Raw genomic sequence first — 56,056 nt, 5'->3', positions numbered from 1 at the left:
GATGGCGCGCCGGAACCCTTTGCGCATGGCTTGACGCTGCATCGTTTGCGTGCCGATGCAGGCTATAACGGCGAGGCTCTGCTGACCGCGCCGCGTCAAGGTGCGGCCGATTATGTTGTGCGCTGCGTCCTGCCCTCTTCGGCGGAAATGGCGAGCAGCGGAGATTGCCAGCGCGATATCAAAGTGGGCAAAGATTTAAGTGTGCTCTACCGGTTCTCAAGCCGTCATTTGGTTGACTGGGACCATATTGATGCCGCGATCACGACCTTTGTGGAAACCCGGCTCGTGAGCCAGTCTGCGACATCTAGCTAAAATCCCGCCCAATGTCTGAAGAAAAGATTCATCATAAACGGATTGGTAACGCCGAACCTGTAGTTTTTCAGGTCAGCCGGTTGCGCGACAGGGGGTGCGTAGCCCGTCGAATATCCGAAATGCAAGCGAAGAGTGGAATAGTGTCAAGGTCAATTTCCTCCGTATCATCGCCGCGGTCTGCCAGTTTCCTCGCAAAGGTGCTGACGATCCTCTCGATGGCTATCGCGATCGTCGCGGTCGACTCGGTCAGTGCCGAAGCGGAAGCTGCAAATCCTAAATATGCCGGCATTGTCGTCGATGCGCGGACGGGAAATGTTCTCTACAGCGAGAATGCCGACCGTCTTCAATATCCGGCATCGCTGACGAAGATGATGACGCTCTATATGACCTTCGAAGCCCTTGAGCAGGGTCGCATTCGTCTCGACACGCCCGTGCCTTTCTCCGCACGCGCTGCTGCCCAGGCGCCGACCAAGCTCGGTGTGCGCGCAGGCGGCACGATCACCGTCGAGCAAGGCATTCTTGGTCTCGTCACGCTGTCTGCCAATGATGCCGCGACCGCGCTCGGCGAACTGCTTGGCGGCTCCGAAGATCGCTTCGCCCAGATGATGACCGCCAAGGCTCATGCGCTCGGCATGACGCGCACCACCTATCGCAATGCCAACGGGCTGCCGAACACCGCGCAGATGACGACGGCGCGCGATCAGGCCCGTCTCGGCATCGCCCTTCGTCAACATTTCCCGCAATATTACGGTTATTTCAATACACGCGCCTTCAAGTTCGGCAACCGCGTGATCCGCAGCCATAACCGTCTCGTCGGCTCCGTTCGCGGCGTCGACGGCATCAAGACCGGTTATACCCGCGCGGCTGGCTTCAATCTGGTGAGTTCCCTGCAGGTCGACGGCAAGTCGATCGTTGGCGTGGTTCTCGGTGGTGCCTCCACCCCTGCCCGCGACGCGCAGATGCGTCGGCTGCTTGCCGACTATCTGCCAAAGGCCTCCACCAGCGGCGGTACCTACGTTGCCCAGTCGAAGCCGATGCCTGAGATGATCGAAACGCCTGCACCGGTCTCTCCTGCCAAGATCGCCCAGGTGGCGGAAAAGAAGACGGTCGCAGTCGATCAGTCGCCGGTCGCGGCCGCGGCCGCGGCCGATGTCGGCTTGCCGCACAAAGGCCCGCTTCCCGACAGCCGCTATCAGGCTGCCGGCACCGAGGTTGCCTATGCGGAAACCGCAGCACCCAAGACCAATAATCCTCTCCTTGCGCAGCCGATGCCGTCCCCGACCAAGGTCAAGACCGTCGCGATCAAGCAGCAGGAACAGGCTTCTATTCAGAAGCCGGCATCTGCCTACGTGCCGCCGGAACAGGGTGACACCTCGGTTGACGAGTTGACCACGGCTTCCACCAAGCCGGCTCCTGCCAAGGATGTTGCCGCCAGAGAAGTGCCGCAGCCGTCTGGCTGGGTTGTTCAGATCGGTGTGTCTTCCAGCCGTGAAGCGGCGATGGATCTTCTTCAGGACGCCAAGGCCAAGGGCGGCAAGGCACTGAATTCCGCCAAGCCTTTCGCTGTCGCTTTTGCCAATGGCGGCGACCAGGTCTACCGCGCCCGCTTCGGCGGATTCGATGACCAGCGTGATGCTGTCAACGCCTGCAAGGCCCTTAAGAAGGCCGGCGTCAAGTGCTGGGCTGCTGCCCAATGAGATATCCGGCGCTGCCTATGACTGATTTGGCGGCGCTCCTGCCTGTCGGCTGCGGTGTTCGCGCCGCCGACAGTCGATCCTAGTTCGATCTGTATTGCGTACGAGGAAGATGATGTCGATCAATGAGAATATTCCAAATGCGCCTGCGGGGCGCCGGACGGTCAACAAGGGCCGCTCCGGCTTGCATCCGCTGCATGAGGCAGCGCTGCGTCTTGCCGAAATCGGCCTGCAGCGCCCCAAGGCGAAGTCGCCGAAGACCCGTGATCTCATCAATCTGTTGCTGTGCCACGGCGCGCGCGCGTGGCGTTACTCGCAGCCGGAAGCGCATATCCATCTGCACATTACCTCGCCTGAAGGCCATTCGCCGGTCGTGCTCCGCCTGCGTTGATGCAGGTCAGGCGGAGCGCATGGGCAAGCTGCGTTCGTAAACGCGCAAAACCAAGCAATCAGAGTAGGCCAAGTTCCGACAGCTCGCGGCGAAGATCTGCGGGCAATTCCGCAATGCCGGCACCGAAACTGTCGAGATCGCGCGGCACGTCGTCATCTGGATAATAACGCCAGCCCTGGAAGGCGCGTTTCGGCTGAACCGCTGTTTCGATCACTTCCGGCCCGAGCACTAGGTGGCAGCGCCCGATGCCCTCTCCGTCCGTGAATGTCTGGATATCGAGAATCTTCTGCCGGGCCTGCACCTGCCCCTTGATCACCCAATAGAGCGAACCGCCGTCGAGCAACTCTTCCACGCGCTTCGGCACCATGCGTGTCGTGTGGACGGAATGCGGCTCCTGTCCGGCAGCAATGGCCCGCAGCGAACGCTCGGCCACCCATTCGCGCAGGTCTTCGATCGAGTCGCAGCCGACGCAGAGTTTGATCAGATTCAATGCCATGCTGCCGTTGAAATCCTTTTGACCGGCAGCGTCAAGCGACTAAAGCATGTCGCGCAAAAGTGTGCAGCGGTTTTACGATGACGACGTGCGCAAAACAAAGGGTTAAAGCGTCATACGTCCACAAACTCAACATTCGACGACGTTGACAGCGAGGCCGCCGGTCGAGGTTTCCTTATATTTCTCGCTCATGTCGTAGCCCGTCTGGCGCATCGTCTCGATACAGGCATCGAGCGGCACGAAATGTTGGCCATCGCCCTTCACTGCGAGCGAGGCTGCCGTGACCGCCTTGACTGCGCCCAGTGCATTGCGTTCGATGCAGGGAACCTGCACGAGGCCGGCGACCGGATCGCAGGTCATGCCGAGATGGTGTTCGAGCGCGATCTCGGCGGCATTCTCGATCTGCGCCGGCGTGCCGCCCATGACGGCTGCGAGACCGGCGGCTGCCATGGCGGCTGCCGAGCCGACTTCGCCCTGACAGCCGACTTCCGCGCCTGAAATCGAAGCATTGTGCTTGATGATGCCGCCGATTGCCGCGGCCGTCAGCAGATAGTCGTGGATGCCGTTCCGGTCCCAGTCCTCGTGGAAATGTTCGTAGTAGCGGATCGTCGCCGGAATGACGCCGGCCGCGCCATTGGTCGGCGCCGTCACCACCCGCCCGCCTGCGGCGTTCTCTTCGTTGACCGCCATCGCATAGACGCTTAGCCAGTCATTGGCGAGCAGCGGGTTGGCGCGGTTGCTGCGCCACTCCTCCTGCAGCTTGTCGTGAATATGCTTGGCGCGGCGCTTCACATTGAGGCCGCCGGGCATGATGCCCTCGACCTTCAGGCCCCGTTCGATACAGGAACGCATCGCTTCCCAGATGCGGTCGAGACCGGCGTCCAGTTCTTCGCGGCTGCGCTGGCTTTCTTCATTGGCGCGCTTCATCTGCGCGATCGACAGGCCGGAACGTTCGGCCATTTCCAGCATCTGCCTGGCGGTCGCGAAGGGATAAGGCACTTTATAATTACCCTGCGTCGCCTTTTTGCGCGCCCGCATCTGCTCCAATTCGGTATCGGTGACGACGAAGCCGCCGCCGACGGAATAATAGATGCGCTTAACGAGCAGCCGGCCGTCCTTGTCATAGGCGGAGAAGGTCATGCCGTTTGCGTGACCCGGCAGTGGCTGCTTCTTGTCGAAGATCAGGTCCGTCTTCGGCTGAAACTGATAGGCCGGATGTCCCTCGGGCGCGATATGGCCGCTTTTCTCCACCTGGTCGATGATGGCATCCATGCGGTCCGGATCGACCCTGTCGGGCGCCTCACCCATCAGACCGAGGATAACCGCCCTGCCCGTCCCGTGGCCGATGCCCGTATGGGCGAGCGAACCGTGCAGGCTGACTTTGATGGCGGCCACCTGTGCGCCTGTGGATGGACGCGGCCATTCGTTGGAAAGGATGAGATCAAGGAATCTGTTGGCAGCCGTCATCGGCCCCATCGTGTGAGAGCTCGACGGCCCGACACCGATCTTGAACACATCGAATACCGAGAGAAACATGAAGGCGCCTTTTAAACTTGACGATGCAGACTATCCGAGCCCGGTTCGGCATCCGCGTGGCGGACCGACATCGCCTTGAACCGGTGCGACATTCGAAGTGCGGCCACGTGCCAGTAATTCTCATCTTGCCGGTCATTGCAGCATTCGAACGCATCTGTAGAGTGGCCGCGTTTATACGGGAACTGACTCGCTGATGATGACGACGGCGGATTATATCGCGCTTGCCTTCTTTATCTTTATCTGGATGGGCTATTCGTGGCTGCTGCACGGCCAGACCTTCTTCGGGCGCACGAGCCTCACGCACGCCATGGCGGAGCGGCGTCGCGAATGGATATATAATTCCCTGCGCCGCGATCTGAAGATGATCGACACCCAGATCATGGCCGGGCTGCAGAACGGCACCGCCTTTTTCGCATCGACGTCCATCTTCGCGATCGGCAGCTGTTTTGCGTTGCTCGGTGCGACCGAAAAGGTGGATGCGGTCTTTGCCGATTTGCCTTTCGTCTTTCATAGCGGCCATGCGGCCTTTGAAATGAAGGTCGGTGGCCTGGCGGCTCTCTTCGGCTATGCGTTCTTCAAATTCGGTTGGTCCTATCGCCTTTTCAACTATTGCACCATTCTCTTCGGCGGTATTCCGATGGTGCATGACTCTGAGAAGGATATCATTGCTGCGGAGCGGGCGGCCGAGCGTGTCATCCGCATGAACGTCATCGCCGGCGGTCATTTCAACGAGGGCCTCAGGGCGATTTTCCTGTCGATCGGCTATCTCGGCTGGTTCATCAACCCCTATGTTTTTATGGGTACGACGGCCATTGTTGTTTTCGTCCTCACCCGCCGGCAATTTTTTTCGGAAGCCCGGCTCGCCATCATGGATGCGAATCCGCCGCCCAATCTGCACCTTTCCGTTGTTCAGCGCGACAAGCCGCCGACGAGTGACGGTGACGAATTGTCCGGGGGACTGTGAATGACATTGCTGACAACGCAAGCGACGGCTTACGAAAAAGCACCGCGTATCGGGCTCGTGGATACGGCGCGGGGCACAGCACTCATTGCCATGGCCACCTACCATTTCAGCTGGGACCTGGAGTTCATGGGTTATTTTCCGCCCGGGACAGCCGAGACCGGCTGGCTGAAGATCTATGCCCGGGCGATCGCCACCACCTTCCTCTTCATCGTCGGCGTCAGCCTCGTGCTTGCCAGCCGTCCGGAGATTCGCTGGCCATCCTTCTGGAAGCGTTTCGGGATGATCGCGGCTGCCGCCGCGGTGATCTCAGCCGCGACGCTTTATCTTGTGCCCGGAGAATGGATCTATTTCGGCATTCTGCACGCCATCGCGGCTCTGAGCCTGATCGGCGTGGTCTTCCTGCGCCTGCCTTTGCCGGTAACGCTGCTCGTCACGCTGGCACTGCTCGTCGGCTGGATAGCCGATACCTTCGTCATGCCGGGCGTACTCGATTCGCACCTTCTCGACCCGAAATATCTGGCCTGGCTCGGCTTTGCTGCGACGCCCGACCGGTCGAATGACTTTGTGCCGCTCTTCCCCTGGGCGACGCCCTTCTTCCTGGGCATGAGCCTTGCACGGCTGGCCTTCCGCACGAGCCTGCCGCATCGGCTCGCTGCATTTGGTACAGGCGGAACATGGTTTGCATGGCTCGGACGCCGCAGCCTCGCCTTCTACCTCATCCACCAGCCGGTGCTGATCGCCATCGCTTACGGCCTGACCTTCGTCATCGCGCCGCCGAAGCCGGATCCGGTCGCGACCTACCTGCGCCAGTGCAATACGTCGTGCACGGTCGAACAGGGCGAAGCGCTTTGCCGGAGCTTCTGCCAGTGCACACTCGATCAGTTGCAAGCGCAGCAGCTGTTTACCCCGTTTCAGGCAGGTGAGGTCAAGGCGGATGATGAGCGGATCATGGCTCTTGCCAGCGAGTGTAGCGCGAAGATCGAGCCGGCGCCGCAGTCTGAACCGCAGCCCCAGCCGCAATGATATCAGGTGGTAACGCCGATTTCTGCAAGACGACCGAGGCAGGCCTCTTCGATGTTGTCGAGCTCGGCGATCGTCTCGTCGATATCCTTGCGCTTCTGGCGCAGATCCTCGCGTTTTTCGTCGACACGCTTCATCAGAAGCTTGAGCTGGCCGAGTTCGCCCGGCGGCTCCTTGTAGACCTGAATGATTTCGCGAATCTCGGCAATGGTGAAGCCGATACGCCTGCCACGAAGGATCTCCTGAATGAGACGCCGATCAGCGGGACGGAACAGACGCGTGCGTCCGCGGCGCTCCGGCTGGATCAGCCCCTCATCTTCATAGAAGCGAAGCGTGCGCGTTGACACTCCGAATTCGCGCGTCAGCTCCGTTATGGTATAGTATTTGTTCAACAGCATTTCATCCCCGTCATCGAACCGGCATAATATTGACTTTTACGTAATAGTCAATTTCGGCATCTGTTCAGATACCGAACCACCATGTCGCGATGCCAAGAAAGGCGAAGAAACCTGTGCAATCGGTCACGGTCGTGACGAAGACTGACGAGGCGATCGCCGGGTCCGCCCCCATCTTGTCGAGCAACAGCGGCAGCAGGATGCCCGCAAGAGCAGCGGCCATCAGATTGATGATCATCGCCGCGCCGATGACAACCCCAAGCTGGTAGTTGTGGAACCACGTGCCGGCGATCGCGCCGAGCAGCATGGCAAACAGGATGCCGTTCAGAATGCCGACGCCAGCCTCTCTTCGGATGATGCGGCCGGCATTGTAGATATCGAGGTCGCGTGTCGCGAGCGCACGTACCGTCACGGTCATCGTCTGCGTGCCGGCATTACCGCCCATGGAGGCGACGATCGGCATCAGTACCGCTAGCGCAATCATCTTCTCGATCGAGCCGTCGAAGAGGCCAATGACACTGGCGGACAACATTGCTGTGCCGAGATTGATCAGAAGCCAGAGGAAGCGCGAGCGCACCGTCGAGATCACATTGTCGGACAGCTCTTCGTCGCCGACGCCACCGAGTCGTTTGATATCCTCATCCGCTTCTTCATGGATCACGTCGACCACGTCGTCGATAGTGAGCACGCCGACCAGCCGTTCGTTCTCGTCGACGACGGCTGCGGAAAGAAGGTCGTATTGTTCGAAGAGCTGGGCGGCCTCTTCCTGGTCCATCTCGGCGGGGATAGGATGGTTCGTTTCCCGCATAATGGCTTCGATCTTCGTCTGCCGCTTGGTGCGAAGGATCTGGTCGAGATCGACTGCACCGAGCAGTTTGAAGGTCGGGTCGATGACGAAGATCTGCGAAAAGGAGTACGGCAGGTCTTCTTCGTCGCGCATGTAGTCGATGGTCTGTCCGACTGTCCAAAATGGCGGCACAGCGACGAATTCCGTCTGCATACGGCGGCCGGCCGAGCTTTCGGGGTAATCAAGAGCGCGGCGAAGGCGGACCCGCTCCGTGAACGGCAGCTGCGCAAGGATCTCTTCGCGGTCTTCCTGGTCCAGGTCTTCCAGAATGTAGACGGCGTCATCCGAATCCAGTTCTCCGATGGCCGCCGCGATCTGCTCGTTCGGGAGCTGGTCGACGATCTCTCTGCGGATCGTCTCGTCCACTTCCGTCAGCGCCGTCATATCGAAATCGTCGCCGAGCAGGCGCACCAGTGCCAGGCGCTGATCCGGCTGGAGCGATTCCAGGAGGTCGCCTATTTCGGATTCGTGCAGGCGCGCGACGTTCTGGCGAAGAAACAGTGTATCGCGGTCGGCAATCGCGGCACCAAGGCGTGCCAGGAAATCGCTGCGCACATTGCCGTCTTCGTTATAGATATCGACGTCTTCGTCTGCCGGACGTTTGCGATTGCGGTCTTCGGTGTCGGTCGTCGTCATATGCCGCCCTCGCATCCCTATTTGATTTCAAAGACTATCGAGCCGCATTCGAAAATGTCGGCCGAAAATGCATTGTCAACAAGCGGATAAGCGAATTCCACGCGGCCCTTGCGCGGCCGGAATCGCTGATCGATCTGCTAGCGGAAAGCGCCTCTGCCGTAAAGCGCAAACCCGTCCCATCTGATGACAATGCCTGTGGTCGGCTATAGTTTCCGCTGCTATCTGTCGAAAGGAAGCTTTGCTGTGCCGATCCGCCCGATTCTCCGTTATCCGCATCCTGGCTTGAAGACAGTCTGCGCACCGGTAACTTCATTCGATTCGGCCCTGTCGGACCTTGCCGACGACCTGCTGCAGACGATGCGCGCCGCGCCTGGCGTCGGCATCACTGCTGCCCATATCGGCGTCTTCGAGCGGCTGACGGTGCTGGAACTCGACAAGGCCGATGGCGTGCGCATCTATGCCAATCCCGAGATTACATGGTTTTCCGGCGAGACAATGGTTCACGTGGAGGGCAGCGTCTCCATGCCGGGCGCGACGGATGAGGTAACGAGACCAAAAGCGATCCGCTTCTGCTATCAGGATATGAGAGGCCATCGGCACGAAGAAGACGCCTCCGGCTTCCTCGCCATCTGTATCCAGCACGAGGTCGACCAACTCGACGGCGTTTTCTGGCTGCAGCGGCTGTCCCGGTTGAAGCGGGATCGACTGATCCGGAAATGGGAAAAGGCGAAAAGCTGAAGACATAGCTACTATCGGCGAACCAACAGCATCCTTCCGGCGTTTGCCTTGCAGAATGAAAAGCTGGAAGGAGACGGCAATGCCCGGAAACAAAGACAAGTCCTCGCGTTCCCGCGAAGAGGACTATCGCGACTTCGAGGAACGCAATCTGGACGATGGCTGGCCCTACGCCGACGGCAGCGGCGCGAAGGCTGCGGACAGCGAAAACCGAGCTTATGGCGAAACCTCGGCCAATTTCGATCGCGACCGCAATAGCGGTTTCCGCATCGACGGAACGGACGAGGACGGCAATGAAAATCGCCTGAAGGATTCGCTCCAACCGGATACGATTGACCGCGATGAAAGCGACGAGCTCGAAGCCCGCGTGCATGACAATCTGGAAAATATACCCGATGTGGATATCAACAGTGTCGAAGTTCATGCCAATGGCCACATCGTGACGCTGGAGGGTTCCGTCGAGACGATCGGCATCGCGCGCAAAGTCGAACTTAGTGCCTTGTCTGTGGACGGTGTCCATCATGTTCGAAACCGCCTGGAGGTGACCGGCGTCGATGCCCATATTCCGAATGAGGATTGAGGCAAATTCCGAATGAGGATTGAGGCAAAACACGAAATTGCCACATTCTAAGGCCGGGAAGCGTCCTGCTTTCCGGCTTCGAGGTCTCTAAAGTTAAAAATAGTTAATCAATTAAAGATTGCAGATTTGTAACCTTGGCGAAAGTGTCGAAATCTCAGGGTATTAACTCGCCGGCTAAAGTCACCAACTCCTCAAGAATATTGACAAATATGTGATTTCATTTGGACAAAACGCCGCAAGCTGTCTGCCATCCTTCTCACAAAATCGCCCTATTTAGGGCGCCGACTTGCTTTTGCCGAGGGTGGGTTTTGCGTTGTTGAATTCAACAACAGATTGAGGAGATAGACCCATGCACATGAAATTCGCGGTCGCCGCCGCCCTCTTTGCCACCAGCATGGCAAGTGCCGCTTTTGCACAGCCGAAATATACGGACGACTATTCCAACAACGGCGATGGCCTCTACCAGACACCGGTCGCCCCGTCGAAACCCGTTCACTATCCGGCTCATGTGACGCCCCCGGCCTATTCCAGCGACTATACGAATGACAGCGATGGTTTCGCGCCGTCGGCGATGGCCAAGCCTGCGAAGGTCGATACTACCGCAACTGCCAGCATCAAGCCGCTGCCGGATTGCCACAGCATGATCGGCCCCAAGGGCTCCCACCAAAAAGGCGCCGATAGCGGTGCAACCCGCACCGAAGCATGCCGCGCAACACATTGACTGATCGGAAAAGGGCCGGCTTCCGGCCCTTTTCTCTTGGGAATTCCGATTTTCCCTTGCAAATTCAATGTCCCGTGGGGGGTCGTACACACCTCCGACAGGCTTTTAAAAAAAACTGTCATATCGCGCTTGTGTCCGTCTGAGGCTTTTGCTACATGCTGCCTCGCCGACGCAAATCGGCCCTACCACGATGCGGTCGTGGCGGAATTGGTAGACGCGCAGCGTTGAGGTCGCTGTGGGGCAACCCGTGGAAGTTCGAGTCTTCTCGACCGCACCAAGAAACCCGCTTCGGCGGGTTTTTTCTTTTCAAAACTAAGGTGTTGCCTCGGTAGCGATCATTGGCGGGCGTGTCGCGACAATGGATCCCTCCTGTATTTGGCGATAGGGCATTTGAATAGCACTTCGCCCGAGTCCATATAGAAGCCCGCGCCTCGCTTTCATTTCTCTGCGTGAGGGCGCCAAGGACTGCCATGCTACGCACCGATCTCGATTTCTCCATGCTCCCGAAACTCGGCTCTCACCCCGTGCGCTGGCGCATCTCGGATGGACTCGTTCCCTATGAGGGAGCGGTGGAGACGATGGAGCGGGAAGTGGCCGATATCGCCGAAGGCGGTGACGAGCTCGTCTGGCTGCTGGAACACCCGCCGCTTTATACGGCCGGCACTAGCGCCGATGCGAAGGATCTCGTCCAGCCGGATCGCTTTCCAGTTTTTGCCACCGGCCGCGGCGGCGAATATACCTACCATGGTCCTGGCCAGCGCGTCGCCTATGTCATGCTCGATCTGAAGCGCCGGAGGCAGGATGTGCGCGCCTTCGTGGCCGCCCTCGAAGAGGTCATCATCCGCACGCTGGATTCGATGAATGTGCGTGGCGAGCGCCGCGAGGATCGCGTCGGCGTCTGGGTCCGACGACCGGAAAGACCAATTCTGCCCGATGGCACAATGGCGGAAGACAAGATCGCCGCCCTCGGCATCCGCTTGCGTAAATGGGTGACCTTCCATGGCTTGTCGCTGAACGTTGATCCAGATCTCGATCATTTCAACGGCATCGTGCCCTGCGGCATCTCGGCCTATGGTGTCACCAGCCTCGTCGATCTCGGTCTGCTGGTGACGATGGCTGATGCCGATATTCGCCTGCGCGCCGCTTTCGAAGAAGTCTTCGGGCAAACTGTCAACGAGAGAGCGCACTGTCCCTGATTGCTGGCCTTGATCCGCTGAATGTCCTGTGGTTGATGACATCACCCGCAAAAAGCAGCCGTCATGTCCGAATCTCCCTCCACCCAGAATCCGCTCCAGGGCATGGCCATCATGGCCGGCGCCATGGCCATCCTGCCGACGATGGATGCGATTGCCAAATATATGGCGACCTTCGAGGGCATGTCGCCGGGGCAGGTAACTTTTTACCGCTTCTTCTTCCAGCTCGTCTGCACTCTGCCGATCCTTTTTGCCTTGTTCGGCATGCAGGCGATGTCGGCCAAGCGTCCGTGGATGAATCTTCTGCGTGGCGCGCTGCATGGCGCAGCCAGCCTGCTCTTCTTCGTCGCGGTTAAATACATGCCGCTCGCCGATGTCTTCGCCATATATTTCGTCGAGCCTTTCATGCTGACGGCGCTCTCGGCGCTGTTTCTGGGCGACAAGGTCGGCTGGCGGCGTTGGATGGCGATCGTCGTCGGCTTCGGGGGCGCCATGATCGTCATCCAGCCGAGCTATGAGATTTTCGGCCTGAAGGCGCTGCTGCCGGTCTTCTGCGCTTTCCTCTTCTCACTTTATTTGTTCCTGAACCGTGCCATTGGCGTGGCGGATTCGCCGCTCACGATGCAAACCATGTCCGGCATTGGCGGTACGATCTTCATGGCGGGCGCACTGTTTGTCGGAAGCAGTCTCGGCAGTGCCGACTTCACGCCCTCCCTACCCGCCTCGTGGCTCGGCCTTGTCCTGCTGCTGATCCTTGGGACGATTTCGGGCTATGCACACATGCTGGTCGTTAAGGCTTTCCGGTTGGCGCCGCTCTCGTTGTTGGCACCGTTCCAATATTTCGAAATCATCTCGGCAACCGTACTGGGTTACGCCCTGTTCGGCGATTTCCCCAATGTCTCCAAATGGATCGGCATCGCGATCATTGTCGCGTCCGGCCTTTTCATCATCTGGCGCGAGCGGGTGCAGGCGCGATCATTAAAATCCGCGTGAAATGCCGCATCCGCAGTTAACCCTGCTTCTTGAGAGATCTTCAATTCGGGATCGATAGAACCAATTCCGGCTTCATGAGGAAGTCTGGAGATAAAACATGAGTGAGTTCCGTCTCGCTTTTCCGGCATGCGTCATCGCCGGGAAGCATCGGCTGACGGCCGAAGACATTGTTCTGTTGCGCAAACACACCTTTCCGGAGGGAATCCGGACTTCCGATCATGTCGTGGTGATGTTGGCGCTCAATAATTCCTGCCCAGAAAAATGCTCCGAATGGAACACGTTCTTCGTTGAACAGCTGGCAGGCTTCATCGTTGACTACACCTATCCTCAGGGCTCGCTGGACGAGATCAATGTCGCGTGGATCATGCGCATGTTCACAACTGACGGCGTCGTCAATTCCGCCCTCGAGCTCGAGCTCATCCTGCATGTCATGGAACTGTCCGCCTACGTCCCCGACGAACTTCGGGCGCTGGCGCTCGACCAACTGCGCCTGGCGCTGTCTGAGGATATCGGCGGCTACAGGCTGACCCGTGCCGCCGACCGCAAGAGCATCACGCGGCAGGACGTGGAGTATGTCATGAGGGTTCTAAGAAGCGTCAGCGAAGGTGGCATCATTGGGATCTCGCCGGTCGAATACGGCGTCCTGCAACGCATCGAGGCGGCAACCCAGCCCAACACCAATCATCAGCGCTGGGGGGAGATCATGGCCGCGATCGAACTCAGAGATTATGCCCAGCCGAGGCGAAGCCGCTGGTTGCGCATCATCGACGAAGAACCTTTTGCTGTCGCAGTTGCATGATTCTTCAACCCAATTGTGCGTTCCGGCTTTTTATGCGTAAAACTCCGGAACGCATTTCCTGGGTGGAGTCTCGATGTTCAAGAAAATCCTGATCGCGAATCGCGGCGAGATTGCCTGCCGCGTGATCAAAACCGCGCGCCGCATGGGCATTGCCACCGTTGCGGTCTATTCCGATGCGGATCGGGATGCGCTGCATGTCGAGATGGCCGATGAGGCAATCCATATTGGCCCGGCACCCGCTGCCGAAAGTTATCTCGTCGCCGACAAGATCATAGCAGCCTGCAAGCAGACCGGCGCCGAAGCCGTGCATCCCGGCTATGGCTTCCTGTCGGAACGCGCCTCCTTTTGTGAGGCGCTGGAGAAGGAAGGCATCATCTTCATCGGCCCGAAGCCCAAGGCGATCACGGCAATGGGCGACAAGATCGAATCGAAGAAATTTGCCAACGCCGCGAGGGTTTCGACCGTGCCCGGCTATCTCGGTGTGATCGAAGATGCTGTTCATGCCGAAAAGATCGCCGCCGAAATCGGCTATCCCGTGATGATCAAGGCATCGGCCGGCGGTGGCGGCAAGGGCATGCGCATTGCCTGGAATGAGGCGGAAGTGCGTGATGGTTTTGACCGGGCCCGCTCGGAAGCTAAAAGCTCCTTCGGCGACGACCGTGTCTTCATCGAGAAATATGTCGTCGATCCGCGCCATATCGAAATCCAGGTTCTGGCGGATGCGCACGGCAATGTCGTCTACCTCGGCGAGCGTGAATGTTCCATCCAGAGGCGAAATCAGAAAGTCGCCGAGGAAGCGCCCTCGCCCTTCCTTGACGAGAAGACGCGCGCCGCCATGGGCGAACAGTCAGTGGCGCTGGCAAAGGCCGTCGACTACCAGAGCGCCGGCACGGTGGAATTCATCGTCGACCGCGACCGTAATTTCTATTTCCTGGAAATGAACACCCGCCTGCAGGTCGAGCATCCGGTGACGGAGCTGGTGACCGGCATCGACCTTGTCGAGCAGATGATCCGCGTCGCTGCCGGCGAAAAGCTGCCCTTCGTTCAGAAGGACATCAGGCTGAATGGCTGGGCGATCGAGAGCCGCCTCTATGCGGAAGATCCCTATCGCAACTTCCTGCCCTCGATCGGCCGGTTGACGCGCTACCGCCCGCCGGCGGAAGGCCGCGACGGCGATGTGATCATCCGCAACGATACCGGCGTCTTCGAAGGCGCCGAAATCTCGATGTATTACGACCCGATGATCGCCAAGCTCTGCACTTGGGCGCCGAGCCGCCTGCAGGCTGTGGAGGCCATGGGCCAGGCGCTCGATGCTTTCGTCGTCGATGGCATCGAACATAACGTTCCCTTCCTCTCGGCGCTGATGAAACATCCGCGCTGGCGCGAAGGTCGTCTCTCCACCGGCTTTATCGCGGAGGAATATCCGGACGGTTTTGCGCCAATGGCGCCCGATGGCTCGGAAGAAGCAGTCCTTGCTGCGATCGCGCTGTCCTGCTCCCTCATCGATACTGTGAGGCGTGAAGGTTTCGCCGATCGCCTGCGCCACTCGATTGGCCCGCTGCGTGAAGAATGGATCGTCAAGCTCGGCAGCAGCTATGTGCCGGTGAAGCTGGTCGATGGCCTCGTCACCATTCCTTTCGAGATGGAAATGGAAGTCGGCGGCCGCGCGGAAACCGTTATCACCGACTGGAGACCCGGGGATACGGTCTGGCACGGCAGGATCGCCAGCCGACAGGTAACGGCGCAGATCCGTCCGATCCTGAATGGTCTGCGCATCGACTGGCAGGGCCTGTCGGTCAAGGCGCGTGTCTTTACGCCTCGTCATGCCGAGCTTGATCGCCTGATGCCCGTCAAGTTGCCGCCGGACACTTCCAAGCTCTTGCTCTGCCCCATGCCCGGCCTCGTCGTCTCGATTGCGGTCGGCGAAGGTCAGGAGGTCAAAGCCGGCGAAACGCTTGCCGTCGTCGAAGCTATGAAGATGGAAAACGTGCTGCGCGCCGAGCGCGACCTCGTTGTCGGCAAGATCAAGGCCGCCCCCGGCGAGAGCCTCGCCGTCGATGCCGTCATCATGGAATTCGCCTGAGGTTTTTTCCCCTTGAGCCCTCCTCGCGGAGCGTGCAAGAGTCGCGCTCACAAATCACGAGGAGATCTAAGATGGATGTTCGCGCCGCCGTTGCCGTTCAGGCAGGAAAACCGCTCGAGGTTATGACCGTTCAGCTCGAAGGCCCGAAGGCCGGCGAAGTGCTGATCGAGGTCAAGGCGACGGGCATCTGCCACACCGACGATTTCACCCTGTCAGGTGCCGATCCGGAAGGTCTCTTCCCGGCGATTCTCGGTCATGAAGGTGCCGGCATCGTCGTCGATGTTGGTCCGGGCGTCACTTCGGTGAAGAAGGGCGACCACGTCATTCCGCTCTACACGCCGGAATGCCGCGAATGCCCGTCCTGCCTGTCGCGCAAAACCAATCTCTGCACGGCGATCCGTTCGACGCAGGGTCAGGGCCTCATGCCGGACGGAACCTCGCGTTTCTCGATCGGCAAGGACAAGATCCACCACTATATGGGCTGCTCGACCTTCGCCAATTACACAGTTCTGCCGGAGATAGCCGTCGCCAAGGTCAATCCGGACGCCCCCTTCGACAAGATCTGCTACATCGGTTGCGGTGTCACGACCGGCATCGGCGCCGTTATCAACACGGCCAAGGTCGAGATCGGTGCCACGGCCATCGTCTTCGGCCTCGGCGGCATCGGCCTCAACGTTATTCAAGGCCTGAAACTTGCCGGCGCCGACATGATCATCGGCGTCGACTTGAACAACGACAAGAAGGCATGGGGCGAACGCTTCGGTATGACGCATTTCGTCAATCCGTCCGAAGTCGGATCCGATATCGTTCCCTACCTCGTCAACATGACCAAGCGCGGCGCAGACCAGATCGGCGGCGCCGACTACACATTCGACTGCACGGGCAACACCAAGGTCATGCGTCAGGCGCTGGAAGCCAGCCACCGCGGCTGGGGCAAGTCTGTCATCATCGGCGTTGCCGGTGCCGGCCAGGAAATCTCCACCCGTCCGTTCCAGCTCGTCACCGGCCGCACCTGGATGGGCACGGCCTTCGGCGGCGCCCGCGGCCGCACCGACGTGCCGAAGATCGTCGACTGGTACATGGAGGGTAAGATCCAGATCGATCCGATGATCACCCACACCATGCCGCTCGAAAAGATCAACGAAGGCTTCGAGCTCATGCATTCCGGCAAGAGCATCCGCAGCGTGGTCCTCTATTAATGGCTGCTGTTGCCTATACGGCCGATCTCAAGGGTCTCGATGAGCTCTCCGCGCGGGAGCTCTACGATCTCCTGAGAATGCGGGTCGATGTCTTCGTCGTCGAGCAGAACTGCCCCTATCCGGAACTCGACGGCAAGGATATCGACGCCCTGCACCTGCGGCTCATGGAGCGAGGAGAACTTCTGGCCTCCGTCCGCATTCTGAAGCCGCACGATCTGCGCGATCCCGTTAAGATCGGTCGTGTCGTCGTCTCGCCTGCTCATCGCGGCAAGCGCCTTGGCGACGCATTGATGAAAGAATCGATCGCCGCCTGTGAAAAGCTCTTTCAGGCAAATCCCATCGCGCTTTCCGCACAGGCGCATCTGCGACGCTTCTACGAATCCTTCGGTTTCGCCAAAACCTCGGAGGAATATCTGGAGGACGGCATTCCCCATATCGATATGATTCGTCAGCTGGCCACTCAGCCGGTCTGAGGATATGACCATGATCTATGTTGATGCCGATGCCTGCCCGGTCAAACCTGAAATCCTGAAAGTGGCTGAGCGCCTTGGCATCGAAGTGACTTTCGTCGCCAATTCCGGCCTGCGCCCGTCCCGCGATCCGATGGTCCGCAACGTCATCGTCTCCAATGCCTTCGACGCCGCCGACAACTGGATTGCAGACCATGCCGGCCCTGCGGATGTCGTAGTGACTGCAGACGTGCCCCTTGCGGTCCGCTGCGTGGCCAAAGGTTCTTTCGTCACCGGCCCGACAGGCCGCGTCTTCGATGAAACCAATATCGGCATGGCAAGCGCCATGCGCGATCTCGGCGCGCATCTTCGCGAGACAGGTGAGAGCAAGGGCTATAACGCTGCTTTCAGCCCGAAGGATCGTTCGCGTTTCCTCGAGACCTTCGACCGTCTCTGCCGCAGGGCGAAGAACGCCTGACCCCAGGGCCGAACCAAACGGAAATCGGGTGGCATGGCAGCTATGCCAATTCCTAGCTTGAAGTGAGCCGTTCCCTCGTACATATGACGTATGACGCAGACGACTGCGGCACTCGGGCTTGCCCGGGTCGCAAAAGTCGCGGGGACGGCCTCGCTCTTAACAAGGAGAATATGATGGCCTGGTTCCTGCTTTTTCTCGCTGGCCTTTTTGAATGCGGTTGGGCAATCGGTCTGAAATATACCGATGGCTTTACCCGTCCGATACCGACGGTTCTCACAGTGACTTCAATGGTGGTGAGCGTCGTGCTGCTCGGGCTTGGCCTCAAAAGCCTGCCGATCGGCACCGCTTACGCGATCTGGACCGGTATTGGCACGGTTGGCACCGTGCTGCTTGGCATCTGGCTTCTGGGCGACGCGGCAAACGCCTCTCGTCTGATCTGCATTGTGCTGATCGTCGCCGGCATTGCCGGCCTCAAAATGACGGCCTGAAAAAGAAATATTTGAAATGAAGAAGAGGCTGCGGGCGACAACCCGCAGCCCTTTTGTGTCCAAAATGCTTTAAGCCGCCGCGTTTCTGTTATCGACAGACCACGCACCGGCGCCGGCAAAGAATAGATAGAGGAAAACGAAGCAGAACAGGATCGCAGCGTCACCCTGATTGAGAGCCGGGAAGAAGCTGCGCGGCGAATGCGCCATGAAATAGGCGATCGCCATTTCGCCGGCCAGCAGGAATGCCACAGGCCGCGTTGCGAAACCGATTAGCACCAGGATGCCGCCGACCAGTTCCAGCAATCCCGCAATCAGGAACAGCATGGGCAGCGGGCCATCGCCCTGGGCAGCTGGGAAGCCGAAAAGTTTCATCATGCCGTGCTCGATGAACAGAAGCGCGGTCATAATTCTGAGAGCGGCCAGACCATAGGGGCGGTAGGCAGACAGACGCTCGAAAGTTGACATTAGGTCTCTCCTAAAGGGTGTACTGCCGAGCGTTACCGAGTCTTTAAGAGGGATTGAAGACACGGTTTGCTGACGGGCGTTCACAACTTCGACAGTAGAAAAACACCTTAAGAGCCTGTTTTATTCGATCAGAGCGGAATGTTGTCATGCTTCTTCCAAGGATTGCTGAGATCCTTGTTCTTCAGCATCTTCAGCCCTCGCGCCAGCCGCCGTCGTGTCGAATGCGGCATGATCACCTCGTCGATATAGCCGCGCTCGGCTGCGACAAAGGGCGACAGGAAGCGATCCTCGTACATCTTCGTATATGTGGCGATCTTTTCGGGATCGGCGATGTCCTTGCGGAAGATGATCTCCACCGCGCCCTTGGCGCCCATGACAGCGATCTGCGCCGTCGGCCAGGCATAGTTCAGGTCACCGCGCAGATGTTTCGAGGCCATCACGTCGTAAGCGCCGCCGAAAGCCTTGCGCGTGATGACCGTCAGCTTCGGCACAGTCGCCTCGGCATAGGCGAAGAGCAGCTTCGCCCCATGCTTGATGAGCCCGCCATATTCCTGTGCCGTGCCCGGCAGGAAGCCCGGCACATCCACGAAGGTGACGATCGGAATGTTGAAGCAGTCGCAGAAGCGCACGAAGCGAGCAGCTTTCCGCGAAGCGTCGCTGTCCAGCACCCCGGCAAGCACCATCGGCTGGTTGGCGACGAAGCCGACCGTAGAGCCTTCGACGCGCCCGAAGCCGCAGACGATGTTTTTGGCAAAGCTTGCCTGGATCTCGAAGAAATCCCCCTCGTCCGCCACTTTCTGGATCAGCTCCTTGATATCGTAGGGCTTGTTGGCATTGGCAGGGATCAGCGTATCCAGAGAATTATCGACATCTGTCACCGACTGGTAACATTCGATCTCCGGTATCGGCGACGTGTTCGACTGCGGCAGGAAGTCGACGAGCCGGCGCACCTGCAGGAGCGTATCGACATCATTGTCATAGGCGCCGTCGGCAATTGAGGAGCGCGTCGTATGAACGGTCGCACCGCCAAGTTCCTCCGAGGTCACCGTCTCGTTGGTAACGGTCTTCACGACGTCAGGTCCCGTCACGAACATGTAGGACGTGTCGCGCACCATGAAGATGAAATCCGTCATCGCGGGCGAATAGACGTCGCCGCCCGCACAAGGCCCCATGATGACGGAGATCTGAGGAATGACGCCGGAAGCCAGCACATTGCGCTGGAAGACCTCGGCATAACCGCCGAGTGCTGCCACACCTTCCTGAATACGCGCCCCGCCCGCATCATAAATGCCAATGATCGGCGCGCGATTCTTCAGCGCCATATCCTGCACCTTGATGATCTTCTCGGCATGCGCCTCGGAAAGCGAGCCGCCGAAGACTGTAAAATCCTTGGCGAAGACGAAGACGGTGCGGCCGTTGACCGTCCCCCAGCCCGTCACCACGCCATCGCCGGCAATGCGGCTCTTGTCCATGCCGAAATCGGTGGAGCGATGCTCCACGAACATGTCGAACTCCTCGAAGGAGCCTTCGTCGAGAAACAGGTCGATGCGCTCGCGCGCCGTCAGCTTGCCGCGCTGGTGCTGCGCATCGATACGCGCCTGCCCGCCGCCGAGACGGGCAACATCACGACGGCGTTCGAGCTCTTCCAGAATGTCCTTCATGATCTCCCCTCGCCGTTTTCTGCGGTCATGTAGCAATTCCAGCAAAAGTGCGCATCGGTTTTGCGTCCGGAACTGCGTGGAAAAGAATAAAGCTATCTTCCGCTGAGTGCGAAGGCGGAGCGGATGCGCGCCGCTATATCTTCCGCCAGAATGTCATCTGCCAGATGAGGATCGGCGGTCAAGCTGGTGACTTCGAAGGAGGTAACGGCGATCACCGATCCGTCCTCCACGGACGCGGCATCGACGCTGACCTTCGCGACGTTGCGGTCCTTCTGGAAGCCGAGCCCCTTCTGGACGGACACGATACGGATCGTCAGCACCACACGCGGCAATTCGGTCGTGCGGACTGTTGCACGGATGGCGGTGTTGACGCGGTCGTTGATGCCAGCCAGCAGCTCTGCCGACATGGTCGCGCTCGACAGCACGACGGCACTGCGCACGTCATAGATGGGCTTTTCCTGCTTCTTCGGCATAAGGCTGGCGCAGGCCGTCAGCGCCACGCAAACAAGCGCTATCAGGCAAAATCTCGACCTCAGCCAATTCATTCCAATTCCCGCATATCCCCGTCCGGAGTCGCAGATTTCGTCATAAAGCCCATCAAAGCAATATGATTCAGGCCCTTAGCGCGAAAAAAACATCCGTTGCTGCTTTGAAATCCTCAAAACGCTTGGCACGGCGCTGTTCGGCTTCTTCATCGCTTCCCCAGTGCTCGATGGTCCAGTCTTCGTCGAGATGGGCGAGCGACCAGGCTTCCTCAGGTGTGATCTGCCCTTCTGCGATCGCCAGCGCCAGAAGCGCCGAACCGGTCAGCGTTGTCACCGTATGGAGAGCTGCAAGTTCGAGCGCGCTATCGTGCCGGCGCAACGCCGAACCGAAGGCGGCGATCGCCTCGCGCGGCTGCTCGTGATGCATGACGCCTTCGACGAGGATGAAGCGCGCGCCGAGATCGGCCGCAGCCCAGTCGAGTATCGGATCCCAGCAGTCGGTCTGGCGCTTCACCAGTTCTTGCGGACTCTCGGCGCGGTAACAGAGCAAATCGCTCGAAGAGAAGCGCAGGATGTCTTCGAACACGGCCTGCGTATCGGTGGCGACACCATCGATTGCCGTGTTGACGAGGCGTGTGACCGGCATCAGCGACGGGTCGATCACCTCGGCCTGCGCGTCCCACTCCGCGGCAGCGAGTTTCGCCAGCGCTTCGCTCGGCACGGCTAAGATCTGGCGGGCCGGTGTGCGCACGAGTTTGCCATCCAGCTCGATAGCAAAACCGTCTTGGTGCGCCGCCACGGAAACCGTCTTATAGAAGCGCTTCGGCAACGGCTTCTTCATCTGGATCTGCGCGCGGCGAATCGGATCGGGATGGCTCAGGTCTTCGGAAAGGTCGTTCAGCAGGTCGCGCATGGGCTCACCTCAGGAAAAATGGCGCAATATCTCGTTCGGATGGTAGGCGATCGCATCGGCGCCGTTGGCGATCAGCTCATCCACGCTGGCATAGCCCCAGGCAACGCCGATCGCCTTGGCGCCGGCAGCCTTTGCCATCTGCATATCGTAAACCGCGTCACCAATGACAATGGCATCGGCGGCATTCATGCCGGTTTCGTCGCAGCATTCGCTCACCATGGCCGGATGCGGTTTGGAGGGGCAATCGTCGGCGGTGCGCGCGACGATGAAATGCTTGTCGAAGCTATGCGTCTCCATGACAAGCTTCAGTCCGCGCCGGGATTTGCCGGTCACGGCACCGATCAGCAGATCCTCGCGCCCGCTGATCGCATCGATCATTTCGCGGATGCCCGGGAAAAGCGGCTCCCGGTAATCGAGATCCTGGCGCACGACCGTAAACAGCGATTTGTAATGTGCCGTCATGTCGATATCTTCTTGCTCGACATGCGGCTTGCCCTGCATGCGGGCAATCGCGATATCGAGCGTCAGGCCGATAATTGCCTTGGTGTCTTCGAACCGGGGTTCCGGCTTGCCGAATTTCGCAAACGTGCGGCGCATGGTTTCGTGGATCAGCCCGGCACTGTCAACCAGCGTGCCGTCGCAATCAAAAAGCGCAAGCTTCATTCTTCGTCATCCAGGATGGGGGCTGAGTTTTCGTCGAAGCCGAGCAGGTTCCAGCTCTGCACCATATGCGGCGGCAAAGGGGCCGTTACCCGCAGGCGCCCGCCGGAGGGGTGCGGAATATCGATATGGCGCGCATGCAGGTGCAGACGCTTTTGGATGCCGCCGGGAAAATCCCAGTTCGGATCCTCGTCGAAATATTTGGGATCGCCGATGATCGGATGGCCGATATGCAGCGCATGGACGCGAAGCTGGTGTGTGCGGCCCGTATAGGGTTCCATCTCCAGCCAGGCGAGACGCTGAGCCGCCGTCTCCACAATGCGGTAATAAGACACTGCATGATCCGCACCATCCTCGCCGTGTTTGGCAATCCGCATGCGGTCGCCATCCATGGTTTGCTCCTTGACGAGCCAGGTTGAGATCTTGTCTTCGCGCTTTCGCGGTACGCCCTTGACCAGCGACCAGTAGGTCTTCTTGGTATCGCGCTCGCGGAAGGCGGCTGTCAGCTTCTGGGCAGCGCCACGGGTGCGGGCAATGACGAGCACGCCCGATGTATCGCGATCGAGGCGGTGGACGAGACGAGGCTTCTCACCCTTCGGGCTCGTCCAGGCCTCCAGCATCTGGTCGATATGGCGCGCCACACCCGAGCCGCCCTGCACGGCGAGGCCGGCCGGCTTGTTGAGCACGATCACCTTCTCGTCCTCATGCAGCACCATGCGCGACAGGAGTTCGAAGTCACCGGAATGCTTCAGATCCTTCCCGGCGATCGGCCCGGACTTGACCTTCGCATCAACATCGAGCGGCGGCACACGCACCATTTGGCCGGGCTGCACACGAGCATCCGATTTGACACGGCCGCCATCGACACGGACCTGGCCGGAGCGCAGGAGTTTCTGCAATGGACCGAAGCCGAGTCCCGGATAGTGGATCTTGAACCAGCGGTCGAGCCGCATGCCCGCTTCATCGGGCTCCACCTTGATGTGTTCTATGCCTGCCATGGAGTTCTTTCGGAAAATGCGGGCGCTATCAAAGGCAGCGCCTCTCTTGCCGCTGCCTTTAGAGCATTTTTCAGAAAACGGAAATCGGAATCGAGATCAGAGGGATACGCGCGTCAGACCGGACAGCCATGACGGTAGCCATCCGTATGAGACGCGACGGCTGACATATATTGCAGAAGCGAACCGACATGCCGTGGACCGCGACAAGAACAGCCTGGGCCGTGTGTCCGGTTTTGTTGGGTTCCGCTCCGATCTCAATCGCATCTATGGAATTCTTATCATCCGTTAAAATGCCGATGATTTTCTTAAGCCGAACGCGAAGGTTGGACCGGTATGAGGGCCGAATGACGCAGCTTGGTTCCATATCTGCAAGCACTGCCGCCCTAGCCTTCGAGTCCCTGCGCATTCCTCAGCGCGTGGCGACCGGTACGGCTGCGCGCGATGCCCGCAAGCTCGCAGAACGCCAGCTCAATCAGAGCGGCGAGGATCCAGAAGACGGTGCCAGCGTCATCCAAAGCACTGAAGTTGCGCTTGATCTGATGACCAAGGGCTTTCGCCAGCCGCAGGCGGGCTTGAAACAGGCGCTGCAGTCTTATGAGGATGTGTGAAATTTAAGTTTTGCTGGGAGGAGCAAGGCCCGCGATTTGATCGCGGGCCTCTGTTTTTCAGCGCTTATTGTTTTCAGCGCTTATTTGCCCTGTGCCGACAGCACGTTCAGTACCAGATCCACCTTTCCGGCCTTTTCAAAGGTGAGTGTGACCGGCACCTTGTCGCCCTGCTTGAAGGGCGTCTTCACCTTCTGGAACATCAGGTGCAGATTGCCGGGGGCAAGCTCGACGGTCTGGCCGGCTGGAATAATGATCCCATCCTTGAGCTGGCGCATCTTCATGACATTGCCCTGCATGGCCATTTCGTGGATTTGCACTTCGCCTGAAGTCGGCGAGGTAACGGAGACCAGGCGATCGTCGGTCGAGCCATTGTTCTTCACCGTGAAGCCGCCGCCGCCGACTGGTTGGCCGGGCAGCATCGCCTTGGCAAAAGCGCCGGAGATTTCGAGATCGCCGAGTTTCACCAAGTCGCCACCCATGGCCATGTTCATGGAGCCCATGTTGCCCATGTCCATACCCTGCATGTTGTGATGATCCTGGGCGAGTGCGGATCCGATAAAGCCACAAGCGCACAGCAGGGCCGCAAAAGCCGATGTCCTGACGATTTTCATAGAGTATTTCTCCTCGCTCTCGGCTCGCGTTAGCTAATTTCGCTGGCAAATGCAAAAGCCCATTTGCCTGACATCGCAACCGGCTTCTCTGAGCCGCGACAAAAATTTGTACGGTCGCGACATTTTGCTTGCCAAGGCCTGCCGGCCCCGGATAATTGCGGCAACCTTGTTGGGAGAAGCCGGCTGCGACGCCGGTGCCGAAGGAGCAACCGCCCCGGAAACTCTCAGGCAAAAGGACCACAAGGGGCAGACGGAACTCTGGAGAGAGGCGTTCTCGAAACGTCCGCCGAAGGGATAACAATCTCAGGCGCAGGGACAGAGGGGGCTCAAGGAGACAAGGCGCAGCCGCGCCTTCAGTTTTGAGCCCGCGCCCGGATATCGGGCGCAAACCCCGGAGGCGTCGTTTGGACGATATTGCTGCCCTCAAGAAAACCCCGCTTCACGCGCTTCACCTGTCGCTCGGTGCCCGCATGGTGCCCTTCGCAGGGTACGACATGCCGGTGCAATATCCGGCCGGAGTCCTGAAGGAACACCTGCAGACCCGCACCGCCGCCGGTCTCTTCGATGTCTCCCATATGGGCCAGGTCATCATCAAGGCGAAGTCCGGCAAGTACGAGGATGCAGCCCTTGCGCTCGAAAGCCTCGTGCCGGTCGATATCCTGGGTCTTGCCGAGGGACGCCAGCGCTATGGTTTCTTTACCGATCAGAATGGCGGCATCCTGGACGATCTGATGATCACCCATCTCGATGACCATCTCTTCGTCGTTGTCAACGCCGCCTGCAAGGAGCAGGACGTCGCTCACCTGCAGGAGCATCTTTCCGGCACCTGCCAGATCACCGTCCTCGATCGCGCCCTGATCGCGCTTCAAGGCCCTCGTGCCGTCGATGTGCTCGCCGAACTCTGGGCCGATGTGGCCGCCATGAAATTCATGGACGTGCGCCATTGCCGCCTGCACGATGTGTCCTGTCTCGTTTCCCGCTCGGGCTATTCCGGCGAGGACGGTTTTGAAATCTCCATTCCCGCCGACAAGGCCGTCGATGTCACCAACCGATTGTTGGAGCATCCAGATGTCGAGCCGATCGGCCTTGGCGCCCGTGACTCGCTGCGCCTCGAAGCCGGCCTCTGCCTCTATGGCAACGACATCGACACGACCACTTCGCCGGTCGAAGCCGCCATCGAATGGGGCATCCAGAAGGCCCGCCGCACCGGTGGTGTACGCGCAGGAGGTTTTCCGGGTGCCGAACGCATTCTCGGCGAATTGGATAAGGGTGTTTCCCGCAAGCGCGTCGGTCTGAAGCCGGAAGGCAAGGCGCCGGTACGCGGCCATTCCAAGCTCTTTGCCGATGCCGAGGGGAAAACCGAGATTGGCGAAGTCACTTCGGGCGGCTTCGGCCCCTCCGTCGAGGGCCCCGTCGCCATGGGCTACGTGCCGGTCTCCTATGCGGCACCTGGCACGCAGATCTATGCGGAAGTGCGCGGCAAGTACCTGCCCGTAACAGTCTCCACCCTTCCCTTCGTTACGCCGACCTACAAACGCTGACCCTATTGCGAGAGGATTTTCCATGCTGAAGTTTACCCAGGAACATGAATGGCTGAAGCTCGAAGGCGATGTCGCGACCGTCGGCATTACCACCTACGCTGTCGAGCAACTCGGCGACCTCGTTTTTGTGGAACTGCCTGAGGTCGGCGCCACCTTTTCCAAGAATGACGATGCGGCAACCGTCGAATCCGTTAAGGCCGCGTCCGAGGTCTATTGCCCGCTGGATGGCGAGATCGTCGAAGTCAATCCGGCCATCGTTGCCGATCCCTCGCTTGTTAATTCCGATGCTCAGGGCGCCGGCTGGTTCTTCAAACTCAAGCTCAAGAATCTTGGCGATGTCGACGGACTGCTGGACGAAGCGGCCTATAAGGAGCTTACTGCGTAATGACGACGCCTACCGAATTCCAGTTCACCGACTATCAGCCTTATGACTTCGCCAATCGGCGTCATATCGGCCCTTCCCCGTCGGAAATGTCGGACATGCTCGGCGTCATCGGCTATAAGAGCCTCGACGCGCTGATCGACGCCACCGTACCGCCCGCCATCCGCCAGAAGGCGCCGCTCCTCTGGGGCGCGCCAATGACGGAACGCGAGGCGCTCGACAAGCTGCGTGAAACTGCCAACAAGAACAAGGTTCTGACCTCGCTGATCGGCCAGGGCTACTACGGCACGATCACGCCACCGGTCATTCAGCGCAACATCCTGGAAAACCCAGCCTGGTACACGGCCTATACGCCTTACCAGCCGGAAATCTCGCAGGGCCGCCTCGAAGCGCTTCTGAACTACCAGACGATGATCTGCGACCTGACCGGCCTCGATGTCGCCAATGCCTCGCTGCTCGATGAGGCGACGGCCGCTGCCGAAGCCATGGCGATGGCCGAGCGCGTCGCCAAGTCGAAGGCCAAGGCTTTCTTCGTCGATGCCGATTGCCATCCGCAGACGATTGCGCTGATCCGCACCCGCGCCGAGCCGCTCGGCTGGGGCGTCATCGTCGGCAACCCCTTCACCGATCTCGATCCGGTCGATGTCTTCGGCGCGATCTTCCAGTATCCGGGCACGCACGGACACGTGCATGACTATACCGGTCTGATCTCCCGCCTGCACCAGACGGGCGCGATCGCCGTCGTTGCTGCCGATATCCTGTCGCTGACGCTTCTGAAGTCGCCGGGCGAGATGGGTGCCGATATCGCCGTCGGTTCCTCGCAGCGTTTTGGCGTTCCTGTCGGTTATGGCGGTCCGCACGCCGCCTACATGTCGGTCAAGGATGCCATCAAGCGCTCCATGCCCGGCCGCCTTGTCGGCGTTTCCGTCGATGCCCGCGGCAACCGTGCCTATCGCCTGTCGCTGCAGACGCGCGAACAGCATATCCGCCGCGAAAAGGCCACCTCGAACATCTGCACCGCGCAGGTCCTGCTCGCCGTCATGGCCTCCATGTACGCCGTCTTCCACGGTCCCAAGGGCATCAAGGCGATTGCCCAGCAGGTTCACCAGAAGGCCGTTCTGATGGCAAAGGGCCTGGAAAAGCTCGGCTACCAGGTTGAACCCGAGACCTTCTTCGACACGATCACCGTCGATGTTGGCCACATGCAGGGTCTCATCCTGCGCGCAGCCGTCGCCGAGGGCGTCAATCTGCGAAAGGTCGGGGAAACGAAGATCGGCATCTCGCTCGACGAGCGCACCCGTCCGGCAACGCTCGAAGCCGTCTGGCGCGCCTTCGGCGGCAATTTCCAGATCGCCGATTTCGAGCCCTCCTATCGCCTGCCGAAGGATCTGCTGCGCACCAGCGAATACCTGACGCATCCGATCTTCCACATGAACCGCGCCGAAAGCGAAATGACCCGCTACATCCGCCGGCTCTCCGACCGCGATCTGGCGCTCGACCGCTCCATGATCCCGCTCGGCTCCTGCACGATGAAGCTGAACGCGACAGCCGAAATGCTGCCGATCACCTGGCCGGAATTTTCCGACATCCATCCTTTCGTGCCCGCCGATCAGGCGCTAGGCTATCGCGAAATGATCGATGACCTCACGGAAAAGCTCTGTGCCGTTACCGGCTACGACGCCTTCTCCATGCAGCCGAATTCCGGCGCGCAGGGCGAATATGCGGGCTTGCTGACCATCCGCAATTACCATATTGCCAATGGCCAGGGTCACCGCGACGTCTGCCTGATCCCGACCTCCGCGCATGGCACCAACCCGGCGTCCGCCCAGATGGTTGGCATGAAGGTCGTCGTCGTCAAGGTGCGGGAAAACGGCGATATCGACCTTGAAGATTTCCGCGCCAAGGCGGAAGACCATGCAGCAAATCTCTCCTGCTGCATGATCACCTATCCGTCGACGCATGGTGTGTTCGAAGAAACCGCCAAGGAAATCTGCGATCTCGTGCACAAGCATGGCGGCCAGGTCTATCTCGACGGCGCCAACATGAACGCCATGGTTGGCCTGTCTCGCCCCGGTGACATCGGCTCCGACGTTTCGCACCTCAATCTACACAAGACCTTCTGCATCCCGCATGGCGGCGGCGGTCCCGGCATGGGTCCGATCGGCGTCAAGTCGCATCTGGCGCCCTTCTTGCCCGGCCATCCGGAAACGGACGGCCGTTCGGGTGCGGTTTCGGCAGCAGCCTTCGGTTCGGCGTCCATCCTGCCGATTTCCTGGAGCTACTGCCTGATGATGGGCGGCGAAGGCCTAACGCAGGCAACGAAGGTCGCGATCCTCAACGCCAACTATATCGCCGCTCGCCTGAAGGGCGCCTATGACGTGCTTTACAAGTCCGCGGCCGGCCGTGTCGCGCATGAATGCATCATCGACACCCGTCCGCTGGTCGACAGCGCCGGCGTCACCGTCGACGACGTTGCCAAGCGTCTGATCGACTGCGGCTTCCATGCGCCGACTATGAGCTGGCCGGTTGCCGGTACACTGATGATTGAGCCGACCGAGTCCGAAACCAAGGCCGAACTCGACCGCTTCTGCGAAGCCATGCTGGCTATCCGTCAAGAAGCCCGCGATATCGAGGAAGGCCGTTCGGACAAGCTGAACAACCCACTGAAGAACGCCCCGCATACGGTGGAAGACCTCGTCGGCGAATGGGATCGTCCCTATTCTCGCGAACAGGCCTGCTTCCCGCCCGGCGCTTTCCGCGTGGACAAGTATTGGTCGCCGGTCAACCGCGTCGACAACGTCTATGGCGACCGCAACCTAATCTGCACCTGCCCCCCGGTCGAAGCTTACGCAGAGGCAGCCGAGTAGTGAGGAGCGATCGGGCAAAGCCCGAGCAATCGATCCAGTGAATCGATTTCAGCGACGAACGCCCTGAGCCTAAGCGAAGGGCTCACCAAACAAAGCCCCTTCCATCATGGGAGGGGCTTTCTAATTCTAATAAGGAACGCGAGAGGAAACCCCATGACCCAGGATCAAAGCGAAGCAAGAATGCAGGCGCCCTGGTCGAAGCCTGTACTCATCGCTCTCGACGAGCCCGGCCAATATGTCACAATCGATACTACCCAGGCTGCATCCTGGGCAATGATCGAAGATTGGCCGATCGAGGATGGCGCCGCGCTCGACCAGGCGTTGCTGGTCTGCGCCGATGTCATCAAGGGCAAGCGCACCGGTGAAGATGCGCGCAAGGCATTTATCGCCGCCGCAGCCGAAGCAGGTCTCGATATCAAGAACTGAACGGCTACACGTGCGCATTGATGGCGATAATGGATGCAGGCAGATTTTTTGGAGGGCTGGTGAACTATTTTCGGTCCGCCGCGTAACTAGCTTTGCTGGATGCTGCACAACCAGCAGGGAGAAGGGTTGTCTGCCCCTGTACTGGGCGCCCTTCTCCTTATCCGCCTTCTCGTACCAGACGTTAACCTTACCGCCTAACCGTCGATCGAAGCTTCACTCGCCTGCAAGCGCCATTTCTGGCATGAAGACATGACGCCCCTCGTAGCTCAACGTAAGAGCAGCTGTCTGGTTTGCAGCCGATCCAGGTTCAATTCCTCGGCAGGGGCACCAGCTTCCTGGTCCTCCGCTCTTCTTCAATGTCGAAGTATGCCGGTTCGCAGCTTGCAACAGCTACGGCGCGGCTTGGTGGAATGCGGCGCGGCGGTACTTCGATGTCCTGATTGCTGGAATGACCGTCGGCGGCTGATCTTGCGTGCCATTGCGGCACAACCCTCGCAGATCCCCACGCCTTTCGCTAACCGAAACCGTTCAGCTTTCCCTAAACCCTTGCCGGTAAAACACTTAGTGTCCGGAAACAGGGAAATGGTCGATGAGCATTTCTGCAATCACGCATACGGCTCTCTCGGGGATGCTCGCTCAGACGTCGCGAGCAAGCGCGATCGCCAAAAATGTCGCCAATGCGAGCACACCGGGCTATGGCCGGCTGAACACCAGCTTCCAGTCCGTCGAACCCTCGGGCGTTCAGGTAAGCGTTAACGCAACGGATCAGGGCGTGGACTTTGCGACCGAACTCACCGACCTCATCGAGACCGAACAGAGCTACAAGGCGAATGCTTCAGTCTTCGAGACCGGCGCTGATCTCTGGGACGTGCTGATGAGCATGAAACGCGACTAAGCTTTTCTTTCAGACAATCGAATAAGCCACGGAGCCGAGCGCCACTGCGCCGAAGGCAATCAGCATATAACTCGTCGCGCGGCCGACTCTGGCCGTGAAATCGGGCGACAACCGGTCCCGGGCGATGCTGACGGCAGCACTCAGACAGAACCACCAGAGCAGCGATCCGATGAAGACGCCGGAGACGATCACGGCTGAACTGAAGCGGCGCGTCTCCTCGGTCAGCCCAAGCCCGGCAAACAATGCGCCGAAGGACAGGATAGTAGCAGGGTTGGAGATCGTCAGCAGGAAGGTCGAAATGGTCGTATGCAGGAAGTCGGCCGCATCGATCTTTGCCGCCTTTACGATCCCCCTGCTCTTCAGTCCCCGCCAGCCGAGCCAGAGCAGCATCATTCCGCCGCCGAGCGCCAGCGGAATGGTGGCCTTCGACATGGTCTCGGAGAAGACCGCCAGACCGGCGACCGCGACCAGCGCATAGGTCGCGTCACCCAGTGCTGTTCCGAGCCCGCCGGAAAAGCCGAACCAGAAACCCTTCTCGAGACTGCGGTTGATGCACAGGGTTCCAATCGGCCCGAGCGGCGCTGTGATGATGACACCCAGCAGGGCGCCTTTCAGGAATAGAAAGAGCATTGTCCGCTTTTCTTCGTTGTCGCTTGTCGGTCTTCGGACAGGCTCGTCAAAATCAAAAGGCCGCCAATTATGGCGGCCATCAGGCAAATTCAACGAAAAAATGCTTAATGCTGTGCAGGAACCACTGCATCGCCGCGTGCAGCAAGCGCTGCAAGATCGACAGGTTTCAGTTCGACGGATTCGCCGCAGCCGCAGGCCGATGTCTGGTTCGGATTGGTAAAGGTAAAGCCGGAGCGCAACGTGGTGGTTTCAAAGCCGAGTTCGGTGCCGAGCAAATAGAGAACAGCCGATGGCTCGATCCAGACCTTGGCGCCATCGCGCTCGATTAGATCGTCCTTGGCGTTGGGCTCGGTCACCATGTCGATGGTATATTCCATCCCGGCGCAGCCACCCTTCTTGATGCCGACGCGAATGCCCTTGGCATCCGGTCCGCCATTTTCGACGATCGCCTTCACGCGCTCTGCGGCGGCTGTCGTCATGCTCATTACAGCAAAGCCCATCGGCTCTTTCTCCTTCCACAACCGGGTTCAAGATCCGGCGCTTCGTGATTCAAATGTAAGGCGATGATCTTAATCGATCAATACCACGGTACTGTATCAGTACCAGCCGACTGCGACCTGCGCCTCTTCGGACATGCGGTCCGGCGTCCATGGCGGATCGAAGGTCATTTCGACTTCGACGCCTGAAACGCCTTCGACGGCACCGACGGCATTTTCCACCCAGCCCGGCATCTCGCCGGCGACCGGGCAGCCGGGTGCGGTCAGCGTCATGACGATCTTGACCATGCGGTCGTCTTCGATATCGATCTTGTAGACGAGGCCAAGCTCGAAGATGTCAGCCGGAATTTCCGGGTCGTAGACGGTCTTGAGAGCGCCGATCACGTCGTCGCTGAGACGCGCCAGCTCCTCTTCAGGAATGCTGGAATGCACGATCCCTTCTCGCACGTCGATCTTCTGTTCATCCAGGCTCATGGCTTCTTCCTCAAGCAAAGAACTTGCGCGCATGGTCGAGCGCGTCGGCCAGCGCATCCACTTCGGCGCGGGTATTGTACATGCCGAAGGATGCCCGGCATGTGGAGGTCACGCCGAAGCGTTTCAAGAGCGGCATGGCGCAATGCGTGCCGGCGCGGACGGCAACGCCCCGGCGGTCGATCACCATAGAGACGTCATGGGCGTGAATGCCCGCGAGCTCAAAGGAAAAGATAGCGCCCTTGCCCGGCGCATTGCCGAACATGCGGAGCGAGTTGATCGCCTTGAGCCGCTCTTCGGCATAGGCTGTCAGGTCCGCCTCATGGGCGGCGATATTCTCGCGGCCGATCTTATCCATATAGTCGAGTGCATAACCGAGCCCGATCGCCTGCACGATCGGGGGCGTGCCGGCCTCGAAGCGATGCGGCGGATCATTATAGGTGACGACGTCCTCGCTCACCTCGAAGATCATCTCGCCACCACCCTGGAACGGCCGCATCTCTTTCAGCCGATCCTTCTTGCCGTAGAGCACGCCGATGCCCGAGGGGCCATAGAGCTTATGGCCGGTCATGACGTACCAGTCGCAATCGATATCCTGCACGTCGACGGGCAGATGCACCGCACCCTGCGAACCGTCGATCAGCACCGGAATGCCGCGCTCATGGGCAATACGGCAGACTTCCTTGACCGGAACGATGGTGCCGAGCGCATTCGACATATGGGTAATCGCGACAAGCTTGGTCCTGGCGGTCAGGCTCCTCTCGAAATCCTCGATATGGAAAGCGCCCTCGTCGTCGACAGGTACCCATACGAGTTTGGCTCCCTGCCTCTCCCTGATGAAATGCCAGGGAACGATGTTGGAGTGATGCTCCATGATCGTCAGCACGATCTCGTCGCCCTCGCCGATTTTGGGCATGCCCCAGCCGTAAGCCACCGTGTTGATCGCCTCGGTCGAGTTCTTGGTGAAGACGATGTCGTTGATATCCGGTGCATTCAGGAAGCGGCGAACCTTTTCGCGTGCGGCTTCATAGGCTTCCGTCGCCGCATTGGAGAGGTAATGCAGGCCGCGATGCACATTGGCATATTCATGGCTGTAAGCATGCGAGATCGCATCGATCACCGCCTGCGGCTTCTGGGCGGAAGCGCCGTTGTCCAGATAGACCAGCGGCTTGCCATGCACCTTCTCCGCAAGGATGGGAAAATCCCTGCGGATGGCTTCGACATCATAGGCGGTTGCCGGTACGATCTTGTCCATGGCGCTATCCGATCAGGCGTGCTTTTCCAGCCAAGCCGAGATGACGCCTTCCAGCGCCTCGACCAGGGCTTCGTCTTCCAGTTCCTCGACGATCTCGGCTACGAAGGCATTGACCAGCATGGCGCGCGCCTTGTTCTCCGGGATACCACGGGCCATCAGGTAATAGAGATGGTCGTCATTGATATCGGCAACCGTCGCACCATGGCCGCACTGCACGTCATCGGCGAAGATTTCGAGCTCGGGCTTGACCGAAAATTCGGCATCGTCCGACATCAGCAGCGTGTTACAGGCCATCTTGGCGTCGGTCTTCTGGGCATCGGGCGCGACCCGGATCATGCCCTGGAAGACGCCCTTGGCGCGGTCGAAGACCACGTTGCGGATCACCTCGGTCGAGCCGGTATGCGGCACGTCATGGCCGAGCACCATCGTCACGTCTGTGTGCGTATCGCCGCCGAGCAGATTGATGCCGCGAAGCGTCAGATCGGCGCCCTCGCCGCTCACCTTGATGTTCAGTTCCTGACGGACCAGCTTGCCGCCGGCATTGATGACGAAAAGCTTCAGCTTGGCGTCGGCGCCGAGATCGACGCGGATCTGGCCGAGATGTGTATCTTCCGTCCCCTGCTGCTGCAGGATGATCCAGGTCAGTTCCGTACCCTCGCCGACCGTGATGTCACTGACATGCGACACAAGCGCGGCATCGCCGGTCACCGACTGGTGACGCTCGATAACAACACCTTTCACATTGGCGCCGAAGGTAACGGGCAGCCGGGTGTGGATATCGCCGCCGGCATGCACGAACTGGATTTCCAGCGGCTCTTCAAGCTCGGTGCCTTCAGGCACTTCGACGGCGTAGCCGTCCTTGACGAAACTGCCATTGATACGGCCGACAGCATCGTCACGGCCGAGCGCGTCGAGACCCGCAACGGCCGAGCCGTCGGTCAGCTGTTCCGAATAGGTGGAAACCATGAGGTCGCCGGCTGAGGCCTTCTTGGCAGCCCGGCCCTGAATGACGGCAAGGACCGGAGAGGCCTCGACCAGTGGTTCCAGTGCTTCGGAGCCGGCGTCGCCCGCCTTGGCCGGAACGCTGCGCAGCAGGTTCTTAAGGTCGGTATAGTGCCAGGCCTCGATACGCCGCGTCGGCAGGCCTTGCTTCTTCAGGTCGTCGAGCAGGCGGTCGCGCAGCGCAGTCACCGCACCATTGCCCGGCAGTTCGCCGATCTGTTCGTTGAACGCTTCGATCAGCGCCGATTCGGCCGCAGTCAGGCGGCTCGTCGTTTGCATGTTCATGGACGTCGTCCTTTCCGCCACGCTCAGGCTGCGGCGCCGATAATGTCGGCGTAACCGTTGGCTTCCAGCTCATGGGCGAGCGTCTTGTCGCCGGACTTGATCACCTGGCCCTTGTAGAGAACGTGGACGGTATCCGGCACGATGTAATCGAGCAGGCGCTGATAATGGGTGATGACGACGACGGCGCGATCGGGCGAACGCAGCGCGTTGACGCCGTCGGCAACGATCTTCAGCGCATCGATGTCGAGGCCCGAGTCGGTTTCGTCGAGAACGCACAGCTTCGGCTCGAGCAGCGCCATCTGCAGGATTTCGGCGCGCTTCTTCTCACCGCCGGAGAAGCCGACGTTCAGCGGGCGCTTCAGCATCTCAGTATTGATCTGCAGCTTGCCGGCAGCCTCCTTGACTCGGCGCATGAAGTCCGGCGTCGTCAGTTCGTCTTCGCCGCGCGCCTTGCGCTGCTCGTTCATCGCCACCTTCAGGAACTGCATGGTGGCAACGCCGGGAATTTCGACCGGATACTGGAAGGCCAGGAAGATGCCCTTGGCGGCGCGCTCAGCAGCATCGAGTTCGAGGATGCTCTCGCCGTTATAGAGGATATCGCCTTCGGTCACTTCATAGTCTTCGCGGCCGGAGAGGATGTAGGAAAGCGTCGACTTGCCGGAGCCGTTCGGCCCCATGATGGCGGCGACTTCGCCGGCCTTCACTGTGAGGTTCAGGCCACGGATGATCTCGGTGCCATCTTCGGCGATGCGGGCATGAAGGTTCTTGATTTCAAGCATCTTTGGTTCCTGCGTTCTGTCTGCGTGCTCATCGGAGCCTCGCCTAATTTCTAAGGGCATTAACACGTTGTGCTCTGCGCTACGGCCAGAAGATACGAATGATACGAATGACACGGATAAACGCGACCACGATGAGCCAAGGCACTTCTAGAAATTCCGGAATATCCGGAAACATCTTTGCCGATTTCTCCATGCGCTGCCGGAGAAACACATAGGGTCGCTCCGGCGGCGTTTCCGTCTCGTACCTTTGCTCGCGGGGGCCTACCTTCGATAGGATCTCCCCGCGCATATTCGTCAGGCGTTCAAGAATTCGCTTCTTGTCCGCCTCGCTCATGTCAGCCGACCGAGCCTTCCAGCGAAATGCTGATCAGCTTCTGCGCTTCGACGGCGAATTCCATCGGCAGTTCCTGCAACACTTCCTTGACGAAGCCGTTGACGATCAGCGCGATCGCCGCTTCCTCGGGAATGCCGCGCTGCAGGCAGTAGAAGAGCTGATCTTCCGAGATCTTCGAGGTGGTCGCCTCGTGCTCGAACTGCGCCGTCGAATTCTTCGCCTCGATGTAGGGCACTGTATGGGCGCCGCACTTGTCGCCGATCAGCAGCGAGTCGCACTGCGTGAAGTTGCGGGCGTTCGAAGCTTTCCGGTGGGCTGAAACCTGGCCGCGATAGGTATTCTGCGACACGCCGGCGGCAATGCCCTTGGAGATGATGCGGCTCGACGTGTTCTTGCCGAGATGGATCATCTTGGTGCCGCTGTCGATCTGCTGATGCCCGTTGGAAACGGCGATCGAGTAGAACTCGCCTCTGGAGTCATCGCCACGCAGGATGCAGGACGGATATTTCCAGGTGATGGCAGAGCCGGTCTCGACCTGCGTCCAGGAGATCTTCGAACGGTCGCCGCGGCAATCGCCGCGCTTGGTGACGAAGTTATAGATGCCGCCCTTGCCGTCCTTATCGCCCGGATACCAGTTCTGGACGGTCGAATATTTGATCTCCGCATCGTCGAGCGCAATGAGCTCGACCACGGCGGCATGCAGCTGGTTTTCATCGCGCTGGGGTGCGGTGCAGCCTTCGAGGTAGGAGACGTAAGCGCCTTCCTCGGCGATGATCAGCGTGCGCTCGAACTGACCGGTGTTCTTCTCGTTGATGCGGAAGTAGGTGGAAAGCTCCATCGGGCAACGAACGCCCTTCGGTACGAAGACGAAGGAGCCGTCGGTGAAGACTGCCGAATTCAGCGTCGCATAATAGTTGTCGGTCGTCGGAACGACAGAGCCGAGGTATTTCTGTACCAGCTCGGGATGCTCGCGGATGGCTTCCGAGATCGACATGAAGATCACGCCGGCCTTCTTCAGCTCTTCCTTGAAGGTCGTCACGACCGAGACGGAATCGAAGACCGCATCGACGGCGATCTTCGACTTCTGCACGCCGGCGAGGATTTCCTGTTCCTTCAGCGGAATGCCGAGTTTCTCGTAGACCTTGATGATTTCAGGATCGACTTCGTCCAGCGACTTCGGACCAGGCGTGCTCTTCGGTGCGGCATAGTAGTGGATGTCGTTGAAATCGATCTTCGGATAGTTGACGCGAGCCCAGGTCGGCTCTTCCAACGTCAGCCAGCGCTTGTAGGCTTCCAGGCGCCATTCGAGCATCCATTCCGGCTCCTGCTTCTTGGCAGAGATCAGGCGGATGATGTCTTCGGACAGGCCTTTGGGTGCCTTGTCCATTTCGATGACGGTTTCGAAGCCGTATTTATACTGGTCCACATCGATCTGACGAACGCGATCGACTGTTTCCTGGACAGCAGGCATGTCGTTCTCCAATCTCGCCGGAGAAAAGGTCCGGCAGCTTGTCGTGCGGGCAATTTTCGTTTGCCCCTGATATAAGCGGCCAAAAGGGACTTTTCAGCCCTGATGGCAAGCAGAAAATTGCGTTTCCGCAAGATTATATGAGGCGTTCAAGCCGCCTCGCCCGCCGGCTTTCGCCGGGAAGCAATTTTCCCAAAGGCAGCAATTGCCCGATCCACGTCTTCTTCCGTCGTCGAAAAACCGAGCGACATGCGCAAGGCCCCGAGCTTCGGATCGCGCCCCATCGCCGTCAGCACATGGCTTTCGCCGACCTTGCCGGAGGAGCAGGCAGAGCCCGCCGAGAGCGCCACACCTTCGAGATCGAAGGCAATCTGGCCGGTCTCCGCCTTCAGGCAGGGAAGCGTGAAGAAGATGGTATTGGCGACCCGCGGACCGCCGGCGCCGTGGATGATGACGTCAGGTGCTGCCGCGCGCATGCCGGTTTCCAGCCGGTCGCGCAGTGCGGCAATCGCAGCATTCCGTTCTTCGATGTTCTGCGTCACGGCTTCCGCCGCCGCTCCAAAGCCGATCAATGCCAACGAATTCTGTGTCCCTGAGCGGTGACCCTTCTCCTGGCCGCCGCCGCGGATCAGCGCCTTCGGCATTAGCGCCTCGCCGCGGGCAATCAGCGCACCCGCACCTTTCGGACCGCCGATCTTGTGAGAGGAAATGATCATGAAATCCGCGCCAATGCGCTCGATCTCGATCGGCAGACGGCCGGCCGCCTGCACGGCATCGACCACGAAGAGCCCGCCATGGGCGCGCACGATCCTGGCTGCTTCTTCGACCGGCTGAACGATGCCCGTCTCGTTGTTGACGTACATGATCGCCACCATCGGCAGGCCAGTCGACTTGTCATGGGCTTCGAGAAGGGCAGCGAGCGCCTTCAGATCGACGATGCCGGCATCGGTCACCGGTATCTCGGACGTCTTGCCCTTCGGGAAGCGGCCGCCCTCGCGGACCGCCAGATGCTCGACGGCGGAATGATAGAGACGCCCGAGCTTCAGCGGCGTGCGGCCCATGCTGAAGTCGGTCGTCAGCACCATATTGGCGGCTTCTGTGGCGCCACTGGTGAAAATCACGTTGGCAGGGTCGGCGCCCGCCAGCAGCGCCACCTTGCGGCGTGCGCCTTCGATGGCTGCACGGGCAGCCCGCCCTTCGCCGTGGACGGAATTGGGATTGCCGAAGACATCCACAGCACGCATGATCGCGTCGCGCGCTGCAGGGTGCATCGGCGATGTTGCGTTCCAATCGAGATAAAGGCGTGGCGGCGCCATTGTCTTCGGTCCTGCGCTTGACGAGCTTGCTTTGGCGTGGCGGCGCATTTTTCTTGAAATTTCCGCCGGGCTTGCCTTATGACACGTTCCACGCTGCGTGGATTGCCATGCAAGTTTCGAATTGTTCTAAACTGCGTTTTAGAAAAGCTGACAACCGTCGTCAAGTCATGTTGTCGCCAAACGTAGCGCGAACGCGAAATAAAACCCGGAGTACCGATGCCCGAAGTCATTTTCAACGGCCCAGCCGGCCGTCTTGAAGGCCGCTACCAACCCTCCAAGGAAAAAAGCGCACCGATCGCCGTCATTCTGCATCCGCATCCGCAGTTTGGTGGCACGATGAACAACCAGATCGTCTACCAGCTCTTCTACATGTTTCAGAAGCGCGGTTTTACGACGCTGCGCTTCAATTTCCGCGGAATCGGTCGCAGCCAGGGCGAGTTCGACCATGGTGCGGGCGAGCTTTCGGATGCTGCCTCCGCCCTCGACTGGGTGCAGAGCTTGCATCCTGATTCGAAGACCTGTTGGGTTGCAGGCTATTCCTTCGGCGCCTGGATCGGCATGCAGCTTCTGATGCGCCGTCCGGAAATCGAAGGCTTCATGTCGATTGCGCCGCAGCCGAACACCTATGACTTCTCGTTCCTGGCGCCCTGCCCCTCCTCCGGCCTCATCATCAACGGCGAGGCGGACAAGGTTGCGCCCGAAAAGGATGTCAACGGCCTCGTCGAGAAGCTGAAGACCCAGAAGGGCATTCTGATCACCCATCGCACAGTGCCTGGCGCCAACCACTTCTTCAACGGCCAGGTCGACACGCTGATGGCTGAATGCGAGGACTACCTTGACCGCCGTCTCAACGGCGAACTGGTGCCGGAGCCGGCAGCCAAGCGGATCAGGTGACGGCCTGCCGCATAGCGGCAGTCATCTCGAATTCTACGCCCTGAATACCTTCGATAAAGATCGGCCCGCGCTCCCGCATGCCGATCTTTTTCAATATGTGCTGTGAGACAAGATTGTCCTGATGGGTGAAGGCAACGATATGCGGCGCAATCCCCCGGGCGAAGAACCAGTCGGCGAGACTTGCTGCGATCTCCGTCGCATAGCCCTTGCCCCATTCGCGGGCGTAGAAGGCATAACCGAGCTCGTATTCGCCGGTATGAAAGAGCGATATGCCGGCACGCCCGATATAGCGGCCGTCCTCGCGGCTGAGGATCTTGTATTTTGTCGTGCCGTCGCGTGCCTGCTCGGTGAGATAGGACCGCAGCCGTTCCTCGGCCTTTTCGTGCGACCAGGGTGCCGCTCCTGACATGTAGCGTGTCGTCTCGATGGTTGAATGCAGATCGTGGACCAGATTGGCATCACCGTCTTCCCACATTTGGGCGAGAAGACGCGGCGTTTCGAAAATGACGTTGCCGCTCATGGCGCCGGTTCCGCTAACACACCGCCAGTGATTGGCTGACTGACGCCCGTCGTGCCGGGATAGGTGAGCGGCAGGCCCTCCAGCGAGCGCACGGCAAGATAGGCCCAGGCTTCCGCCTCCATCGCATCGCCATCAAAACCCGCCTGTTCGGCGCTCATCACTGCAGAGCCTTTTTCCCCGGCCATATCTGCAAACTCCGCCATGATCGCAGCATTCAGTCGTCCGCCGCCGCAGACGATATAAACGGAGGGGTTTTCCGGCAGATAGGAGGCGGATTTGACGATAGAGGCAGCAGCAACATGTGCCAGCGTGCGTGCGCCGTCCTCAAGGCTCGCCTCGCCATCGGCAAGCGGCTTGAAATCGCTTCGGTCGAGCGAGCGGCGGATATTGCCGCTGAAAAAGGGACTGCCGAGATAGTGGGCGGCGATATGGGGCACCACCTGCCCGCGACCGGCGATCTCGCCACCGGGATCGTAGGTCTTGCCGGTCTGCATTTCCACCCACTGATCGATCAGTGTATTGCCGGGACCACTGTCGAAGGCGGCGATGCGGCCTTCCGGGCCGATATAGGTGAGGTTCGAAATGCCACCGATATTGACGAAGCAGACTGTCTGCCCGTCCTTCTGGAAGCGCCCGGCAAGGGCGGCATGGTAAGCGGGTACCAGCGGTGCGCCCTGCCCGCCGTGCACCATGTCGTTGGCACGCATATCGTAGACGACGGAAATACCTGTGCGCTCGGCCAGAAGCGGGCCGTCGCCGATCTGGATCGTCAGCGCATCGTCAGGCCTGTGCAGGACGGTTTGGCCGTGGAAGCCGAGCACATCGATATCATCGCGGTTGATGCCGAATTTCTCGAGAAATGCCCTAGCGGCATCTGCATGACGCAAGGTCAGTTCAATCTCGATCTCGCGCAATTCATCCGGCCGCGCGCCGCGATCCGTCAACGGCCGCGCCAGATCGAGTGCCCGTTTCAACCGCTCGCGAAAACCGCCGTCATAGGGCACGCCCAGGAACGGACCACGTTCGATAAAGCCTCGTCCGTCCGTCCGCAAAAGCGCCACATCGATGCCGTCCATCGAGGTGCCGCTCATCAAGCCGATCGCAGTCCTGACGATATCCATTGCGCCGCGAGCCTTTCATGCGATTCCCGGATGCACTTTTGGAAAAACAGTGCTAAACGCGCCGCGACGGTTCAACAAGCGTCAATCCCATTTCCGTTCGACGTTTCAAGAGACGAAGCCAATGTATGAGTTCAAGTCCGATTTCCTCCGCACGCTGCAAGAGCGCGGCTTCATTCATCAAATCTCAGATGAACGCGGCCTCGACGATCTCTTCGCCAAGGAAACCGTGACGGGCTATATCGGCTTCGATCCGACCGCGCCCAGCCTGCATGCCGGATCGCTGATCCAGATCATGATGCTGCATTGGATGCAGAAGACCGGTCACCGCGCCATCTCGCTGATGGGCGGCGGCACCGGCATGGTCGGCGACCCCTCCTTCAAGGAAGAGGCCCGCCAGTTGATGACCGTCGATACGATCGAAGGCAATATCGCCTCCATCAAGCGCGTTTTCTCCAACTACCTCACCTACGGTGAAGGTCCGAAGGATGCGCTGATGATCAACAACGCCGAATGGCTGCGTTCGCTGAACTACCTTGAGTTCCTGCGCGATGTCGGGAAGCATTTCTCGGTCAACCGCATGCTGTCCTTCGACAGCGTCAAAACGCGTCTTGACCGCGAACAGTCGCTGTCCTTCCTGGAATTCAACTACATGATCCTCCAGGCCTATGACTTCGTCGAGCTTGCCAAGCGCTACGACTGCCGTCTGCAGATGGGCGGTTCGGACCAGTGGGGCAACATCGTCAACGGCATCGACCTCGGTCACCGTATGGGGACCAACCAGCTTTACGCGCTGACCTCGCCGCTGCTCACCACCTCGTCCGGTGCCAAGATGGGCAAGTCGGCCACGGGTGCCGTCTGGCTGAATGCCGACATGCTCTCGGCCTATGATTTCTGGCAGTACTGGCGCAATACAGAGGATGCCGACGTCTCGCGCTTCCTGAAGCTCTACACCACGCTGCCGATGGACGAGATCGCCCGCCTCTCGGCACTCGCCGGTTCCGAGATCAACGAGGTCAAGAAGATCCTGGCAACCGAGGTCACTGCGATCCTGCATGGCCGGGAGGCCGCTGAACAGGCAGCCGAGACGGCCCGCAAGACCTTTGAAGAAGGCGGCCTCTCTGAGAACCTGCCCTCCGTCGACGTTCCCGCCTCCGAACTCGACGCCGGCATCGGCCTTCTGTCGCTGATCGTGCGCGCCGGACTTGCCGCCTCGAACGGCGAAGCCCGCCGTCACGTCCAGGGCGGCGCCGTCCGTATCAACGACCAGGCTGTCAGCGACGAGCGCAAGATGATCGGCAGCAGTGAAATCACCGCTGACGGCGTCATCAAGCTGTCGCTTGGCAAGAAAAAGCACATCCTGATCCGCCGCGCAGCCTGACCGCGCAAGGGATACCAAAGCAAAAAGCCGGCCGTTGCGCCGGCTTTTTCTTTGTCTGCCTTGAGCCGAAAGCTCAGGAGCGCCGCTGGTAGAATTTCTCCATCACGAAATTGTAGAGTCGCTGCCCGCGCCGTTCAACGGTCTGCCGTCTGAGGACCTGGAACCCCTTGTGTTCGAAAAATGGCCGCGCCGTCAGGCTGGCATGCGTGTAGATACCCTCCATTTCCGATAGCTGGGCCTCTTCCTCAACGCGCGCCAGCAAGCGGCCAGCAACACCGAGCCCCTGAAATTCGGGATGCACGAACATCATGTCGAGGCAGCCGTCGGGCGTGAGATCGGAGAAGCCGACCGGCTTGCCGTCAATCTCCGCTATCCAAGCCGGGCGGCTAATCCTCCGTTCGGCCCATTTGGCAGGATCTTCCACCTGCGCCCAGGCATTGATCTGTTCAGGCGAATAATCTTTCGACGAGACTTCGCGGATGGCGCGCAGAAAAATCTCGATCGTAGCATCGCTGTCAGCGGGTCTGTAGGGCCTGATCAGGATCGAGTTCTTCACGGATAGTCCCCCAGCGATTTACTGGAATTCGAAAATCTGACGGAAGACACCGGGCGCGATAACCGACAACGGATTGATCTGCAGGTTCGGTTGCTCGAACTTGCCGGTCAACTTGAAGGTGATGCCGATCAGGCCACGGTCCGACCCATTACCGAGGATGACGCCGATCAGCGGCAGTTCGGCGAACAGCCGGTTGAGCCCATAAGCCGGCATGAAGGTGCCGGTCATGTCCATGTTGCCTCTTGCATCGCGCACCACGCCCTGGAAGGTGGCACCGATCTGGTCGCCGCGCAGAACGCCGTTTTCGATGGAAATAGCCCCGCCGCGTGAGACGACACGCGCAAAGCCCCGCTGGAAGTGCTGCGACGACGTATCGATGTCGCGTTTGACGGCCTCGCTCAGGCTGCGCTGGTCCGAGCCGACAGGCGTGGAGACGATGGAGCGCAACCGCTGTTCGTTGACGATCGAGAAGCGGCGCACGTCGAGCGAACCGTCCCAGCCGTTGGCACTGAGGCGGATCGCCAGGTTGAGCAGCCCGCCCTGCATGTGCTGATAGAGGTCGGCAAAGCGAGACACCGAGCCGGCATCGCCGCTGGTGATGTTGATGACGCCGCCGCCCTGCATCTTGCTGACGACGGCCTCGCCGCTATCCGTGACGCCGGAAAAATTCAGCGACTGAAGGTGGCTGCCGCTCATTGCGATTTGCGCCTGGAAATTGCCGATCTGCTCGTCGTTGAAGCCAATGATTTTCTGCAGCTTCGCCTTAACGGTCACGTTGCTGCTGTCTCCGCCGTCGCCATTGCTGCCCGAATCCGATTTCAACCGAGCAATGATCGGCCGTGCATCGGCGCTGGCGCCGAACACGGAAATATCGAAGCCGCCCTTGCTGCGCTTCAGCGACAGCCCGAAATCATCGACCGAGGACAGTTTCACGCTATCGAAATCCGCCGATATCAGGCCGCTCTTGCCGATCACGAGCGCCCCGGCTGCCCCGAAGCCATCGCCCTTCAGCCGGAAATTCTTGACCTGCGTATTCTCGGGTGGGCCGGAAACCTCGAATTCGGCATTGGCCGGAATGCCGCTGCCTTTCGACCAGCCGATCCACGGCAGATCGAGCGATGCCTTGCCGAGATCGAGCTGCACATCCTGCCGGTCCTCGTCGATGCGCGTCAGCACCAGCTTGACGCTGCCGCCCAGGATGCTGGACAGGCCAGGAAAAAGCCTGTCGCGTTGATCGCCGTTCAGCGTTGCCGTGATCACCCGCTGCGGCTCGATCCCAGAGGATTTGTCGACGGGCTCCAGCATATCGATATCGGCGGAGACGCCGTCGATGTCAGCCTTTCCCTTGACCTTCACCTGCTGCGGATCGGCATCGAGCACACCGTCGAGGTTGGTGATGACGCGTCCCGAGAACGGCTTGGCAAGCGCAACGTCGGTAAGCTCCATCCGCGCCTTCCATTCGGGTGGCGGCGGGTTCTGCGAGGAGAGCAGACCGAAATGCGCCTGCACATGCGCCTGAATATTGCCCTTGAGGTCGTCGGGCACGAAGCCCGCGCGCTGCAGAACCTTGATCGGCTTGTAGGTCAAGAGCTCGCCCACTGCATCGGCCGAACCTGAAACGGAAATGTCGGCATCGGCCATCAGCGGCTTGTCATAGACCGATGGCATTACGAAAGTGCCCGGCTGGACCGCCACGGAACGCCCTGACGGGAAATAGGAGGTGCCGCTCTTGAGTGAGATCGCAGCCTTTCCGCCCGTCAGGTCGAAATGCGCCGCGGTATCGCGCACCGGCGGAATGTCGCCGGCGACGTTCATGCGCGCCCCGGCAATGTTGAACGCGATACGGAGCTGATTTTCGTCGAGCCGCAGGCCGCGTCCTTGCGCCGCCTCGTCCAGCCGTCCGGCCGGAATAAAGACGGAAATGGAAGCGTCGCTTAACGTGCCGCCGAAGAGGTTTGCAAGCACCCAGACCCGCGCTTTGGAAGCCATCCAGAAGGGCCAGAGCTGCTTGACCGCCGTCGTCTGCATCTGCTGCGACTGGCCGGCAAAACTGATCTCCGGTGATTTCTCACTCAGCCGGATATGCAGCGCCCCATAGAGCGAACCAAGCGGCGAGGAAGCCACCATATTCGTAAACTGGAATTCGCGTCCAGCTACGAGATAGCGACCGGTCGCCTGCAGATCGAAGGACAGTGGCTGCTCGCCGGAATTGGGCGCGGCCGTGCCGCCACTGATCAGAGCATCGATGCCGAAACCCTTGCCCGCAGACGGGTCGAGCTTGTCGAGATCGATCAGCGCGCCGCTGATCGGCAGCACGGTCGGGCCGAGACGCAGCTGCGATTTGGCGATCTCCAAAGTCTGCTTGTCGAAATCATAGGCCAGATTGAGTTGCCCGTCCGTCAGCTCCTGAGAATCGCCATCGACGTAAATAAAGCCCGGATTGAGATTGAGAGCCGCATTGAGCGACGGCTTGACGCCGTCGGCGGCTCTGACCGCGGAAATGGTGAGGTCGCCGAAGGTCTTGAGGCCCTGGCGGATCTCGCCCTGATCGTTGCGCTTCAGTGTAAAGGGCGTGAGGTCAGCATGCGACAGTGTGGCGACGAGCCGGGATGCGTGCCCGCCTGCTTGGTCGGTGATCACATTGAGATCTGCCGCTTGACCGTTAATAGAAATCTGGCCGTTGAGTTGCAACGAGTTCGGCCCGGCATGTGCAAAGGCGAGATTGTCGACGACGAGCGAAAGCGGCCCGTTTGCCGTATCCGCGAGCTTGATGTCGATACCGGATATACGGACCGACGCGGTAGCGCCGCGTTCGACGAAGGTTTCGAACAGGTCGAGATGTGAGAATATCGTCTCCATTGCTGCCGGAATGGCATCGACGCGCAGATCGTCAAGCTTTATGGGCGCGCTTGATGGAAGCAGCGACGTGTCGAGGGCGATATCGTCAGCTTCGACCGACGAAATGGCGATGCGGCCGCGAAAGAGCTGCAGCGGATCGAGCGCCATGCGCATAGAGGATGTCGTGGAGAGATGCTGGCCGCTCTGCTGGTCGATCATATTGACGTCGCGTGCTTCCAGCGCCAGTCGCAGGCCGGAGGTGAAGCGGATAACAGTGGAGCCGACTTCTGCGCGGTAGCGCGGCCCGAGCGCACTGTTCAGGGCCGACTGCGCCTGCTGCGACAGCGGTGCGTCAATGACCCCGCTTTCGATCGTGAAAACGATGGCGGCCAGGATGAACAGGATGACTGCGCAGAATCCGCCGGTAGCTTTCGCGGTACCGCGCATGCGCGAGCGCGGCGGCGGGCAATGCACGATAAGAGGATTCTCTACCTGCGCTGAGGGTAGGTCGTGTAAGGCGACGATGTCCTTCTTACGGAACGTGACCTTTTCGCCGCGGATGGCTGACATGCGTCTCGGGGAACTCCTGAACTTGTTTGAATCGCCCGATTTCGTTTGAAACAGCTGGGCGGGACGCCGTGTCGTCCATTATATACCGGTTCGATATAGTATCTCCCCTAAACTCGGCAAAAGAAAGTTCTGAGATGTCTGCACCTGGTATTGGCTCCCGTGCTCCCGATTTCAGCCTCCCGCGTGACGGCGGCGGGCGCATTTCGCTCTCTGATTATCACGGCAAGCCGGTGGTGCTGTTCTTCTACCCCAAGGATGACACGACGGGCTGCACGACCGAATCTCTGGATTTTACTGCGCTTGCCGATGAGTTCGCAGCCGCCGGTGCTGCCATTGTTGGAATGTCGCCCGACTCGGCGGCCTGCCACGACCGCTTCATCAAAAAGCACAAGCTGACCGTCGCGCTCGCCTCGGACGAAGAGAAGACGGTGCTGCAGGCCTATGGCGTATGGAAGGAGAAGAAAATGTATGGCCGCACATTCATGGGCGTAGAGCGTACGACCTTCCTGATCCGCAAAGATGGCACCATCGCCACCATATGGCAGAAGGTCCGAGTGCCCGGTCATGCCGCAACAGTTCTGGAAGCCGTGAGGAATCTGGCTGCGTGATAGCAATCACTTCGCTGCGTGGCGGCGCAATCGATGCGATCCGATCCGCCGACCTCGACTGCAAGACGGAACTGGCACAGGAGAGCGCGAACAGATGGTTCGCCCGTCGCATTTCGCTACGCTCACCACTGGATGCAGCTTTGCCGGAACGCCCCGGCCGGCCGGAGAAGCCGGTGCTAGTACCGCCGACCCAGGTTGAGAAGCGCTCTCTGCACACCCTGCCCGGCCGCATCGCTCTGCTGCATGCCATTGCCCATATCGAGCTCAACGCCGTCGATTTGGCGCTCGACATCGTGGCGCGATTCGCCTCGGCCCATGTGCCGAACTCTTTTTTTGATGGCTGGATGCAGGTTGCCTTCGAAGAAGCCAAACACTTTCGCCTGGTGCGCAAGCGGCTTAACGATCTCGGCGCCGATTACGGCGATCTGCCTGCCCATGACGGCCTCTGGCAGGCTGCGCATTCGACCCGCAACGACCTGACGGCCCGGCTTGCCGTCGTGCCCCTGATTCTCGAAGCGCGCGGCCTCGATGTCACGCCTGCACTGCAGGCCAGGATGCGCGAGACCGGCGACCTCGAAAGTGCCGCAGTTCTCGATGTGATTTATAACGACGAAAAGGGTCATGTCGCCGTTGGCGCCAAATGGTTCCGCTTCCTCTGTGCTCGCGAAAAGCGTGATCCGGCAAGGACGTTCCAGGAGCTGGTGCGCGCCAATTTCCGCGGCCCGCTGAAGGCGCCGTTCAATGATGTGGCGCGCGCGGAAGCAGGTCTGACGCCTTCCTTCTATCGCTCGCTCACCTCGACAAGCCAGAGCTGATCTGCGAGCGCCTATTAGGCGGCGTAAACCGACCGTTAACCATAAATGTATGTAATCATTTCCCAATGAGGCGGGGCTGAAAAGCGAATCTTTGGGAGACCTCCGTGACGAGCGGACATCACAGTCGGGTATTCGGCAAGGGGGCACAGGAACACGTCCTCATTCTCGCCAGCGGCGACAAAGTGCGCCACATGACGGTGAAGCCGTGGATGGCGGCACTGGCCTTTTGCTTCGTCGGCGTCTTCTCGATCGGCTATCTGCTTGCCACCTCCTACCTCGTGTTGCGCGACGATCTGATCGGCGCAACCATGGCCCGCCAGGCCCGCATGCAGCACGATTATGAAGACCGCATCGCGGCACTGCGCGCACAGGTCGACCGTATCACCTCCCGTCAGCTTCTCGACCAGCAGGTCGTCGAGGACAAGGTCGACAAGCTGATGGAACAGCAGATGGCGCTGACCTCGCGTCATGGCAAGCTGGACAGCCTGCTTGACCGCGCCGAAAGCTCCGGTCTGACTGGCAAGGAAGTGCCTGCCGCAAATGTGCCGGCGCAAGCCTATGTGCCTGATATCAAAGACAAACGTGCGTCGCTCTCCGGCGGCGCGCAGGCGATCGACAGGTTGCTGGCAGGCGATAACAAGCCTGCCGACGCCGGGGCACCCGACAACTCCACCCTTGCCTATGTTCCATCAGAGGAAACCCTCGGCGACCGCGCCGACCGCATCTTTTCCAAGGTCACGCTCTCGCTCAAAAATGTCGAGCAGGTCCAGAGGAGCCGCGTTGATCAACTGACGAGCGATGCCGGCAATGCGGCCGATGCGATCGAGGGCGTGCTCGACCGGTTCCATATCCCGGTGCAGTCAGAGAGGGTTGCAGCGAAAGAGAATGAAGATAGCGCCGTTGGTGGTCCCTACGTCGAGCCTGAGAGCAACGACGACTTCAATAGTTCGCTTATTCAGCTCGATGGCGCGCTGACGCGGTTAGAAGCCGTGCGCAGCACTGCCGCGTCCCTGCCCTTCCGCAACCCCGCGGTCGGCAAGGAGGTCACCAGCCCCTTCGGTAACCGGCGTGATCCCTTCCTCGGCCGCCTTGCGCTGCATTCCGGCATCGACTTCCGCTTCTCCCCCGGCGAAAGGATCCGTCCCACTGCGCCCGGCAAAGTGATCTCCGCGGGCTGGACCGGCGGTTACGGCAACATGGTCGAGGTCGATCATGGCAACGGCATTTCGACGCGCTACGGCCATATGTCGGAAATTCTGGTGAAGGTCGGCGACACGGTCGGCCGTAACGATGTGATCGGACTTGCCGGCAGCACGGGCCGCTCCACCGGCACGCACTTGCATTATGAAGTGCGCCAGGACGGACGTGCCATCGATCCGATCTACTTCATGAATGCCGGCCTTAAACTTGCCACTTATATGAAATAGCCGGTCGCGGTAACGAATGCTTCACCTCGCTACCTGCGGTGGAGGCGCTCTTCCTTGACTTGCCGGCCATTTCGGATTATGTCGCCCACCATTGCGGCATGCAATCCTGCCGACTCGCCAGAGACCGGCCGAACGGAACGGAAACAGTTTTCCCTTTGACGACATTTGCTGACCTTGGTTTGAGCCCCAAAGTGCTCTCCGCTGTTACCGATGCGGGCTACACGATCCCCACTCCCATTCAGGCCGGGGCAATTCCTTTCGCGCTTCAGCGCCGTGATATCTGCGGCATTGCACAGACCGGTACCGGTAAGACGGCGTCCTTCGTTCTTCCCATGCTGTCGCTTCTGGAAAAGGGGCGCGCCCGCGCCCGCATGCCCCGCACGCTGATCCTGGAGCCGACCCGCGAGTTGGCCGCCCAGGTCGCCGAGAACTTCGAGAAATACGGCAAGAACCACCGCCTCAACGTCGCCCTCCTCATAGGAGGCGTTTCCTTTGAAGATCAGGACCGCAAGCTGGAGCGCGGCGCAGACGTGCTGATCTGCACTCCTGGCCGCCTGCTCGACCATTTCGAGCGCGGCAAACTCCTGATGAGCGGTGTTGAAATCCTCGTCATCGACGAAGCCGACCGCATGCTCGACATGGGTTTCATCCCCGATATCGAGCGTATCGCCAAGCTGATCCCCTTCACCCGCCAGACGCTGTTCTTCTCGGCGACCATGCCGCCGGAAATCCAGAAGCTCGCAGACCGCTTCCTGCAGAACCCTGAACGCATCGAGGTTGCCAAGCCCGCATCGGCTTCCAAGACCATCACGCAGCGTTTCGTCGCCTCGCACGGCAAGGATTACGAGAAGCGCGCCGTTCTGCGCGATCTCATCCGCGCCCAGGACGACCTCAAGAACGCGATCATCTTCTGCAACCGCAAAAAAGATGTCGCCGATCTCTTCCGTTCGCTGGACCGTCACGGCTTCTCCGTTGGCGCCCTGCATGGCGACATGGACCAGCGCTCGCGCATGACCATGCTTGCCAACTTCAAGGATGGTAACATCAAGCTGCTCGTTGCCTCCGACGTCGCCGCCCGCGGCCTCGATATCCCCGATGTCAGCCACGTCTTCAACTTTGACGTACCGATTCATTCGGAAGACTATGTTCACCGCATCGGCCGCACCGGCCGTGCCGGTCGTTCCGGTGCTTCCTTCACCATCGTCACCAGTCGTGACCAGAAACATGCTGACGCGATCGAAAAGCTGATCGGCGAGAAGGTCGAATGGCTGAACGGCGATCTCTCCGCCCTGCCGCCGGCAGAAGAAAGCCGCGACAGCGAGCGTTCTCCCCGTCGCGGCAAGGGTCGTGAGCGGGACAAGGATCGTGGCCGCGATCGCCGGTCTTCGAGTCATAAATCTGATATCAACGCCGAAGATAATGGTGGCGAAGTCGTGGAAGCAGCAGCAAAGGCCGACAGCGTGAAGAACGAGCGCAAAGCAGAACAGAAGCCGCAGAACAATGCGCGCCACAATCGGCCCTATCCGGCAAACGATGACAATCGTGAGCGTCGCCGTCACCGTGACCATGATGATGGCCCGACGCCGGTCGGCTTCGGCGACGACATCCCTGCTTTCATGCTAATCGCGGCAAACGCCAAGATCTGAGACCCTCGGTGGGCAAGCCCGGCATCGATTTCCCAGGCCTTGGAGTAGGCCTGGTGATTTTGCGCCACGGCAAAATCCTTCTCTACAAGCGCATGCGCCCACCTGAAGCCGGCTACTGGAATATCGTCGGCGGAAAGGTCGACCATATGGAGCCGGCTGAGGAAGCCGCGCGCCGCGAGGCGGAAGAGGAAACCGGCCTCACTATTACCCGTATCGAGCGCATTGGCTTAACCGAGCAGATCATCACAGCCGACCGTCAGCACTGGATTTCCCTTCTCTATATCGCCCGCGATGTGTCGGGCGAACCGCAGCTCACAGAACCGGACAAGCTATCGGATTTTGGCTGGTTCGGCCTTGCCGATCTGCCCGAACCATTGTCGGCTTTCACAAGAGCGGCGATCGCCAGCCTGCCTTCGGGCGAATTGCGCTGATCATTCAGCGCGCAACGCCGCTTCATAGGCAAGCCGCACCCAGCGCGCCATGACATCGGGGTCGTCATAGGCTTCGTCGGGGATACTCCAATAGGGCATCTTCACGGGCGCGCCCTTCTTGCCCTCGTAGAACCACTGGCTGGCACCCGCCGCGGCAAATTCCGGGGCGCTCTCCTCATCGGCTTTCAGCAGGATTTCGTCGCGAACTTCGAGCGCCAGGATGCGGCCGAGATGGTAGATGCCCTTGCCGCCGAACATGCGCTTGATGGTGACGGGTCCAAGCGACTGAAACATTTCCTCGATGCCGGCGTTGTCCATCGCTTAAGGCCTATATCGTGTGATAGCCGCGGTTCAGATAGAGAAGCGCCGGGTGGATCTCGGTGAAGCGAACGGCAGCGACTTCGCCGAAGATGACGTTGTGGGTCGGCATTTCCTTGATATCGGTCACCCGGCAGTCGAAAACGGCGAGTGCATCGGCAAGGACCGGCGCGCCGGTTGCCAGCGTTTCGAAGCGGGCGCTCAAGAAACGATCCTCGTTTTCCAGATGCGTTCGGCCTGAAAAAGCATCGGCAACACCCTGATGGTGAGCGCCGAGCGAGTTCAGCGCAAAGATGCCGCTGCGCCAGAAGATCTCGTTCTTCTCATTGGTGTTGTTGAGGCAAACGAGAACGGAAGCCGGATTATCGGATACCGAGCAGGCAGCCGTAATGGTGACACCACGCCGGGCTTCACCGAGCGCCGTCGTTACGAGCTGCACATGGCCGGCATAGCGGCTCATGGCGTCGCGATAGAGGCCCGGATCGATATGCTGCCTGTTCAACACATGCTTCTCCACAATCGGTGTCTTGTTTTTGTTATTTCATCAATATGGCGGGCATCGGTTACCTTTTCTACAATGGGCCCGCTAAAAGCTGCAGAACACGCTTGTTTTTCTTTGACGATTGCTGCCGTGCGGATAAAAGGGCATGAACAAGACGAGAGACCTGCACCTTTCATGATGACGCTCCGTGTCATAGCCGCCATTCTGTCGCTCCTGGCGTTGACGGTCGAAAGCCGCGCGGCGGGTGTGACGATTGGCGTCGTGGCGCCCCAGGATGGTACCTTCGCCTCGCTCGGCGCCCAGGTTCGGGCCGGCGCGGTTTTTCAGATTGGGCAGGCCGGCGACACGATTGTTCCGATCAGCGAGACCTGCCAGGACAACAGCGGCCAGGCGATCGCCGACGCGCTGATTGCTGCCAAGGTTCAGATCGCGATCGGCTTCCTCTGCAGCGAAACGCTGGAAGGCGCGCTGCCGAAGCTTAAGGATGCCAATATCCCCGCCATCACCGTGTCCGTGCGCTCGCGCCCCTTGATGGAGGATTCGCTGAAGAATGGCTGGCTGTTCTTCCGTCTCGGCCCTCAGGACGGCGACGAAGCCGCCAAGATCATCCAGGTCATATTACAGCAATGGGCGGCGTCTCCGATCGCCCTTGTCGAGGATGGCACGATCCACGGCCGTGAACTGACGGAAGCCGTGCGCAACGCTCTGGAGGAACACGGTCTGAAGGCGGTCTTTACCGATACTTACAGGCCGGGACAGGAACAGCAGATCGGACTTGTGCGCCGCCTGAAACGGGCGGGCGCCACCAAGGTCTTTATCGGCGGTGATAGGAACGATGTCGCCATCATCGCGCGTGACGCCAAGGCTGAAAACATTCCGTTGGATATCCTGAGCGGCGATGCGATGCGCGCTGCCAACCAACCGCTTGCGCTTGCGGATGGCGTACGCGCCGTCGCGATTCCGGAATACGCCCTTCTGCCGGAGGCAGATTCAACCGTCCACGCGATGCGGGTAGCAGGAGTCGAGCCCGAAGGTTATGTCCTTCCGGCGGCGGCGGCCGCGTTGATTGCCGATCAGGCCGTGCAGGCGGCGATGGCTGAAGGCAGGCCGGTCGCGGATAAGCTGATCGGCACGCAATTCAACACGCCGATCGGCCCAGTCACCTTCACGCCAGCCCATGAACTGTCGCAGAATCCCTATCGTCTGCTCGAGTGGCGCGGCGATACGTTCGTCCCGCCGACCGGCGGGACGAACTGACCTTTTGAAATTCGCCGTAAGGCGGCTTGCCGCTGCCGGTTTATACGGAGACCGAGACCATGACGACACTGCCCATCCGCATCGCCCCATCGATCCTGGCGGCAGATTTTGCCAAGCTCGGCGAGGAAGTCCGTAGCGTCACCGCGGCCGGCGCTGACTGGATCCATCTCGACGTCATGGACGGCCATTTCGTGCCAAACATCTCCTTCGGACCCGATGTCATCAAGTCGCTGCGCACCTACACGGATGCGACCTTCGACTGCCATCTGATGATCTCGCCGGCCGACCCCTATCTCGAGGCTTTTGCCAAGGCCGGCTGCGACCGCATCACAGTACATGCAGAGGCCGGACCGCACCTGCACCGTTCGCTGCAGACGATCCGCCATCTCGGCAAGAAAGTCGGCGTCACGCTCAATCCGGCAACGCCGCTCTCGGTCGTCGAGAACGTGCTCGACGATGTCGACCTCGTTCTCATTATGTCCGTCAACCCCGGATTCGGCGGCCAGAAATTTATTCCGGCAATGACAGACAAGATCGCAGCGGCGAAGTCACTCATCGGTGACCGCCCGATCGAGCTTGAGGTGGACGGCGGCGTGACGGTGGATACCGCGCCTGCCGTGGCAAAGGCTGGCGGCAATGTGCTCGTCGCCGGATCGGCAATTTTCAAGGGCGGCTCGGTCGATAGCTATCGCCAGGCGATATCAGCCCTTCGCAACGCGGCTGAGGGAGCTCGCTAAATGACGAAGCGCATGTTCATGGGCAGCCTTTTCGCTGCCCTGCTGACGGGGATGTCCGCCACGGCCTCTGCCGGCGATATCGCCAGTATGCAGCCGGTCGGTTTCTCCGCCGACGGCAAGGTCTTCGCCTTCCAGGAATTCGGCATGAAGGACGGCAAGATTCCCTATTCTGATACCTTTTTCATCAATACCGACACCGGTGAAAACCTCGAAGATACCCCCTATCATCTGGAGTTGACGGATAAGGATGCTGATCTCTCCAAAGCGCGGCGTCAGAACCTGACGGCTGCCCGCAAGCAGATGGACAAATATGACCTTCTGACCAATCCCGGCCTAATCGCCGCCTTCAATCCGCCAACCGAACTCGGCTCGCCGATGAAGACGATCCGCTATACGACGCTGGCAGCCGACGGCCCAGCGCGCGGCGCCTATACATTGTTGCTCGGAGATGTGCAGGTGCCGACACCCGACACCTGCAAGGGCGCGAGCCACGTCGTCGGCTTCGCGCTGCAACTCATCGAAAAGGAAGGTGCGCCGAACCGCCAGCTCGTCCATGAGGACAAGGCAATTCCTGATGACCGCGGCTGCCCGGTGGAATATCGCATGGGCGGCGCCCTCGTCTATCAGCCAGCATCTGGCAAACCTGTCCATATCGCCCTGATCCTGGCGCTGAGTGCTTCTCCTGACGGTCGCAATGGCCGCTGGATCGCCGTTCCGGTTCACCCCTGAGAATGAACCGTCTGCGGGCGGCATGGCCGTCCTTATCAGAACTTTTCATCGGCGCCCCGCTCTGGGGCATCCAGATGCTGATCTCGGCAATGATCGGCCTCTATCTGCGCCATGGCATGGAAGCGAGCCATGTGATCGATCTCGCCATCCTCTATTTCGGTGGTGGGCTGCTTTCCTGGCCTTTCAACCTCCTTGCCGGACGATATCTGGCGCTAGGCCATCGGGTAGAAGCGCGTTTTGCCGGTTTCTTCCTGGCGCTGACGACAGGCACGGTTCTGATGACGGCCTTTCTTTTCGCCATGGAGTATCGGGTTTTCTATTCCCGTTGGCACGCGCCGTTCGGTTCGGTCATCTGGGTTTTTCAGTTTGTCTTTACCGGCGCCAGCGCCGTTTATCAGTTCCTCGTTCTTGGTCTGGGGCTGTTTTTACCAGTGGGGCTCGTCTGTCTGCTTGCCACCAGCATGGCTCTTGCCAAACGCATGCGTTGAGATTGCCGGCCGTCTTTGCTACAGGGGCTGCAGCTACTGTCACGAAATGAAGGTGCTCGCCCATGATCCCTCGTTATTCCCGGCCCGAGATGGTCGCCATCTGGTCTCCCGAAACCAAGTTCCGTATCTGGTTCGAGATCGAGGCTCATGCCTGTGATGCGCTTGCGGACCTCGGTGTGATCCCGAAATCGGCCGCCGCCACCATATGGGAAAAGGGCGGCAAGGCGACCTTCGACGTTGCCCGCATCGATGAGATCGAGGCCGTCACCAAGCATGACGTCATCGCCTTCCTCACCCATCTTGCCGAAATCGTCGGCCCCGATGCCCGCTTTGTCCATCAGGGCATGACCTCCTCCGACGTGCTCGACACGACGTTCAACATCCAGCTGGTGCGTGCCGCCGACATCCTGCTTGCCGATATGGACCGTGTTCTCGCAGCGCTGAAGACGCGCGCTTTTGAGCACAAGGATACGATCCGCATCGGCCGCAGCCACGGCATCCATGCCGAACCGACGACGATGGGCCTGACCTTCGCCCGCTTCTATGCGGAGATGAGCCGCAACCGCGCCCGCCTCGTCGCTGCTCGTGCGGAAATCGCGACCGGCGCCATTTCCGGCGCCGTTGGTACCTTCGCCAACATTGATCCTGTTGTCGAAGAGCATGTCT

The 56,056-nt window shown here is 59.9% G+C and carries 59 protein-coding genes, 2 tRNA genes, 1 pseudogene and 1 riboswitch (2 of these 63 only partly in view); of the genes and pseudogenes, 36 read left to right on the top strand and 26 right to left on the bottom strand.

Going from position 1 to position 56,056, the window contains the following annotated elements:
• The 3 genes from FHX15_RS11495 to FHX15_RS11485 all read left to right on the top strand — a co-directional run.
• On the top strand, positions 1-312 hold the 3' portion of the coding sequence (locus FHX15_RS11495) for a hypothetical protein (RefSeq protein ID WP_184396953.1). The gene continues 435 nt to the left of window position 1, outside the view; 312 of the gene's 747 nt are visible here — the last part of the coding sequence; its start codon lies beyond the left edge, outside the window; the stop codon is at positions 310-312.
• Between the two features lie 119 nt (positions 313-431).
• Complete coding sequence (locus tag FHX15_RS11490; protein WP_184396951.1) at positions 432-2,009, top strand: SPOR domain-containing protein; 1,578 nt, start codon at positions 432-434, stop codon at positions 2,007-2,009.
• A gap of 112 nt (positions 2,010-2,121) precedes the next feature.
• Positions 2,122-2,397, top strand: coding sequence for a hypothetical protein (locus tag FHX15_RS11485; protein ID WP_184397191.1), 276 nt, complete (start codon positions 2,122-2,124; stop codon positions 2,395-2,397).
• Positions 2,398-2,455: 58 nt separating this feature from the next.
• On the opposite strand, the gene FHX15_RS11480 is transcribed toward FHX15_RS11485, so the two are convergent.
• Together FHX15_RS11480 and FHX15_RS11475 are read right to left on the bottom strand one after the other, a co-directional pair.
• The gene (locus FHX15_RS11480; RefSeq protein ID WP_184396949.1) at positions 2,456-2,893 is read right to left on the bottom strand and encodes a DUF1489 family protein; all 438 of its coding nucleotides are present in this window, start codon (positions 2,891-2,893) and stop codon (positions 2,456-2,458) included.
• A gap of 126 nt (positions 2,894-3,019) precedes the next feature.
• Positions 3,020-4,426 carry an L-serine ammonia-lyase gene (locus FHX15_RS11475; protein WP_184396947.1) on the bottom strand — a complete coding sequence of 469 codons (1,407 nt, stop codon included), beginning with the start codon at positions 4,424-4,426 and terminating at the stop codon, positions 3,020-3,022.
• Positions 4,427-4,622: 196 nt separating this feature from the next.
• Here FHX15_RS11475 and FHX15_RS11470 point away from each other — a divergent pair, with 196 nt between their 5' ends.
• The gene (locus FHX15_RS11470) at positions 4,623-5,390 is read left to right on the top strand and encodes a DUF599 domain-containing protein (protein WP_184397189.1); all 768 of its coding nucleotides are present in this window, start codon (positions 4,623-4,625) and stop codon (positions 5,388-5,390) included.
• Positions 5,391-6,413: a heparan-alpha-glucosaminide N-acetyltransferase gene (locus tag FHX15_RS11465; RefSeq protein ID WP_184396945.1), complete on the top strand. Its 1,023-nt coding sequence runs from the start codon at positions 5,391-5,393 to the stop codon at positions 6,411-6,413.
• Positions 6,414-6,415: 2 nt separating this feature from the next.
• Here the strand turns inward: FHX15_RS11465 and FHX15_RS11460 are convergent, their stop codons facing one another.
• Together FHX15_RS11460 and mgtE are read right to left on the bottom strand one after the other, a co-directional pair.
• Positions 6,416-6,808 carry a MerR family DNA-binding transcriptional regulator gene (locus FHX15_RS11460; RefSeq protein WP_184396943.1) on the bottom strand — a complete coding sequence of 131 codons (393 nt, stop codon included), beginning with the start codon at positions 6,806-6,808 and terminating at the stop codon, positions 6,416-6,418.
• Positions 6,809-6,872: 64 nt separating this feature from the next.
• Positions 6,873-8,288 (bottom strand): magnesium transporter, encoded by a 1,416-nt coding sequence (gene mgtE, locus FHX15_RS11455; protein WP_184396941.1) that lies wholly within the window; start codon positions 8,286-8,288, stop codon positions 6,873-6,875.
• A 243-nt stretch (positions 8,289-8,531) separates the two neighbouring features.
• Between mgtE and FHX15_RS11450 the strand changes: the two genes are divergently transcribed.
• The 12 genes from FHX15_RS11450 (at position 8,532) to sugE (ending at position 18,006) form a co-directional block, all read left to right on the top strand.
• A complete protein-coding gene (locus tag FHX15_RS11450) occupies positions 8,532-9,026 on the top strand; it encodes a peptide deformylase (protein WP_184396939.1) in 495 nt (164 codons plus the stop codon).
• A 79-nt stretch (positions 9,027-9,105) separates the two neighbouring features.
• On the top strand, positions 9,106-9,603 hold the full coding sequence (locus FHX15_RS11445; RefSeq protein ID WP_184396937.1) for a BON domain-containing protein: 498 nt from the start codon (positions 9,106-9,108) through the stop codon (positions 9,601-9,603).
• A 349-nt stretch (positions 9,604-9,952) separates the two neighbouring features.
• The gene (locus FHX15_RS11440) at positions 9,953-10,324 is read left to right on the top strand and encodes a hypothetical protein (RefSeq protein ID WP_184396935.1); all 372 of its coding nucleotides are present in this window, start codon (positions 9,953-9,955) and stop codon (positions 10,322-10,324) included.
• Positions 10,325-10,516: 192 nt separating this feature from the next.
• Positions 10,517-10,601 (top strand) — tRNA-Leu (locus FHX15_RS11435).
• Positions 10,602-10,794: 193 nt separating this feature from the next.
• Entirely contained in the window at positions 10,795-11,520 is a 726-nt protein-coding gene (gene lipB / locus FHX15_RS11430; protein WP_184396933.1) for a lipoyl(octanoyl) transferase LipB, read from the top strand.
• 63 nt (positions 11,521-11,583) lie between these two features.
• Positions 11,584-12,510 carry a DMT family transporter gene (locus FHX15_RS11425; RefSeq protein ID WP_184396931.1) on the top strand — a complete coding sequence of 309 codons (927 nt, stop codon included), beginning with the start codon at positions 11,584-11,586 and terminating at the stop codon, positions 12,508-12,510.
• A gap of 97 nt (positions 12,511-12,607) precedes the next feature.
• Positions 12,608-13,309: a hypothetical protein gene (locus FHX15_RS11420; RefSeq protein WP_184396929.1), complete on the top strand. Its 702-nt coding sequence runs from the start codon at positions 12,608-12,610 to the stop codon at positions 13,307-13,309.
• A 73-nt stretch (positions 13,310-13,382) separates the two neighbouring features.
• Positions 13,383-15,392, top strand: coding sequence for an acetyl/propionyl/methylcrotonyl-CoA carboxylase subunit alpha (locus FHX15_RS11415; RefSeq protein WP_184396927.1), 2,010 nt, complete (start codon positions 13,383-13,385; stop codon positions 15,390-15,392).
• A 71-nt stretch (positions 15,393-15,463) separates the two neighbouring features.
• Complete coding sequence (locus tag FHX15_RS11410; RefSeq protein ID WP_184396925.1) at positions 15,464-16,591, top strand: S-(hydroxymethyl)glutathione dehydrogenase/class III alcohol dehydrogenase; 1,128 nt, start codon at positions 15,464-15,466, stop codon at positions 16,589-16,591.
• Entirely contained in the window at positions 16,591-17,064 is a 474-nt protein-coding gene (locus FHX15_RS11405; RefSeq protein WP_184396923.1) for a GNAT family N-acetyltransferase, read from the top strand. Before FHX15_RS11410 ends, FHX15_RS11405 begins: the two co-directional genes overlap by 1 nt.
• Positions 17,065-17,074: 10 nt before the next feature.
• Positions 17,075-17,518, top strand: coding sequence for a YaiI/YqxD family protein (locus tag FHX15_RS11400; RefSeq protein ID WP_184396921.1), 444 nt, complete (start codon positions 17,075-17,077; stop codon positions 17,516-17,518).
• Positions 17,519-17,691: 173 nt separating this feature from the next.
• Complete coding sequence (gene sugE / locus FHX15_RS11395) at positions 17,692-18,006, top strand: quaternary ammonium compound efflux SMR transporter SugE (RefSeq protein ID WP_184397186.1); 315 nt, start codon at positions 17,692-17,694, stop codon at positions 18,004-18,006.
• 69 nt (positions 18,007-18,075) lie between these two features.
• Here the strand turns inward: sugE and FHX15_RS11390 are convergent, their stop codons facing one another.
• From FHX15_RS11390 to FHX15_RS11365, 6 genes are all read right to left on the bottom strand, one after another.
• A complete protein-coding gene (locus FHX15_RS11390) occupies positions 18,076-18,471 on the bottom strand; it encodes a DoxX family protein (RefSeq protein WP_184396919.1) in 396 nt (131 codons plus the stop codon).
• 128 nt (positions 18,472-18,599) lie between these two features.
• A complete protein-coding gene (locus FHX15_RS11385) occupies positions 18,600-20,132 on the bottom strand; it encodes an acyl-CoA carboxylase subunit beta (protein WP_184396917.1) in 1,533 nt (510 codons plus the stop codon).
• Between the two features lie 92 nt (positions 20,133-20,224).
• Entirely contained in the window at positions 20,225-20,677 is a 453-nt protein-coding gene (locus FHX15_RS11380; RefSeq protein WP_184396915.1) for a hypothetical protein, read from the bottom strand.
• 67 nt (positions 20,678-20,744) lie between these two features.
• Positions 20,745-21,530: an ATP12 family chaperone protein gene (locus tag FHX15_RS11375; RefSeq protein WP_184396913.1), complete on the bottom strand. Its 786-nt coding sequence runs from the start codon at positions 21,528-21,530 to the stop codon at positions 20,745-20,747.
• 9 nt (positions 21,531-21,539) lie between these two features.
• The gene (locus tag FHX15_RS11370) at positions 21,540-22,193 is read right to left on the bottom strand and encodes an HAD-IA family hydrolase (RefSeq protein WP_184396911.1); all 654 of its coding nucleotides are present in this window, start codon (positions 22,191-22,193) and stop codon (positions 21,540-21,542) included.
• Entirely contained in the window at positions 22,190-23,188 is a 999-nt protein-coding gene (locus tag FHX15_RS11365; RefSeq protein ID WP_184396908.1) for an RluA family pseudouridine synthase, read from the bottom strand. Before FHX15_RS11365 ends, FHX15_RS11370 begins: the two co-directional genes overlap by 4 nt.
• A gap of 344 nt (positions 23,189-23,532) precedes the next feature.
• Between FHX15_RS11365 and FHX15_RS11360 the strand changes: the two genes are divergently transcribed.
• Entirely contained in the window at positions 23,533-23,796 is a 264-nt protein-coding gene (locus FHX15_RS11360) for a hypothetical protein (RefSeq protein WP_184396906.1), read from the top strand.
• Positions 23,797-23,876: 80 nt separating this feature from the next.
• On the opposite strand, the pseudogene FHX15_RS11355 reads toward FHX15_RS11360, so the two are convergent.
• Positions 23,877-24,332: pseudogene (locus FHX15_RS11355) on the bottom strand (copper chaperone PCu(A)C); the annotation flags it as partial.
• A 234-nt stretch (positions 24,333-24,566) separates the two neighbouring features.
• Positions 24,567-24,657, top strand: a riboswitch (glycine riboswitch).
• Positions 24,658-24,811: 154 nt separating this feature from the next.
• Here FHX15_RS11355 and gcvT point away from each other — a divergent pair.
• The 6 genes from gcvT to FHX15_RS11325 all read left to right on the top strand — a co-directional run bounded on the left by gcvT (position 24,812) and on the right by FHX15_RS11325 (position 30,518).
• A complete protein-coding gene (gene gcvT, locus FHX15_RS11350) occupies positions 24,812-25,948 on the top strand; it encodes a glycine cleavage system aminomethyltransferase GcvT (RefSeq protein WP_184396901.1) in 1,137 nt (378 codons plus the stop codon).
• 22 nt (positions 25,949-25,970) lie between these two features.
• A complete protein-coding gene (gene gcvH / locus FHX15_RS11345; RefSeq protein WP_184396899.1) occupies positions 25,971-26,333 on the top strand; it encodes a glycine cleavage system protein GcvH in 363 nt (120 codons plus the stop codon).
• Complete coding sequence (gene gcvP / locus FHX15_RS11340; protein ID WP_184396897.1) at positions 26,333-29,197, top strand: aminomethyl-transferring glycine dehydrogenase; 2,865 nt, start codon at positions 26,333-26,335, stop codon at positions 29,195-29,197. The genes gcvH and gcvP overlap by 1 nt, the downstream gene beginning before the upstream one ends.
• Positions 29,198-29,377: 180 nt before the next feature.
• Positions 29,378-29,623, top strand: coding sequence for a DUF982 domain-containing protein (locus FHX15_RS11335; RefSeq protein ID WP_184397184.1), 246 nt, complete (start codon positions 29,378-29,380; stop codon positions 29,621-29,623).
• A gap of 254 nt (positions 29,624-29,877) precedes the next feature.
• Positions 29,878-29,953: transfer RNA gene (locus FHX15_RS11330), tRNA-Thr, on the top strand.
• 259 nt (positions 29,954-30,212) lie between these two features.
• Positions 30,213-30,518, top strand: a complete 306-nt coding sequence (locus tag FHX15_RS11325; protein WP_184396894.1) for a flagellar basal body rod C-terminal domain-containing protein — start codon at positions 30,213-30,215, stop codon at positions 30,516-30,518.
• A 9-nt stretch (positions 30,519-30,527) separates the two neighbouring features.
• On the opposite strand, the gene FHX15_RS11320 is transcribed toward FHX15_RS11325, so the two are convergent.
• The 9 genes from FHX15_RS11320 to FHX15_RS11280 all read right to left on the bottom strand — a co-directional run bounded on the left by FHX15_RS11320 (position 30,528) and on the right by FHX15_RS11280 (position 38,555).
• Positions 30,528-31,148: a LysE family translocator gene (locus FHX15_RS11320; protein WP_184396892.1), complete on the bottom strand. Its 621-nt coding sequence runs from the start codon at positions 31,146-31,148 to the stop codon at positions 30,528-30,530.
• A gap of 104 nt (positions 31,149-31,252) precedes the next feature.
• Positions 31,253-31,648 (bottom strand): Fe-S cluster assembly scaffold SufA, encoded by a 396-nt coding sequence (gene sufA, locus FHX15_RS11315; RefSeq protein WP_184396890.1) that lies wholly within the window; start codon positions 31,646-31,648, stop codon positions 31,253-31,255.
• Positions 31,649-31,744: 96 nt separating this feature from the next.
• Positions 31,745-32,119, bottom strand: coding sequence for an SUF system Fe-S cluster assembly protein (locus tag FHX15_RS11310; RefSeq protein ID WP_183747005.1), 375 nt, complete (start codon positions 32,117-32,119; stop codon positions 31,745-31,747).
• A gap of 10 nt (positions 32,120-32,129) precedes the next feature.
• Positions 32,130-33,371: a cysteine desulfurase gene (locus FHX15_RS11305; RefSeq protein ID WP_184396888.1), complete on the bottom strand. Its 1,242-nt coding sequence runs from the start codon at positions 33,369-33,371 to the stop codon at positions 32,130-32,132.
• 12 nt (positions 33,372-33,383) lie between these two features.
• Complete coding sequence (gene sufD, locus FHX15_RS11300; protein WP_184396886.1) at positions 33,384-34,658, bottom strand: Fe-S cluster assembly protein SufD; 1,275 nt, start codon at positions 34,656-34,658, stop codon at positions 33,384-33,386.
• A 23-nt stretch (positions 34,659-34,681) separates the two neighbouring features.
• A complete protein-coding gene (sufC, locus tag FHX15_RS11295; RefSeq protein ID WP_184396884.1) occupies positions 34,682-35,437 on the bottom strand; it encodes a Fe-S cluster assembly ATPase SufC in 756 nt (251 codons plus the stop codon).
• Positions 35,438-35,516: 79 nt separating this feature from the next.
• On the bottom strand, positions 35,517-35,771 hold the full coding sequence (locus tag FHX15_RS11290) for a hypothetical protein (protein ID WP_184396882.1): 255 nt from the start codon (positions 35,769-35,771) through the stop codon (positions 35,517-35,519).
• A 1-nt stretch (position 35,772) separates the two neighbouring features.
• Complete coding sequence (gene sufB, locus FHX15_RS11285; protein WP_184396880.1) at positions 35,773-37,242, bottom strand: Fe-S cluster assembly protein SufB; 1,470 nt, start codon at positions 37,240-37,242, stop codon at positions 35,773-35,775.
• Between the two features lie 146 nt (positions 37,243-37,388).
• Positions 37,389-38,555, bottom strand: coding sequence for a cysteine desulfurase family protein (locus tag FHX15_RS11280; protein WP_184396878.1), 1,167 nt, complete (start codon positions 38,553-38,555; stop codon positions 37,389-37,391).
• Positions 38,556-38,771: 216 nt separating this feature from the next.
• Between FHX15_RS11280 and FHX15_RS11275 the strand changes: the two genes are divergently transcribed.
• Positions 38,772-39,449, top strand: coding sequence for an alpha/beta hydrolase (locus FHX15_RS11275; protein WP_184396876.1), 678 nt, complete (start codon positions 38,772-38,774; stop codon positions 39,447-39,449).
• Here the strand turns inward: FHX15_RS11275 and FHX15_RS11270 are convergent.
• Positions 39,442-39,969, bottom strand: a complete 528-nt coding sequence (locus FHX15_RS11270) for a GNAT family N-acetyltransferase (protein ID WP_184396874.1) — start codon at positions 39,967-39,969, stop codon at positions 39,442-39,444. The two genes, FHX15_RS11275 and FHX15_RS11270, sit on opposite strands and share 8 nt — an antisense overlap.
• The gene (locus tag FHX15_RS11265; protein ID WP_184396872.1) at positions 39,966-41,090 is read right to left on the bottom strand and encodes an anhydro-N-acetylmuramic acid kinase; all 1,125 of its coding nucleotides are present in this window, start codon (positions 41,088-41,090) and stop codon (positions 39,966-39,968) included. Before FHX15_RS11265 ends, FHX15_RS11270 begins: the two co-directional genes overlap by 4 nt.
• A 121-nt stretch (positions 41,091-41,211) precedes the next feature.
• On the opposite strand from FHX15_RS11265, the gene tyrS reads away from it, so the two are divergent.
• Positions 41,212-42,468: a tyrosine--tRNA ligase gene (tyrS, locus tag FHX15_RS11260; RefSeq protein ID WP_184396870.1), complete on the top strand. Its 1,257-nt coding sequence runs from the start codon at positions 41,212-41,214 to the stop codon at positions 42,466-42,468.
• A gap of 73 nt (positions 42,469-42,541) precedes the next feature.
• On the opposite strand, the gene FHX15_RS11255 is transcribed toward tyrS, so the two are convergent.
• Both FHX15_RS11255 and FHX15_RS11250 read right to left on the bottom strand, forming a co-directional pair.
• The gene (locus tag FHX15_RS11255) at positions 42,542-43,024 is read right to left on the bottom strand and encodes a GNAT family N-acetyltransferase (protein ID WP_184396868.1); all 483 of its coding nucleotides are present in this window, start codon (positions 43,022-43,024) and stop codon (positions 42,542-42,544) included.
• 18 nt (positions 43,025-43,042) lie between these two features.
• Complete coding sequence (locus FHX15_RS11250; protein ID WP_184396866.1) at positions 43,043-46,432, bottom strand: AsmA-like C-terminal region-containing protein; 3,390 nt, start codon at positions 46,430-46,432, stop codon at positions 43,043-43,045.
• 134 nt (positions 46,433-46,566) lie between these two features.
• Here FHX15_RS11250 and FHX15_RS11245 point away from each other — a divergent pair, with 134 nt between their 5' ends.
• From FHX15_RS11245 to FHX15_RS11225, 5 genes are all read left to right on the top strand, one after another.
• Entirely contained in the window at positions 46,567-47,040 is a 474-nt protein-coding gene (locus tag FHX15_RS11245) for a peroxiredoxin (protein ID WP_184396864.1), read from the top strand.
• The gene (locus tag FHX15_RS11240; RefSeq protein ID WP_184396862.1) at positions 47,037-47,855 is read left to right on the top strand and encodes a ferritin-like domain-containing protein; all 819 of its coding nucleotides are present in this window, start codon (positions 47,037-47,039) and stop codon (positions 47,853-47,855) included. The genes FHX15_RS11245 and FHX15_RS11240 overlap by 4 nt, the downstream gene beginning before the upstream one ends.
• A gap of 104 nt (positions 47,856-47,959) precedes the next feature.
• Positions 47,960-49,282, top strand: a complete 1,323-nt coding sequence (locus FHX15_RS11235; RefSeq protein ID WP_184396860.1) for a peptidoglycan DD-metalloendopeptidase family protein — start codon at positions 47,960-47,962, stop codon at positions 49,280-49,282.
• 155 nt (positions 49,283-49,437) lie between these two features.
• Positions 49,438-50,928 (top strand): DEAD/DEAH box helicase, encoded by a 1,491-nt coding sequence (locus tag FHX15_RS11230; protein ID WP_184396858.1) that lies wholly within the window; start codon positions 49,438-49,440, stop codon positions 50,926-50,928.
• 8 nt (positions 50,929-50,936) lie between these two features.
• Positions 50,937-51,359, top strand: a complete 423-nt coding sequence (locus FHX15_RS11225; protein ID WP_184396856.1) for an NUDIX domain-containing protein — start codon at positions 50,937-50,939, stop codon at positions 51,357-51,359.
• On the opposite strand, the gene FHX15_RS11220 is transcribed toward FHX15_RS11225, so the two are convergent.
• Complete coding sequence (locus tag FHX15_RS11220; RefSeq protein ID WP_112547728.1) at positions 51,360-51,677, bottom strand: TfoX/Sxy family protein; 318 nt, start codon at positions 51,675-51,677, stop codon at positions 51,360-51,362. It lies immediately after the preceding gene.
• Positions 51,678-51,687: 10 nt separating this feature from the next.
• Entirely contained in the window at positions 51,688-52,182 is a 495-nt protein-coding gene (locus FHX15_RS11215; RefSeq protein ID WP_184396854.1) for a flavin reductase, read from the bottom strand.
• Positions 52,183-52,353: 171 nt separating this feature from the next.
• Here FHX15_RS11215 and FHX15_RS11210 point away from each other — a divergent pair, with 171 nt between their 5' ends.
• From FHX15_RS11210 to purB, 5 genes are all read left to right on the top strand, one after another.
• Positions 52,354-53,436: a branched-chain amino acid ABC transporter substrate-binding protein gene (locus FHX15_RS11210; RefSeq protein WP_184396852.1), complete on the top strand. Its 1,083-nt coding sequence runs from the start codon at positions 52,354-52,356 to the stop codon at positions 53,434-53,436.
• Between the two features lie 59 nt (positions 53,437-53,495).
• Positions 53,496-54,173, top strand: coding sequence for a ribulose-phosphate 3-epimerase (gene rpe / locus FHX15_RS11205; RefSeq protein ID WP_184396850.1), 678 nt, complete (start codon positions 53,496-53,498; stop codon positions 54,171-54,173).
• Positions 54,174-54,902: a DUF2259 domain-containing protein gene (locus FHX15_RS11200; RefSeq protein ID WP_184396848.1), complete on the top strand. Its 729-nt coding sequence runs from the start codon at positions 54,174-54,176 to the stop codon at positions 54,900-54,902.
• Between the two features lie 2 nt (positions 54,903-54,904).
• Entirely contained in the window at positions 54,905-55,390 is a 486-nt protein-coding gene (locus FHX15_RS11195) for a hypothetical protein (protein WP_184396846.1), read from the top strand.
• A gap of 62 nt (positions 55,391-55,452) precedes the next feature.
• Positions 55,453-56,056, top strand: partial view of an adenylosuccinate lyase gene (purB, locus tag FHX15_RS11190; RefSeq protein WP_184396844.1) — the 5' portion only. 704 nt of this gene lie beyond the right edge of the window; 604 of the gene's 1,308 nt are visible here — the first part of the coding sequence; it begins with the start codon at positions 55,453-55,455; the stop codon falls past the right edge of the window.

The organism is Rhizobium sp. BK650, from assembly GCF_014195325.1.
Classification (GTDB): Bacteria; Pseudomonadota; Alphaproteobacteria; order Rhizobiales; family Rhizobiaceae; genus Rhizobium.
This window is presented reverse-complemented; position numbering and strand designations above follow the sequence as displayed.

Bases quoted from the DNA above. Each gene is read 5' to 3' on its own strand.
- FHX15_RS11490 (WP_184396951.1), top strand. From the start codon at position 432: ATGCAAGCGAAGAGTGGAATAGTGTCAAGGTCAATTTCCTCCGTATCA.
- FHX15_RS11485 (WP_184397191.1), top strand. From the start codon at position 2,122: ATGTCGATCAATGAGAATATTCCAAATGCGCCTGCGGGGCGCCGGACG.
- FHX15_RS11480 (WP_184396949.1), bottom strand. From the start codon at position 2,893: ATGGCATTGAATCTGATCAAACTCTGCGTCGGCTGCGACTCGATCGAA.
- FHX15_RS11475 (WP_184396947.1), bottom strand. From the start codon at position 4,426: ATGTTTCTCTCGGTATTCGATGTGTTCAAGATCGGTGTCGGGCCGTCG.
- FHX15_RS11470 (WP_184397189.1), top strand. From the start codon at position 4,623: ATGACGACGGCGGATTATATCGCGCTTGCCTTCTTTATCTTTATCTGG.
- FHX15_RS11465 (WP_184396945.1), top strand. From the start codon at position 5,391: ATGACATTGCTGACAACGCAAGCGACGGCTTACGAAAAAGCACCGCGT.
- FHX15_RS11460 (WP_184396943.1), bottom strand. From the start codon at position 6,808: ATGCTGTTGAACAAATACTATACCATAACGGAGCTGACGCGCGAATTC.
- mgtE (WP_184396941.1), bottom strand. From the start codon at position 8,288: ATGACGACGACCGACACCGAAGACCGCAATCGCAAACGTCCGGCAGAC.
- FHX15_RS11445 (WP_184396937.1), top strand. From the start codon at position 9,106: ATGCCCGGAAACAAAGACAAGTCCTCGCGTTCCCGCGAAGAGGACTAT.
- FHX15_RS11440 (WP_184396935.1), top strand. From the start codon at position 9,953: ATGCACATGAAATTCGCGGTCGCCGCCGCCCTCTTTGCCACCAGCATG.
- lipB (WP_184396933.1), top strand. From the start codon at position 10,795: ATGCTACGCACCGATCTCGATTTCTCCATGCTCCCGAAACTCGGCTCT.
- FHX15_RS11425 (WP_184396931.1), top strand. From the start codon at position 11,584: ATGTCCGAATCTCCCTCCACCCAGAATCCGCTCCAGGGCATGGCCATC.
- FHX15_RS11420 (WP_184396929.1), top strand. From the start codon at position 12,608: ATGAGTGAGTTCCGTCTCGCTTTTCCGGCATGCGTCATCGCCGGGAAG.
- FHX15_RS11415 (WP_184396927.1), top strand. From the start codon at position 13,383: ATGTTCAAGAAAATCCTGATCGCGAATCGCGGCGAGATTGCCTGCCGC.
- FHX15_RS11410 (WP_184396925.1), top strand. From the start codon at position 15,464: ATGGATGTTCGCGCCGCCGTTGCCGTTCAGGCAGGAAAACCGCTCGAG.
- FHX15_RS11405 (WP_184396923.1), top strand. From the start codon at position 16,591: ATGGCTGCTGTTGCCTATACGGCCGATCTCAAGGGTCTCGATGAGCTC.
- FHX15_RS11400 (WP_184396921.1), top strand. From the start codon at position 17,075: ATGATCTATGTTGATGCCGATGCCTGCCCGGTCAAACCTGAAATCCTG.
- sugE (WP_184397186.1), top strand. From the start codon at position 17,692: ATGGCCTGGTTCCTGCTTTTTCTCGCTGGCCTTTTTGAATGCGGTTGG.
- FHX15_RS11390 (WP_184396919.1), bottom strand. From the start codon at position 18,471: ATGTCAACTTTCGAGCGTCTGTCTGCCTACCGCCCCTATGGTCTGGCC.
- FHX15_RS11385 (WP_184396917.1), bottom strand. From the start codon at position 20,132: ATGAAGGACATTCTGGAAGAGCTCGAACGCCGTCGTGATGTTGCCCGT.
- FHX15_RS11380 (WP_184396915.1), bottom strand. From the start codon at position 20,677: ATGAATTGGCTGAGGTCGAGATTTTGCCTGATAGCGCTTGTTTGCGTG.
- FHX15_RS11375 (WP_184396913.1), bottom strand. From the start codon at position 21,530: ATGCGCGACCTGCTGAACGACCTTTCCGAAGACCTGAGCCATCCCGAT.
- FHX15_RS11370 (WP_184396911.1), bottom strand. From the start codon at position 22,193: ATGAAGCTTGCGCTTTTTGATTGCGACGGCACGCTGGTTGACAGTGCC.
- FHX15_RS11365 (WP_184396908.1), bottom strand. From the start codon at position 23,188: ATGGCAGGCATAGAACACATCAAGGTGGAGCCCGATGAAGCGGGCATG.
- FHX15_RS11360 (WP_184396906.1), top strand. From the start codon at position 23,533: ATGACGCAGCTTGGTTCCATATCTGCAAGCACTGCCGCCCTAGCCTTC.
- gcvH (WP_184396899.1), top strand. From the start codon at position 25,971: ATGCTGAAGTTTACCCAGGAACATGAATGGCTGAAGCTCGAAGGCGAT.
- gcvP (WP_184396897.1), top strand. From the start codon at position 26,333: ATGACGACGCCTACCGAATTCCAGTTCACCGACTATCAGCCTTATGAC.
- FHX15_RS11335 (WP_184397184.1), top strand. From the start codon at position 29,378: ATGCAGGCGCCCTGGTCGAAGCCTGTACTCATCGCTCTCGACGAGCCC.
- FHX15_RS11325 (WP_184396894.1), top strand. From the start codon at position 30,213: ATGAGCATTTCTGCAATCACGCATACGGCTCTCTCGGGGATGCTCGCT.
- FHX15_RS11320 (WP_184396892.1), bottom strand. From the start codon at position 31,148: ATGCTCTTTCTATTCCTGAAAGGCGCCCTGCTGGGTGTCATCATCACA.
- sufA (WP_184396890.1), bottom strand. From the start codon at position 31,648: ATGGGCTTTGCTGTAATGAGCATGACGACAGCCGCCGCAGAGCGCGTG.
- FHX15_RS11310 (WP_183747005.1), bottom strand. From the start codon at position 32,119: ATGAGCCTGGATGAACAGAAGATCGACGTGCGAGAAGGGATCGTGCAT.
- FHX15_RS11305 (WP_184396888.1), bottom strand. From the start codon at position 33,371: ATGGACAAGATCGTACCGGCAACCGCCTATGATGTCGAAGCCATCCGC.
- sufD (WP_184396886.1), bottom strand. From the start codon at position 34,658: ATGAACATGCAAACGACGAGCCGCCTGACTGCGGCCGAATCGGCGCTG.
- sufC (WP_184396884.1), bottom strand. From the start codon at position 35,437: ATGCTTGAAATCAAGAACCTTCATGCCCGCATCGCCGAAGATGGCACC.
- FHX15_RS11290 (WP_184396882.1), bottom strand. From the start codon at position 35,771: ATGAGCGAGGCGGACAAGAAGCGAATTCTTGAACGCCTGACGAATATG.
- sufB (WP_184396880.1), bottom strand. From the start codon at position 37,242: ATGCCTGCTGTCCAGGAAACAGTCGATCGCGTTCGTCAGATCGATGTG.
- FHX15_RS11280 (WP_184396878.1), bottom strand. From the start codon at position 38,555: ATGGCGCCGCCACGCCTTTATCTCGATTGGAACGCAACATCGCCGATG.
- FHX15_RS11275 (WP_184396876.1), top strand. From the start codon at position 38,772: ATGCCCGAAGTCATTTTCAACGGCCCAGCCGGCCGTCTTGAAGGCCGC.
- FHX15_RS11270 (WP_184396874.1), bottom strand. From the start codon at position 39,969: ATGAGCGGCAACGTCATTTTCGAAACGCCGCGTCTTCTCGCCCAAATG.
- FHX15_RS11265 (WP_184396872.1), bottom strand. From the start codon at position 41,090: ATGGATATCGTCAGGACTGCGATCGGCTTGATGAGCGGCACCTCGATG.
- tyrS (WP_184396870.1), top strand. From the start codon at position 41,212: ATGTATGAGTTCAAGTCCGATTTCCTCCGCACGCTGCAAGAGCGCGGC.
- FHX15_RS11250 (WP_184396866.1), bottom strand. From the start codon at position 46,432: ATGTCAGCCATCCGCGGCGAAAAGGTCACGTTCCGTAAGAAGGACATC.
- FHX15_RS11245 (WP_184396864.1), top strand. From the start codon at position 46,567: ATGTCTGCACCTGGTATTGGCTCCCGTGCTCCCGATTTCAGCCTCCCG.
- FHX15_RS11220 (WP_112547728.1), bottom strand. From the start codon at position 51,677: ATGGACAACGCCGGCATCGAGGAAATGTTTCAGTCGCTTGGACCCGTC.
- FHX15_RS11210 (WP_184396852.1), top strand. From the start codon at position 52,354: ATGATGACGCTCCGTGTCATAGCCGCCATTCTGTCGCTCCTGGCGTTG.
- rpe (WP_184396850.1), top strand. From the start codon at position 53,496: ATGACGACACTGCCCATCCGCATCGCCCCATCGATCCTGGCGGCAGAT.
- FHX15_RS11200 (WP_184396848.1), top strand. From the start codon at position 54,174: ATGACGAAGCGCATGTTCATGGGCAGCCTTTTCGCTGCCCTGCTGACG.
- FHX15_RS11195 (WP_184396846.1), top strand. From the start codon at position 54,905: ATGAACCGTCTGCGGGCGGCATGGCCGTCCTTATCAGAACTTTTCATC.